53 protein-coding genes and 4 tRNA genes (1 of these 57 running past the window's edge) are annotated in these 56,840 nt (G+C 62.4%); 36 read left to right on the plus strand and 21 right to left on the minus strand.

Translation table 11 applies throughout. The features are described from left to right. Positions 1–334: 334 nt before the first annotated feature. The 14 genes from F0185_RS23040 to F0185_RS23105 all read left to right on the plus strand — a co-directional run bounded on the left by F0185_RS23040 (position 335) and on the right by F0185_RS23105 (position 14,958). Positions 335–419: transfer RNA gene (locus tag F0185_RS23040), tRNA-Tyr, on the plus strand. A 41-nt stretch (positions 420–460) separates the two neighbouring features. Continuing rightward, positions 461–534, plus strand: a tRNA-Gly gene (locus F0185_RS23045). A 57-nt stretch (positions 535–591) separates the two neighbouring features. Beyond that, positions 592–666: transfer RNA gene (locus F0185_RS23050), tRNA-Thr, on the plus strand. A gap of 104 nt (positions 667–770) precedes the next feature. Then, positions 771–1,976, plus strand: a complete 1,206-nt coding sequence (gene tuf, locus F0185_RS23055) for an elongation factor Tu (protein ID WP_167228447.1) — start codon at positions 771–773, stop codon at positions 1,974–1,976. A 105-nt stretch (positions 1,977–2,081) separates the two neighbouring features. Continuing rightward, positions 2,082–2,157: transfer RNA gene (locus F0185_RS23060), tRNA-Trp, on the plus strand. Between the two features lie 34 nt (positions 2,158–2,191). Further along, positions 2,192–2,578, plus strand: a complete 387-nt coding sequence (secE, locus tag F0185_RS23065) for a preprotein translocase subunit SecE (RefSeq protein ID WP_126077281.1) — start codon at positions 2,192–2,194, stop codon at positions 2,576–2,578. A 1-nt stretch (position 2,579) separates the two neighbouring features. Then, positions 2,580–3,209: a transcription termination/antitermination protein NusG gene (gene nusG / locus F0185_RS23070; protein ID WP_166898804.1), complete on the plus strand. Its 630-nt coding sequence runs from the start codon at positions 2,580–2,582 to the stop codon at positions 3,207–3,209. 192 nt (positions 3,210–3,401) lie between these two features. Next, positions 3,402–3,833, plus strand: a complete 432-nt coding sequence (rplK, locus tag F0185_RS23075; protein WP_054265745.1) for a 50S ribosomal protein L11 — start codon at positions 3,402–3,404, stop codon at positions 3,831–3,833. After that, positions 3,833–4,528 carry a 50S ribosomal protein L1 gene (gene rplA, locus F0185_RS23080; RefSeq protein WP_166880641.1) on the plus strand — a complete coding sequence of 232 codons (696 nt, stop codon included), beginning with the start codon at positions 3,833–3,835 and terminating at the stop codon, positions 4,526–4,528. Before rplK ends, rplA begins: the two co-directional genes overlap by 1 nt. A 263-nt stretch (positions 4,529–4,791) precedes the next feature. Beyond that, entirely contained in the window at positions 4,792–5,337 is a 546-nt protein-coding gene (gene rplJ, locus F0185_RS23085; RefSeq protein ID WP_167228449.1) for a 50S ribosomal protein L10, read from the plus strand. Between the two features lie 109 nt (positions 5,338–5,446). Then, positions 5,447–5,818, plus strand: a complete 372-nt coding sequence (rplL, locus tag F0185_RS23090) for a 50S ribosomal protein L7/L12 (RefSeq protein ID WP_167228451.1) — start codon at positions 5,447–5,449, stop codon at positions 5,816–5,818. A gap of 254 nt (positions 5,819–6,072) precedes the next feature. Beyond that, on the plus strand, positions 6,073–10,179 hold the full coding sequence (gene rpoB, locus F0185_RS23095; RefSeq protein WP_167228453.1) for a DNA-directed RNA polymerase subunit beta: 4,107 nt from the start codon (positions 6,073–6,075) through the stop codon (positions 10,177–10,179). Positions 10,180–10,343: 164 nt separating this feature from the next. Then, a complete protein-coding gene (rpoC, locus tag F0185_RS23100) occupies positions 10,344–14,579 on the plus strand; it encodes a DNA-directed RNA polymerase subunit beta' (protein ID WP_166898796.1) in 4,236 nt (1,411 codons plus the stop codon). A 115-nt stretch (positions 14,580–14,694) separates the two neighbouring features. After that, entirely contained in the window at positions 14,695–14,958 is a 264-nt protein-coding gene (locus tag F0185_RS23105) for a transposase (protein ID WP_167228455.1), read from the plus strand. Between the two features lie 239 nt (positions 14,959–15,197). Here the strand turns inward: F0185_RS23105 and F0185_RS23110 are convergent, their stop codons facing one another. After that, a complete protein-coding gene (locus tag F0185_RS23110; RefSeq protein WP_167228457.1) occupies positions 15,198–15,635 on the minus strand; it encodes a hypothetical protein in 438 nt (145 codons plus the stop codon). After that, positions 15,632–16,108 (minus strand): lysozyme, encoded by a 477-nt coding sequence (locus tag F0185_RS23115; RefSeq protein WP_167228459.1) that lies wholly within the window; start codon positions 16,106–16,108, stop codon positions 15,632–15,634. The genes F0185_RS23110 and F0185_RS23115 overlap by 4 nt, the downstream gene beginning before the upstream one ends. Positions 16,109–16,768: 660 nt before the next feature. Here F0185_RS23115 and F0185_RS23125 point away from each other — a divergent pair. Further along, the gene (locus tag F0185_RS23125) at positions 16,769–17,110 is read left to right on the plus strand and encodes a hypothetical protein (protein ID WP_167228461.1); all 342 of its coding nucleotides are present in this window, start codon (positions 16,769–16,771) and stop codon (positions 17,108–17,110) included. A 79-nt stretch (positions 17,111–17,189) separates the two neighbouring features. Here F0185_RS23125 and F0185_RS23130 read toward each other — a convergent pair whose 3' ends face one another. Both F0185_RS23130 and F0185_RS23135 read right to left on the minus strand, forming a co-directional pair. Then, positions 17,190–17,489 (minus strand): DUF7660 family protein, encoded by a 300-nt coding sequence (locus F0185_RS23130; RefSeq protein WP_223164561.1) that lies wholly within the window; start codon positions 17,487–17,489, stop codon positions 17,190–17,192. Beyond that, a complete protein-coding gene (locus tag F0185_RS23135; protein WP_167228465.1) occupies positions 17,486–18,286 on the minus strand; it encodes a hypothetical protein in 801 nt (266 codons plus the stop codon). The genes F0185_RS23130 and F0185_RS23135 overlap by 4 nt, the downstream gene beginning before the upstream one ends. A gap of 289 nt (positions 18,287–18,575) precedes the next feature. Between F0185_RS23135 and F0185_RS23140 the strand changes: the two genes are divergently transcribed. The 6 genes from F0185_RS23140 to F0185_RS23165 all read left to right on the plus strand — a co-directional run bounded on the left by F0185_RS23140 (position 18,576) and on the right by F0185_RS23165 (position 22,320). Further along, positions 18,576–19,577: a DUF1176 domain-containing protein gene (locus F0185_RS23140; protein ID WP_167228467.1), complete on the plus strand. Its 1,002-nt coding sequence runs from the start codon at positions 18,576–18,578 to the stop codon at positions 19,575–19,577. 106 nt (positions 19,578–19,683) lie between these two features. After that, entirely contained in the window at positions 19,684–20,070 is a 387-nt protein-coding gene (locus F0185_RS23145; protein ID WP_167228469.1) for a VOC family protein, read from the plus strand. A 258-nt stretch (positions 20,071–20,328) separates the two neighbouring features. Then, on the plus strand, positions 20,329–20,868 hold the full coding sequence (locus F0185_RS23150) for a hypothetical protein (protein ID WP_167228471.1): 540 nt from the start codon (positions 20,329–20,331) through the stop codon (positions 20,866–20,868). A gap of 2 nt (positions 20,869–20,870) precedes the next feature. Then, a complete protein-coding gene (locus F0185_RS23155; RefSeq protein WP_167228473.1) occupies positions 20,871–21,293 on the plus strand; it encodes a hypothetical protein in 423 nt (140 codons plus the stop codon). 55 nt (positions 21,294–21,348) lie between these two features. Continuing rightward, entirely contained in the window at positions 21,349–21,750 is a 402-nt protein-coding gene (locus tag F0185_RS23160; protein ID WP_167228475.1) for a hypothetical protein, read from the plus strand. Positions 21,751–21,795: 45 nt separating this feature from the next. Beyond that, positions 21,796–22,320, plus strand: a complete 525-nt coding sequence (locus F0185_RS23165) for a L,D-transpeptidase family protein (RefSeq protein ID WP_167228477.1) — start codon at positions 21,796–21,798, stop codon at positions 22,318–22,320. On the opposite strand, the gene F0185_RS23170 is transcribed toward F0185_RS23165, so the two are convergent. Next, positions 22,317–23,207, minus strand: a complete 891-nt coding sequence (locus F0185_RS23170; protein ID WP_167228479.1) for a LysR family transcriptional regulator — start codon at positions 23,205–23,207, stop codon at positions 22,317–22,319. The two genes, F0185_RS23165 and F0185_RS23170, sit on opposite strands and share 4 nt — an antisense overlap. 105 nt (positions 23,208–23,312) lie before the next feature. Here F0185_RS23170 and F0185_RS23175 point away from each other — a divergent pair, with 105 nt between their 5' ends. From F0185_RS23175 to F0185_RS23190, 4 genes are all read left to right on the plus strand, one after another. Further along, on the plus strand, positions 23,313–24,161 hold the full coding sequence (locus F0185_RS23175) for a pirin family protein (RefSeq protein WP_229477158.1): 849 nt from the start codon (positions 23,313–23,315) through the stop codon (positions 24,159–24,161). Between the two features lie 44 nt (positions 24,162–24,205). Beyond that, positions 24,206–24,625, plus strand: coding sequence for a DoxX family protein (locus tag F0185_RS23180; protein WP_187362624.1), 420 nt, complete (start codon positions 24,206–24,208; stop codon positions 24,623–24,625). A gap of 122 nt (positions 24,626–24,747) precedes the next feature. Beyond that, entirely contained in the window at positions 24,748–25,293 is a 546-nt protein-coding gene (locus tag F0185_RS23185) for a hypothetical protein (protein WP_167228481.1), read from the plus strand. A gap of 57 nt (positions 25,294–25,350) precedes the next feature. Further along, positions 25,351–25,614 (plus strand): hypothetical protein, encoded by a 264-nt coding sequence (locus tag F0185_RS23190; RefSeq protein WP_167228482.1) that lies wholly within the window; start codon positions 25,351–25,353, stop codon positions 25,612–25,614. Here F0185_RS23190 and F0185_RS23195 read toward each other — a convergent pair. The 6 genes from F0185_RS23195 to F0185_RS23225 are packed head-to-tail and all read right to left on the minus strand — an operon-like array spanning position 25,588 to position 34,994. Continuing rightward, a complete protein-coding gene (locus F0185_RS23195) occupies positions 25,588–28,680 on the minus strand; it encodes an efflux RND transporter permease subunit (RefSeq protein ID WP_167228484.1) in 3,093 nt (1,030 codons plus the stop codon). The two genes, F0185_RS23190 and F0185_RS23195, sit on opposite strands and share 27 nt — an antisense overlap. Then, entirely contained in the window at positions 28,677–29,768 is a 1,092-nt protein-coding gene (locus F0185_RS23200) for an efflux RND transporter periplasmic adaptor subunit (RefSeq protein WP_167228486.1), read from the minus strand. Before F0185_RS23200 ends, F0185_RS23195 begins: the two co-directional genes overlap by 4 nt. Then, positions 29,765–30,955 carry an MFS transporter gene (locus F0185_RS23205; RefSeq protein WP_167228488.1) on the minus strand — a complete coding sequence of 397 codons (1,191 nt, stop codon included), beginning with the start codon at positions 30,953–30,955 and terminating at the stop codon, positions 29,765–29,767. The genes F0185_RS23200 and F0185_RS23205 overlap by 4 nt, the downstream gene beginning before the upstream one ends. Next, positions 30,952–33,027 carry an ATP-grasp domain-containing protein gene (locus F0185_RS34480; RefSeq protein WP_223164562.1) on the minus strand — a complete coding sequence of 692 codons (2,076 nt, stop codon included), beginning with the start codon at positions 33,025–33,027 and terminating at the stop codon, positions 30,952–30,954. Before F0185_RS34480 ends, F0185_RS23205 begins: the two co-directional genes overlap by 4 nt. An 18-nt stretch (positions 33,028–33,045) precedes the next feature. Beyond that, positions 33,046–34,053, minus strand: coding sequence for a pyridoxal-phosphate dependent enzyme (locus F0185_RS23220; RefSeq protein WP_167228490.1), 1,008 nt, complete (start codon positions 34,051–34,053; stop codon positions 33,046–33,048). Positions 34,054–34,055: 2 nt separating this feature from the next. Beyond that, on the minus strand, positions 34,056–34,994 hold the full coding sequence (locus F0185_RS23225; RefSeq protein WP_167228492.1) for a GHMP family kinase ATP-binding protein: 939 nt from the start codon (positions 34,992–34,994) through the stop codon (positions 34,056–34,058). Positions 34,995–35,131: 137 nt separating this feature from the next. On the opposite strand from F0185_RS23225, the gene F0185_RS23230 reads away from it, so the two are divergent. After that, the gene (locus F0185_RS23230) at positions 35,132–35,566 is read left to right on the plus strand and encodes a Fur family transcriptional regulator (RefSeq protein ID WP_167228494.1); all 435 of its coding nucleotides are present in this window, start codon (positions 35,132–35,134) and stop codon (positions 35,564–35,566) included. 21 nt (positions 35,567–35,587) lie between these two features. Here F0185_RS23230 and F0185_RS23235 read toward each other — a convergent pair whose 3' ends face one another. From F0185_RS23235 to F0185_RS23245, 3 genes are read right to left on the minus strand one after another with little or no spacing between them, the layout of a single operon-like run. After that, on the minus strand, positions 35,588–37,051 hold the full coding sequence (locus F0185_RS23235) for a DUF3526 domain-containing protein (RefSeq protein WP_167228496.1): 1,464 nt from the start codon (positions 37,049–37,051) through the stop codon (positions 35,588–35,590). Then, complete coding sequence (locus tag F0185_RS23240; protein WP_167228498.1) at positions 37,048–38,433, minus strand: ABC transporter permease subunit; 1,386 nt, start codon at positions 38,431–38,433, stop codon at positions 37,048–37,050. Before F0185_RS23240 ends, F0185_RS23235 begins: the two co-directional genes overlap by 4 nt. Then, entirely contained in the window at positions 38,430–39,140 is a 711-nt protein-coding gene (locus F0185_RS23245; protein WP_167228500.1) for an ABC transporter ATP-binding protein, read from the minus strand. Before F0185_RS23245 ends, F0185_RS23240 begins: the two co-directional genes overlap by 4 nt. Positions 39,141–39,229: 89 nt before the next feature. Between F0185_RS23245 and F0185_RS23250 the strand changes: the two genes are divergently transcribed. Both F0185_RS23250 and F0185_RS23255 read left to right on the plus strand, forming a co-directional pair. Next, complete coding sequence (locus F0185_RS23250; RefSeq protein ID WP_167228502.1) at positions 39,230–41,422, plus strand: TonB-dependent receptor; 2,193 nt, start codon at positions 39,230–39,232, stop codon at positions 41,420–41,422. Positions 41,423–41,527: 105 nt separating this feature from the next. Next, the gene (locus tag F0185_RS23255; protein ID WP_167228504.1) at positions 41,528–41,983 is read left to right on the plus strand and encodes a tellurite resistance TerB family protein; all 456 of its coding nucleotides are present in this window, start codon (positions 41,528–41,530) and stop codon (positions 41,981–41,983) included. Positions 41,984–42,019: 36 nt separating this feature from the next. Here F0185_RS23255 and F0185_RS23260 read toward each other — a convergent pair whose 3' ends face one another. The 3 genes from F0185_RS23260 to F0185_RS23270 all read right to left on the minus strand — a co-directional run bounded on the left by F0185_RS23260 (position 42,020) and on the right by F0185_RS23270 (position 45,096). Beyond that, positions 42,020–43,651 carry a M28 family peptidase gene (locus F0185_RS23260; RefSeq protein ID WP_167228506.1) on the minus strand — a complete coding sequence of 544 codons (1,632 nt, stop codon included), beginning with the start codon at positions 43,649–43,651 and terminating at the stop codon, positions 42,020–42,022. Positions 43,652–43,863: 212 nt separating this feature from the next. Then, a complete protein-coding gene (locus F0185_RS23265) occupies positions 43,864–44,424 on the minus strand; it encodes a zinc-binding metallopeptidase family protein (protein ID WP_167228508.1) in 561 nt (186 codons plus the stop codon). Between the two features lie 3 nt (positions 44,425–44,427). Then, entirely contained in the window at positions 44,428–45,096 is a 669-nt protein-coding gene (locus F0185_RS23270) for an energy transducer TonB (RefSeq protein WP_167228510.1), read from the minus strand. A 318-nt stretch (positions 45,097–45,414) separates the two neighbouring features. Between F0185_RS23270 and F0185_RS23275 the strand changes: the two genes are divergently transcribed. From F0185_RS23275 to F0185_RS23290, 4 genes are all read left to right on the plus strand, one after another. Next, entirely contained in the window at positions 45,415–46,065 is a 651-nt protein-coding gene (locus F0185_RS23275) for a response regulator transcription factor (protein ID WP_126077256.1), read from the plus strand. A 170-nt stretch (positions 46,066–46,235) separates the two neighbouring features. Then, on the plus strand, positions 46,236–47,192 hold the full coding sequence (locus F0185_RS23280; protein WP_167228512.1) for a hypothetical protein: 957 nt from the start codon (positions 46,236–46,238) through the stop codon (positions 47,190–47,192). Beyond that, on the plus strand, positions 47,189–48,682 hold the full coding sequence (locus F0185_RS23285) for a sensor histidine kinase (RefSeq protein ID WP_166895281.1): 1,494 nt from the start codon (positions 47,189–47,191) through the stop codon (positions 48,680–48,682). The genes F0185_RS23280 and F0185_RS23285 overlap by 4 nt, the downstream gene beginning before the upstream one ends. A gap of 34 nt (positions 48,683–48,716) precedes the next feature. Further along, complete coding sequence (locus tag F0185_RS23290; RefSeq protein ID WP_167228514.1) at positions 48,717–50,405, plus strand: M14 family zinc carboxypeptidase; 1,689 nt, start codon at positions 48,717–48,719, stop codon at positions 50,403–50,405. Positions 50,406–50,451: 46 nt separating this feature from the next. On the opposite strand, the gene F0185_RS23295 is transcribed toward F0185_RS23290, so the two are convergent. The 3 genes from F0185_RS23295 to F0185_RS23305 form a co-directional block, all read right to left on the minus strand. Beyond that, positions 50,452–52,272, minus strand: a complete 1,821-nt coding sequence (locus F0185_RS23295; RefSeq protein WP_167228516.1) for a DUF885 domain-containing protein — start codon at positions 52,270–52,272, stop codon at positions 50,452–50,454. A gap of 300 nt (positions 52,273–52,572) precedes the next feature. Further along, the gene (locus tag F0185_RS23300) at positions 52,573–52,902 is read right to left on the minus strand and encodes a DUF3817 domain-containing protein (RefSeq protein ID WP_167228518.1); all 330 of its coding nucleotides are present in this window, start codon (positions 52,900–52,902) and stop codon (positions 52,573–52,575) included. Positions 52,903–52,958: 56 nt separating this feature from the next. Beyond that, the gene (locus F0185_RS23305) at positions 52,959–53,627 is read right to left on the minus strand and encodes a helix-turn-helix transcriptional regulator (RefSeq protein WP_167228520.1); all 669 of its coding nucleotides are present in this window, start codon (positions 53,625–53,627) and stop codon (positions 52,959–52,961) included. Positions 53,628–53,698: 71 nt separating this feature from the next. On the opposite strand from F0185_RS23305, the gene F0185_RS23310 reads away from it, so the two are divergent. The 4 genes from F0185_RS23310 (at position 53,699) to F0185_RS23325 (ending at position 56,100) form a co-directional block, all read left to right on the plus strand. Next, positions 53,699–55,132 carry an MFS transporter gene (locus F0185_RS23310; protein WP_167228522.1) on the plus strand — a complete coding sequence of 478 codons (1,434 nt, stop codon included), beginning with the start codon at positions 53,699–53,701 and terminating at the stop codon, positions 55,130–55,132. Next, a complete protein-coding gene (locus F0185_RS23315; protein WP_167228524.1) occupies positions 55,129–55,305 on the plus strand; it encodes a hypothetical protein in 177 nt (58 codons plus the stop codon). Before F0185_RS23310 ends, F0185_RS23315 begins: the two co-directional genes overlap by 4 nt. 130 nt (positions 55,306–55,435) lie before the next feature. Continuing rightward, entirely contained in the window at positions 55,436–55,786 is a 351-nt protein-coding gene (locus tag F0185_RS23320; protein ID WP_229477159.1) for a DUF2165 family protein, read from the plus strand. 8 nt (positions 55,787–55,794) lie between these two features. After that, positions 55,795–56,100 carry a tetratricopeptide repeat protein gene (locus F0185_RS23325; protein WP_187362626.1) on the plus strand — a complete coding sequence of 102 codons (306 nt, stop codon included), beginning with the start codon at positions 55,795–55,797 and terminating at the stop codon, positions 56,098–56,100. Positions 56,101–56,116: 16 nt separating this feature from the next. On the opposite strand, the gene F0185_RS23330 is transcribed toward F0185_RS23325, so the two are convergent. After that, on the minus strand, positions 56,117–56,840 hold the final stretch of the coding sequence (locus tag F0185_RS23330; protein WP_167228528.1) for a DUF885 family protein. The gene runs 1,040 nt beyond the window's last position; the window shows 724 of its 1,764 coding nt (coding positions 1,041–1,764); the start codon falls outside the window, past its right edge; its stop codon occupies positions 56,117–56,119.

Here is a 56,840-nt window from a genome sequence, read left to right on the forward strand (position 1 = left end):
GCCCTTAACGGGCTGGGGGGGCGGGCGCGGGCGCCGTTGTGCGGGCGCTGCGGTTGCTAGCGTGGGCAGGTGCCGCCGGCCGCTAACCCTTGTGTGGGGCCCCCCGCCTGCGCGGGGGAGACGGCCGAGGGTGGCGGCTCTTGATGCGGGCGGGTCAGTCGCCCAACACCCCTCCAAAAAAAGATTTCACCTTTTTTCGCCAAGTCCTTGCACATTCCGATATCTTCCCGTTACAATCACGCCCCGAAGCAAGAGGTCAGTGAGATAGCAGAAAGCACCCTGCAAATATAATTGACAGAAGATTGATCTTGCTTCATACTCTGCGGTTCCTCGCGGAGGGGTGGCCGAGTGGTTAAAGGCGACAGACTGTAAATCTGTTCTCTATGAGTACGCTGGTTCGAATCCAGCCCCCTCCACCAAGTTGTTGCAGAAGATGTTGTAGTCGGTGAAGTAGTAACTCGCGGGTGTAGCTCAATGGTAGAGCAGAAGCCTTCCAAGCTTACGACGAGGGTTCGATTCCCTTCACCCGCTCCAGTGCTTCATGCAATGCGCGATCGGTGGCAGCAAGATCGCAAATCGTAGTACCTAATCGCCCTTTTAGCTCAGTGGTAGAGCACTCCCTTGGTAAGGGAGAGGCCACGTGTTCAATCCACGTAAAGGGCACCAGAATTCAGTGCTTTATGGCACTTGCGGCACTCGCAACATTCGCAGTATTCAATAGTTAGTCAGGCGCGTGCCTGGTCACACTCAAAAATCGTTAGGAGTCTAAAATGGCAAAAGGTAAATTCGAACGGACCAAGCCGCACGTCAACGTCGGTACCATCGGACACGTTGATCACGGCAAGACCACCCTGACGGCAGCGATCGCAACCGTTCTGTCGAAGAAATTCGGCGGCGAAGCAAAAGCATACGACCAGATCGATGCAGCACCGGAAGAAAAAGCACGCGGCATCACCATCAACACCGCGCACGTCGAGTACGAAACGGCTAACCGCCACTACGCTCACGTTGATTGCCCAGGCCACGCCGATTACATCAAAAACATGATCACCGGCGCAGCGCAGATGGACGGCGCGATCCTGGTTTGCTCCGCAGCTGACGGCCCAATGCCACAGACCCGCGAGCACATCTTGCTGGCACGCCAGGTTGGCGTTCCTTACATCATCGTGTTCCTGAACAAGTGCGACCTGGTCGATGACGCAGAGCTGCTGGAACTGGTTGAAATGGAAGTGCGTGAGCTCTTGTCGAAATACGAGTTCCCAGGCGACGACCTGCCAATCATCAAGGGTTCGGCACGTATGGCCCTCGAAGGCAACACCGGCGAAATGGGCGAAGTCGCGATCATGGCCCTGGCCGACGCGCTGGACACCTACATCCCAACGCCAGAGCGCGCTATCGACGGCGCCTTCCTGATGCCAGTGGAAGACGTGTTCTCGATCTCGGGTCGCGGCACCGTTGTGACCGGTCGTATCGAGCGCGGTATCGTTAAAGTCGGCGAAGAGATCGAAATCGTCGGCATCTCCGACACCGTCAAGACCACTTGCACCGGCGTGGAAATGTTCCGCAAGCTGCTGGACCAGGGTCAAGCTGGCGACAACGTCGGTCTGCTGCTGCGCGGCACCAAGCGTGAAGACGTCCAGCGTGGTCAAGTTCTGGCCAAGCCGAACTCGATCAAGCCGCACAATCACTTCACCGGTGAGATCTACGTCCTGTCGAAAGACGAAGGCGGCCGTCACACCCCGTTCTTCAACAACTATCGCCCACAGTTCTACTTCCGTACCACGGACGTGACTGGTTCGATCGAGTTGCCAGCGGACAAAGAAATGGTTATGCCAGGCGATAACGTGTCGATCACCGTCAAGCTGATCAACCCGATCGCAATGGAAGAAGGCCTGCGTTTCGCAATCCGCGAAGGTGGCCGTACCGTTGGTGCAGGTGTTGTTGCAAAGATTCTCAGCGAAGTCGCTGGTAAGTAATAGTAAGGGCGGGCCCGGACATGCGTCCGGCGCCCCGCCGAAATCAGTGATTGCCATCAGCGGCCGCACGATGGTATAATTTCTGATTCCACTGAAGTTTTACGTAGGGACGTAGCTCAATTGGCAGAGCGTCGGTCTCCAAAACCGAAGGTTGGGGGTTCGATGCCCTCCGTCCCTGCCACCGTTCTGGTGCAGGGCACCGAAAGTAAAAACGTATGTCTAATCAATCCGTGCAAACCGTCAGCACGTCAAACGACAAGTTTAAAGTCGCGCTGGCAGTGGTTGCCGCGATTGCAGGGGTCGTCGGGTTTTTCTACCTGAAAGGCCAAAGTAAACCAGCTTGGATGTGCGCCGTCGCACTCGCGGCTGGTTTAGTTTTTGCCGTCCTGCTTTTGTGGACTTCGTCCAGTGGCCGTGAATTCCTCAGCTTCGCCAAGGAATCGGTTCGCGAGACCAAAAAAGTCGTCTGGCCCGCTCCCAAAGAAGCAATGCAGATCACCGGTATCGTGTTCGCGTTTGTGACCGTCATGGCGCTGTTCCTGTGGGGCACGGATAAGACGATTGAATTTCTGTTGTACGACGTGATCCTGGGTTGGAAATAACATGAGCGAAAATGTGCAAGATGATGCGAGCGCCGCTCCAGTGCCAGGCGAAGAAGTGCCTGCGCAAGAAGCTGTCGCAGCGCTGAGCGTTCCAGTCAGTAACAAGCGCTGGTACGTTGTGCACGCTTATTCCGGCATGGAAAAAAGTGTCATGCGTGCACTGACCGAGCGCGTCGAACGCGCCGGTATGCAAGAGCAGTTCGGCCGCATCCTGGTGCCGGTCGAAGAAGTTGTCGAAGTCAAGAATGGCCAGAAGTCGGTTACCGAACGTCGTTTCTTCCCAGGCTATGTGCTGGTTGAAATGGAAATGACGGACGAGACTTGGCACTTGGTTAAGAACACCAGCAAGGTCACCGGCTTTATTGGCGGTAAGTCGAACAAGCCGACGCCGATTCCCGCGCGCGAAATCGACAAGATCATGCAGCAGATGCAAGAAGGCATCGAGAAGCCACGTCCAAAAGTGCTGTACGAAGTGGGCGAGCAAGTGCGTATCAAGGATGGTCCGTTCACCGACTTCAACGGCAACGTCGAAGAAGTCAATTACGAGAAATCCAAAGTGCGCGTCTCGGTCACCATCTTCGGTCGTGCAACGCCGGTCGAACTCGAGTTCGGCCAGGTCGAGAAAGTATAAAACGTCGTTCCCGCGCAGGCGGGAACCCAAGTTCGCGCTGTAGTCGATGCAGAAACTTGGGCCCCCGCCTTCGCGGGGGCGACGCTAGCGCCTAATCGGAGCGCCGCGGTGGTTGAGCGAAATCCGGTAAGAGGAGCCCTGCCATGATTGTACCGGCGGGGCGCTACTACTCAATCCAAGATAGGAGCCATCATGGCAAAGAAAATCATTGGTTTTATCAAGCTGCAAGTGCCAGCTGGTAAAGCAAACCCATCCCCACCGATTGGCCCAGCACTGGGTCAGCGCGGCCTGAACATCATGGAATTCTGCAAGGCGTTCAACGCCCAGACCCAGGGTCAAGAGCCAGGTATGCCAATTCCGGTCGTGATCACCGCGTTCGCCGACAAGTCCTTCACGTTCGTGATGAAGACGCCTCCAGCGACCTACCTGATCAAGAAATTCGCCGGCATCACCAAAGGTTCGCCAACGCCACATACCACCAAGGTAGGCAAGCTGACCCGCGCTCAAGCTGAAGAAATCGCTAAAATCAAACAGCCGGATCTGACCGCTGCCGACATGGATGCCGCAGTGCGCATCATCGCCGGTTCCGCTCGTTCGATCGGCATCACGGTGGAGGGTCTGTAATGGCTAAGCTGTCCAAACGCGTTAAAGCAATCAAAGCCAAAGTCGACCGTAACAAGTCCTACGGTTTCGACAATGCAGTCGCTCTGGTGAAAGAATTCGCCACCGCCAAGTTCAACGAATCGATCGACGTATCGGTTCAGCTGGGCGTGGATCCTAAGAAGTCGGATCAAGTCGTGCGCGGCTCCGTCGTTCTGCCAGCAGGCACCGGCAAGACCGTTCGCGTTGCAGTATTTGCAACCGGCGACAAAGCCGAGCAAGCTAAAGCAGCCGGCGCCGACATCGTTGGTATGGAAGACCTGGCTGAGATGGTTAAAGCCGGCAACATGCCTTTCGATATCGTCATCGCTTCGCCAGATACCATGCGTATCGTTGGTACCCTGGGCCAGATCCTGGGACCACGCGGCCTGATGCCTAACCCGAAAGTCGGCACTGTTACTCCTGACGTCGCTACCGCCGTGAAAAACGCGAAAGCCGGCCAGGTCCAGTACCGTACCGACAAGGCAGGTATCATTCACGCAACGATCGGCCGTAAATCGTTCGCTGACGCTGACCTGAAAGCCAACCTGGTTGCGCTGATCGATGCTCTGAACAAGGCCAAGCCAACGTCGTCGAAAGGTGTTTACCTGCGTAAGGTTGCACTGTCGTCGACCATGGGCGCCGGCGTTCGCGTCGACCAGGCTTCCCTGGCAGCGTAATAAAGAATTAAGTCCACGGTGCAAACCGTGGCGACTCTTTGGGATGTCCGGGCGCAAGCCCGGGCAGACAATCAAAGACCGTTGGGCTGATGGCAGCAGGCAGGCCGGAGGTTAATAGACCACCCAACGCAGATGGTGCACCCGAGCAAGTTTTGTTAGTCCCGCTGCGTGAATTCATCCGCTCAGTTGTACTTCTAAACGTCGGACGCCGTTGTTCGAACCGATGCAAGGCATTTGCCGCGTATCATTTTAGGAGGTTGACCGTGGGTCTCAATCTGAATGACAAAAAGGCCGTCGTCGCCGAAGTTTCCGCAAAAGTAGCAACTGCGCAAACGATCGTCGTGGCCGAATATCGTGGCATCCAGGTTGGTCACTTGACGCAACTTCGTGCCAAAGCGCGTACCCAGGGTGTGTACCTGCGTGTTCTGAAGAACACGCTGGCTCGCAAATCCGTTGAAGGTACGCAGTTTGCTAACCTGGCCGACTCGATGGTCGGTCCGCTGATCTACTCGATCTCGGATGATGCCGTTGCTGCAGCTAAAGTCATCGCTGACTTTGCTAAAACCAACGACAAACTGGTTATTACCGCAGGTAACTTCGCAGGCAAGCAGCTGGATAAAGCAGCTGTTGTCGCGTTGGCAAGCATCCCTAGCCGTGAAGTCCTCATCGCCCAGATCCTGGGTCTGATGCTGACGCCGGTTTCGGCTTTTGCACGTGGTCTGGCTGCCCTGGCAGCGAAAAAAGGCGAAGGCGCCGCTCCTGCCGCAGAAGAAACTGCAGCAGTAGAAGAAGCCCCAGCAGCAGCGTAATCGTTCGCGATTACCCTTGCACTTTTTTAGTCAATACCAATCTATACAACGTATTAGAGGACATTGCCGCACAGCGGCCCTGTCCTCCACAAAATAAATGGAGTTTCAAATGGCAATCAGCAAAGACGACATCCTGGCAGCAGTTGGCGAAATGTCCGTAATGGACCTGAACGACCTGGTCAAGGCATTCGAAGAAAAATTCGGCGTATCGGCAGCTGCAGTATCGAGCGGCCCAGCAGTCGGCGGCCCAGCTGTCGCTGTTGAAGAGCAGACCGAATTCAACCTGGTTCTGGCCGATTTCGGCGCGAACAAAGTTGGCGTCATTAAAGCAGTTCGCGAAATCACCGGCCTGGGCTTGAAAGAAGCTAAAGACCTGGTTGATGGCGCACCAAAAACCGTTAAAGAAGCGATCTCGAAAGCTGACGCTGAAGCCGGCAAGAAAAAGCTGGAAGATGCTGGCGCGAAAGCCGAAATCAAGTAATAGCAACAAAGCCTTATTTGGCGTTCAGTTCTACGCCGGAGTCAAAGCTTGCGGTCCTCCCCCGAAAGGGGGAGGATGCGGCTTTGGCTCTTTTGTCGTCCCTGTCGTATAAGTAACGCTTAAGCTCTACCCAGTAGTATTCGTATTATCTTCTTATCACCTGGCATAAAGTTCGAGACTTGAGGCCTTTCTAGTGCGCGCCCGGCCCTGGAAATTCCTGAATTCTCATCCTTTCTGTCACTCACGGAGTGTCCATGCACTACTCATTTACTGAGAAGAAACGCATTCGCAAGTCATTCGCGAAGCGCGCCAACGTTCACAACGTTCCTTTCCTTCTGGCTACACAGCTCGAATCCTACGAGAATTTCTTGCAAGCGGATACCATCCCGTCGACCCGCAAGAACGACGGCCTGCAGTCGGCTTTCACCTCGATTTTCCCTATCGTGTCGCACAATGGTTTTGCGCGTCTCGAATTCCTGTCGTATGTCCTGGGTGACCCGGCTTTCGACGTCAAGGAATGCCAACAGCGTGGCCTGACGTTCGCGTCGCCGCTGCGCGCCAAGGTGCGCCTGGTGATTCTGGATAAAGAATCGCCGACCAAGCCTGTGGTTAAGGAAATGAAAGAGCAAGAAGTTTACATGGGCGAATTGCCGCTCATGACGACCACCGGCTCGTTCGTCATCAACGGTACCGAGCGTGTCATCGTCTCGCAGCTGCACCGTTCGCCTGGCGTGTTCTTCGAACACGACCGCGGCAAGACCCACTCGTCGGGCAAGCTGCTGTTCTCGGCACGGATCATTCCGTACCGCGGCTCGTGGCTGGACTTCGAGTTCGATCCGAAGGACATCCTGTTCTTCCGCGTCGACCGTCGCCGCAAGATGCCTGTGACGATCCTGCTGAAGGCCATCGGGATGTCGCACGAACAGATCCTGGCGAACTTCTTCGTATTCGACAATTTCAACCTGCGCTCCGAAGGCGCCGAGATGGAATTCGTCGCCGAACGCCTGCGTGGTGAAGTTGCGCGTTTCGACATCGTGGACAAGAGCGGCAAGACCCTGGTGCTGAAAGACAAGCGTATCAACGCCAAGCACGTGCGCGATATCGAAGCGGCCGGCATCAAGCACATTTCCGTGCCTGAAGACTACCTGCTCGGCCGCGTGCTGGCCAAGAACATCGTCGATGCCGATACCGGCGAAGTCATCGCTTCGGCCAACGACGAGTTGACCGAAGACGTGCTCGGCCGCCTGCGCGACGCGTCGGTCAGCGAAATCCAGACCCTGTACACGAACGATCTCGACCAGGGTGGCTACATCTCGCAAACCCTGCGTATCGACGACACCGCCGACCAGATGGCCGCCAAGGTCGCCATCTACCGCATGATGCGTCCAGGCGAGCCGCCAACCGAAGACTCGGTCGAAGCCCTGTTCAACGGCCTGTTCTACAGCCCTGAGCGCTACGACCTGTCGGCCGTCGGCCGCATGAAGTTCAACCGCCGCATCGGCCGTGACGAACTGACCGGCGCCATGACCTTGTCGAACGACGACGTGCTGGCCGTGATCAAGATCCTGGTGGAACTGCGCAATGGTCGCGGCGAAGTCGACGATATCGATCACCTGGGTAACCGTCGCGTACGTTGCGTGGGCGAGCTGGCGGAGAATCAATTCCGCGCCGGCCTGGTGCGCGTTGAGCGCGCCGTCAAGGAACGTCTCGGCCAGGCCGAAGCGGACAACCTGATGCCGCACGACCTGATCAACTCGAAGCCGATTTCGGCCGCGATTCGCGAGTTCTTCGGTTCGTCCCAGCTGTCGCAGTTTATGGACCAGACCAACCCGCTGTCGGAAATCACCCACAAGCGCCGCGTCTCCGCGCTCGGACCTGGTGGTCTGACCCGCGAACGCGCCGGCTTCGAAGTGCGCGACGTGCACCCGACCCACTACGGCCGCGTGTGCCCGATCGAAACGCCAGAGGGACCGAACATTGGTCTGATCAACTCGCTGGCTCTGTTTGCCCGCCTGAACGAATACGGCTTCCTCGAGACGCCGTACCGCAAGGTCGAAAACAGCATGGTCACCGACAAGATCGACTATCTGTCCGCGATCGAAGAAGGCCGCTACATCATCGCCCAGGCGAACGCGACCATCTCGTCCGAAGGCACCTTGTCCGATGAACTGGTGTCCGCACGTGAAGCCGGCGAAACGATCCTGGTTTCCCCAGAGCGCATCCAGTACATGGACGTCGCCCCAGGCCAGATCGTGTCGGTCGCAGCCTCGCTGATTCCGTTCCTCGAACACGATGATGCGAACCGCGCATTGATGGGCGCCAACATGCAGCGCCAGGCCGTTCCTTGCCTGCGCCCTGAAAAAGCGTTTGTCGGTACCGGTATCGAACGCACCGTGGCAGTCGACTCCGGCACCACCGTGCAGGCGCTGCGTGGCGGTGTGGTCGATTACATCGATGCAGGCCGTGTAGTGATTCGCGTCAACGACGACGAAGCACTCGCGGGCGAAGTCGGCGTGGACATCTACAACCTGATCAAGTACACCCGTTCCAACCAGAACACCAACATCAACCAGCGTCCGATCGTGCAGGTCGGTGACCGCGTCGCCAAGCGCGACGTGATCGCCGATGGCGCCTCGACCGACCTGGGCGAACTGGCCCTGGGCCAGAACATGCTGGTGGCATTTATGCCATGGAACGGTCTGAACTTCGAAGATTCGATCCTGATCTCGGAAAACGTCGTGAAAGACGACCGCTACACCTCGATTCACATCGAAGAGTTGTCGGTTGTTGCACGCGATACCAAGCTCGGCGCCGAAGAAATCACGCGCGACATCTCGAACCTGGCTGAGAACCAGCTGGCTCGTCTGGATGAGTCCGGCATCGTCTACATCGGTGCTGAAGTGCAAGCAGGCGACACCCTGGTCGGTAAAGTGACGCCAAAAGGCGAAACCCAGCTGACCCCGGAAGAAAAGCTGCTGCGCGCGATTTTCGGCGAGAAGGCATCGGACGTCAAAGACACCTCGCTGCGCGTGCCTTCGGGCATGGTCGGCACCGTGATCGACGTGCAAGTGTTTACCCGTGAAGGCATCGTCCGCGACAAGCGCGCCCAGCAGATCATTGATGATGAACTCAAGCGTTTCCGCCTCGACCTGAACGACCAGATGCGTATCGTGGAGGGCGATGCCTTCCAGCGTCTGGAAAAAATGCTGATTGGCAAAGTTGTCAATGGCGGCCCTAAAAAGCTGGCCAAGGGCGTGAAGATCACCAAAGAGTACCTCGACGACCTCGACAAGTACCATTGGTTCGATATCCGTCCAGCCGACGACGATGCCGCCACGGCGTTAGAGGCGATCAAGGAATCGATCGCCGAGAAGCGTCACCAGTTCGACCTGGCCTTCGAAGAGAAGCGCAAGAAGTTGACCCAGGGCGATGAACTGCAACCTGGCGTGCAGAAGATGGTCAAAGTCTACCTGGCCGTCAAGCGCCGCCTGCAGTCGGGCGACAAGATGGCCGGCCGTCACGGTAACAAGGGTGTGGTTTCCCGTATCGTGCCAGTCGAAGACATGCCGTACATGGCGGACGGTACCCCGGCCGACATCGTACTGAACCCGCTGGGCGTGCCGTCACGGATGAACGTCGGTCAGATTCTCGAGACCCACTTGGGTTGGGCAGCCAAGGGCCTGGGCCTGCGTATCGGCGAAATGCTGAAAGCGCAAGCCAAGGTCGTGGAAATGCGCAAGTTCCTGAACCTGATCTACAACGAAACCGGCAAGACGGAAGACCTGGACAACTTCAGCGACGACGAGATCATGACCCTGGCGCAAAACCTGAAGAACGGCGTGCCTTTCGCGACGCCAGTGTTCGACGGTGCGCACGAGTCGGAAATCCATCGCATGCTGGACCTGGCGTATCCTGACCATATCGCGACCAAACTCGGCATGACACCGTCGAAGAACCAGGTCACGATGTACGACGGCCGCACCGGCGAAGCGTTCGAGCGCAAGGTAACTGTTGGCTACATGCACGTACTGAAGCTGCACCACTTGGTCGACGACAAGATGCACGCGCGTTCGACCGGTCCTTACTCGCTGGTAACGCAGCAGCCACTGGGCGGTAAAGCCCAGTTCGGTGGCCAGCGTTTCGGTGAGATGGAAGTCTGGGCACTGGAAGCGTACGGCGCATCGTATGTGCTGCAAGAAATGCTGACCGTCAAGTCGGATGACGTGAACGGCCGTACCAAAGTGTACGAAAACCTGGTCAAAGGCGACCATGTGATCGACGCGGGTATGCCGGAATCGTTCAACGTGCTGGTGAAAGAGATTCGTTCGCTGGGTATCGATATCGACCTCGAGCGTAACTAAGAGCACCGGCCGTCGCGAGACCTCCGGCACGTCGTTCCCGTGAAGACGGGAACCCAATTTTGTGGCTCAGCCGCGAACTTGGATCCCCGCCTTCGCGGGGATGACGTGTGGTGGTAGCGTTGAAGTTAGACGTAATATAGAAATTCCATCACCTGGAGTGATACATGAAAGCACTGCTCGATCTATTCAAGCAAGTTCAGCAAAACGAAACGTTCGACGCGATCAAGATTGGTCTGGCGTCGCCTGAAAAAATCCGTTCGTGGTCCTACGGCGAAGTCAAAAAGCCGGAAACCATCAACTATCGTACCTTCAAGCCAGAACGCGACGGCCTGTTCTGCGCCAAGATCTTTGGTCCTATCAAGGACTACGAGTGCCTGTGCGGCAAGTACAAGCGCCTGAAACACCGCGGCGTGATCTGCGAAAAGTGCGGCGTCGAAGTCACCCTGGCCAAGGTGCGCCGTGAGCGCATGGGCCACATCGAACTGGCTTCGCCAACCGCGCACATCTGGTTCCTCAAATCGCTGCCGTCGCGTCTGGGCATGGTCCTCGACATGACCCTGCGGGATATCGAACGCGTGTTGTACTTCGAAGCATACGTGGTCACCGATCCAGGCATGACCCCGCTCAAGAAGTGCCAGATCATGTCGGAAGACGACTACGCCGCCAAGTACGAAGAGTACGGCGACGACTTCACCGCCTTCATGGGCGCCGAAGGTATCCGTGAACTGCTGCGCTCGATCGACATCCACCGCGATGCCGAAGCCCTGCGCGTGGAACTGAAGGAATCGAAGTCCGAAGCGAAGATCAAGAAATACGCCAAGCGCCTCAAAGTGCTCGAGGCATTCCAGCGTTCGGGCATCAAGCCGGACTGGATGATCATGGAAGTGCTGCCAGTGCTGCCGCCGGAACTGCGTCCGCTGGTACCACTGGACGGCGGCCGCTTTGCGACCTCCGACCTGAACGACCTGTATCGCCGCGTCATCAACCGTAATAACCGCCTGAAGCGCCTGATGGAATTGCGCGCTCCGGAAATCATTACGCGTAACGAAAAGCGCATGCTGCAAGAAGCGGTCGATTCACTGCTGGATAACGGCCGTCGCGGTAAAGCGATGACCGGCGCCAACAAGCGTCCGCTGAAATCGCTGGCTGAGATGATCAAGGGTAAAGGCGGCCGTTTCCGTCAGAACTTGCTGGGCAAGCGCGTCGACTATTCGGGCCGTTCGGTCATCGTGGTCGGTCCTCAGCTCAAACTGCACCAGTGCGGCTTGCCGAAACTGATGGCCCTGGAACTGTTCAAGCCATTCATTTTCAACAAGCTCGAACTGATGGGTCTGGCAACGACGATCAAGGCCGCCAAGAAGCTGGTCGAGATCCAGGAACCGGTCGTGTGGGACATCCTGGAAGACGTGATCCGCGAACATCCGGTCATGCTCAACCGTGCGCCTACGCTGCACCGCCTGGGTATCCAGGCTTTCGAGCCGGTCCTGATTGAAGGCAAGGCCATCCAGCTGCACCCACTCGTCTGCGCGGCGTTCAACGCCGACTTCGACGGTGACCAGATGGCGGTCCACGTTCCTCTGTCGATCGAAGCGCAGATGGAAGCGCGTACCCTGATGCTGGCGTCGAACAACATCCTGTTCCCGTCGAACGGCGAACCGTCGATCGTGCCGTCCCAGGATATCGTGTTGGGTCTGTACTACGCGACCCGCGAAGCGATCAACGCCAAGAACGAAGGCATGCTGTTTACCGACGTTTCGGAAGTGATCCGCGCCTACGACAACAAGGAAGTCGAACTGACGACCCGCATCACCGTGCGTATCGTCGAGAACCCGAAAGATGTCGAGACCGACGAATTCGTGCGCACCGTCACGCGCTACGAAACCACGGTCGGCCGCGCCATCCTGTCCGAAATCCTGCCGAAGGGCCTGCCGTTCTCCGTACTGAACCGCGCCCTGAAGAAGAAAGAGATTTCGAAGCTGATCAACACGTCGTTCCGCAAGTGCGGCCTGCGTGCCACCGTCGTGTTCGCCGACAAGCTGATGCAGTCCGGTTTCCGTCTCGCGACGCGCGCCGGTATCTCGATCTGCGTCGACGACATGCTGGTACCACCACAAAAAGTCACCCTGATCTCCGCTGCGGAGCAGGAAGTCAAACAGATCGAGCAGCAGTACGCGTCCGGTCTGGTGACCGCTGGCGAGCGTTACAACAAGGTCGTCGACATCTGGGGCAAGACCTCGGACGAAGTCGGCAAGGCGATGATGGACCAGTTGAAAGTAGAAGATGTCGTGAAGCGCGACGGAACGAAATCGACGCAGGAATCGTTCAACGCGATTTACATGATGGCCGACTCGGGCGCGCGCGGTTCGGCAGCCCAGATTCGCCAGTTGGCTGGTATGCGAGGCCTGATGGCCAAGCCGGATGGTTCGATTATCGAAACGCCGATTACCGCGAACTTCCGTGAAGGTCTGAACGTATTGCAGTACTTCATTTCGACCCACGGCGCTCGTAAAGGTCTGGCCGATACGGCACTGAAAACGGCGAACTCGGGTTACCTGACCCGCCGCCTGGTCGACGTGACCCAGGATCTGGTTGTGATCGAGGACGATTGCGGCACCACCAACGGCGCGCTGATGAAGGCGATGGTCGAAGGCGGTGAAGTCATCGAGCCGCTGCGCGACCGTATCCTCGGCCGTGTCAACGTGCATGACGTCGTCAATCCTGAAACCCAGGAAACCCTGTACGAATCGGGCACCCTGCTCGACGAAGACATGGTCGAAGAAATCGAACGCCTGTCGATCGACGAAGTCAAGGTGCGCACGCCGCTTACTTGCGAAACGCGCTTCGGCCTGTGCGCCAAGTGCTATGGCCGCGACCTCGGCCGCGGCATGATGGTCAACGCCGGCGAAGCGGTTGGTGTTGTCGCAGCGCAGTCGATTGGTGAGCCGGGTACCCAGCTGACCATGCGTACGTTCCACATTGGTGGTGCGGCATCGCGTGCGGCAGTGGCCTCGTCGGTGGAAGCGAAGTCGAACGGTACCATCCGTTTCACCGCGACCATGCGTTACGTTACCAATGGCAAGGGCGCCCAGATCGTCATTTCCCGTTCCGGCGAAGTGCTGATCACGGACGACCATGGCCGTGAGCGCGAGCGTCATAAAGTGCCGTACGGCGCGACCCTGATCGTCAAGGATGGCATGGTCATCAAGGCCGGTACGGCCCTGGCAACCTGGGATCCGCTGACCCGTCCGATCATTACCGAGTATGCCGGTACGGTTCGCTTCGAGAACGTCGAAGAAGGCGTCACCGTGGCCCGTCAGGTCGATGAAGTGACCGGTCTGGCAACCTTGGTGGCGATCGATGCCAAGCGTCGCGGTTCGCTGACCAAAACGCTGCGTCCGCAAGTGAAGCTGCTCAACGACGTCAACGAAGAAGTCAAGATTGCCGGCACCGAACACTCGGTGGCGATCGGCTTCCAGGTCGGCGCGCTGATCATGGTCAAAGACGGTCAATCGGTATCGGTCGGCGAAGTGCTGGCACGTATCCCGACCGAATCGCAGAAAACGCGCGACATTACCGGTGGTCTGCCACGGGTTGCCGAGCTGTTCGAAGCGCGTTCGCCGAAAGACGCCGGCATGCTGGCCGAAGTCACGGGTACGGTTGCGTTTGGTAAAGAAACCAAAGGCAAGCAGCGTCTGGAAATCACGGACATGGACGGTAACAAGCACGAGTTCCTGATCACCAAGGACAAGCAAGTGCTGGTACACGACGGCCAGGTAGTGAACAAGGGCGAGATGATCGTGGACGGCCCGGCCGATCCGCAAGACATCCTGCGTCTGCTGGGTATCGAAGCGCTGGCGCGTTACATCGTTGACGAAGTGCAGGACGTGTACCGTCTGCAGGGCGTGAAGATTAACGACAAGCACATCGAAGTGATCGTGCGCCAGATGCTGCGCCGCGTGCAGATCGTGGAAGCGGGCGATGCGAACTACATCGTCGGCGAACAGGTCGAGCGTTCGGAGCTGCTGGACGAAAACGATCGCGTGATCGCCGCTGGCAAGATCCCTGCGACGTACGAAAACGTACTGCTGGGTATTACCAAGGCATCGCTGTCGACCGATTCGTTCATCTCGGCCGCATCGTTCCAGGAAACCACCCGCGTGCTGACGGAAGCGGCGATCATGGGCAAGCGCGACGGTCTGCGCGGCCTGAAAGAGAACGTCATCGTCGGCCGCCTGATTCCTGGCGGTACCGGTCTGGCCTTCCACCGCGCCAAGAAGGAAAAAGAGGCGTGGGAAGTGGAAGAGCGCAAGGCGCTGTTGGATGCTGAAAAAGCCAACATGGCGACCGAGCTGCAAGCCATGGAAGACAACACGGCGGCACAGCACAGCGACGAAGCATAATCTAGCTTAAGCGCACACGAAAACGGCACCGAGGAGAAATCCCGGTGCCGTTTTTTTGTCAATGACTAGAACGCTGTGCGCTAAGCTAATGAACTCGAATGATGAAAGCACCACCATGTTCGGATCACTCCTGGACAACAAGGGTACGCTCGACAAATACACCGGCGACGGTGGAATTGATGCGTGCGCTGTGATGCAGTTGTCGGACGAGGCGATCTGGCTGGCGACGGCGGCGGACATGCGCCGTTTGCATCGTGGCCAGTTCCTCTGGCTGGAGGCGGACGAGGCATGCTGGCAGATGAGCGCCGAACAATGGCAGTGGCCGGTGTGGACTGGCAGCCGCCTGTGTGCATCAGCTCCAGCGCAGTGGCGCGTGTGAGGACGCAAGCTGTCGCGCTGGTAAACGTGGGACATGCCCTGTAAGCGACATGGTATCAACCCGCTAGGCGCACTCGCCGCCACCAACATCGACCCGGCGCTGCTGGTGAAGGTTCAGGCCTGACTTGGGCGCAAGGCTGAACTGGAGAAAGTTGTCCAGGAGCGGCAACGCCAGGGCGCGCGGTCAGGACCGCCGAAGGACGGGCCGGATTTGAGCCGCTGAGCCGCTGAGTTGCATATCTATTTCTTGATTCGTACTGCCTCGAAGAAAACGCCATTCTCTGCAATCATAATATGGTTTTTTCGAATGGGATAAAGAAAATTGCATTTCGCATCAATAATTGTTACCGGGTTGGGCAAAGGAGTATCAGTGACATCAGCGCGCCATTCGCGATCAAAGTACTTATCGACATCGTCGACACTTCGGCTATAAGGTGGATGCAAACAAGTTCTTCCGTTAAAAACAAATTTGTCAGCATTGATTATTGCGATTTTCCCAATGTACAAACGTGCTTTTTGCTCTGATAAATTACTGATTCCCCCGCCCATTATCGACTTTATCTTCCAAAGACCATAGATGTCATCATTTATATCCTTTGCATTTGCACTTCCTGCGATTGATAAAAAAAATGCCAGCGTCAAAAGACGCCTGATCAATGTCACTAACGAGGTCTTCATTTCTTTTCCCGAAATGGTGCGCTTTCCTCTTTTCTGCGGGACACTAGTCCTTTTAATAAGACCATAACAGACTTTCCTTTTTTCTTGGTCCTGCCGTATATCTCGCTAGAAATTCGATCTGCTGCTCCATCAAAGTCACCCGCGTTCAAAAGGTCAAACACAGGGGTCGCACCGGTGCTTCCCCTGTTGAACGTGAAGCTCACCAGCGCATCAAATTGTTCTTCTGTCAGATCTACGGTAACGCGTCGCTCTACCGTTCGCTCAGCCTCCTGGACTCTGGATGAGAACTCAGCCTCGACTTGGCCCACAGTGACTGGTCTCGCCAGTTCTTCAGCAGTACATGGGCCGCGATGCTCGAGTATCCCGATGCCCCACGAACAGTTGCCACGACCTGGGCCCATATCATCGTAATATCTCATGACGACTTTTTCATGTTGCCGCATTTTTACTCGCGCCATGTTGCTAATTTTCATCTTTTTCTCCAAGTGATAATTACCAAATTAGACTATTTTGTTAGCAGACAATTTCGGCTATCAGGTATGTTGACTGCAGCACCGCCACCGAGTTTTTTTGCGCGTATTTTCACTTAAGCCAGAAAAGCTAAACCAAATATGTCCGATGAATACATTTTCGATTTCAATATGGTTAACAGGTTTTTCCTGATCATCTGCTCGCCTGAATTCGACCATTTGTACATAAACTCCGGTTATCATATCAAATTCTCAGACTTGTGTATTATACAATATATGATTCTTGGTGACTGTTCAGCATGAGATTTTTTTCAAAAAACAGTTGTACACCTTTTCAAACCGGCTCATCATCTTGGTTATGGCAAGAAAACGTACTCCTCCCGACCGCTCCGCCCTTACACGCGGCGAGCTTGAAGGCGTCGTGTTGTACGCGCTGTCTCAGCACGCTGCCGCTGCCGCTGGCGCAGGCCGTCGTGGCCGAGAGGCGTCAAGTCATTGATGTGCCGGCGGGCGCGTTCGATGTCATCGAACACCGCGCGCTCGCCGTGACCTGCTGCTGCGGCCAGGCCCACATGAGCCGCTTCCCCAACGGCGTAAATGAGCCGGTGCAATGTACGGCGCAGAAAATATGTCGACTATATTTGCAGAACTCCGAAGTACGCATTGGTTTGTATTGATGTCATTTCAGAGTTTGCTCGCCGGTTGACGGCGATGCGGGACAAACAGATAACACTTATCCTGGCTGACCTGGTTCAAGTGGTTTCGCAAGCGATCAACACCATGCTAGTCGAACGCAATCTGGTTTCGCAAGAGGAGAAACCCTCAGTGTCCAAAGTCTTCCCATTAGGGGCCAAGATTGTTGAGCCCATGCTTGAAAAATTGGAAGCACTGGCGTCAATGATCGAAGGCAGCGACTATTCCGGTGACCTACTTCAAGGAATGCAGGAGACAATTGCCTTGTTCAGGTCCGCCAATCCACCAACCGATGAGGTTCAAGTATCCTGAAAATCCGCACGGGGGGCGGAAACAGTGGAAGTGCTTCTTGGCAGACCCAGTAATCATGCACGAGTTCACCCGAAACAGCTCACTCATAGATTTTGCCCATCCACAAAATCTGCGCCATGCGACACCATGGGTTGTCTGGAACTTTATAGTAGCGCAATCCCTCTGCTGAAGCTTCCCCCCAGGAATGTGCGGCGTCGAGGAAATCACCGATGGTATGGTTCTCCCAGCCATTGGCGCCCGGCCCATAGGGGGAACTCGGTTGTTCCTTTTCCTTACGTTGTTCATCCAGCCAATCAGCCCTGAGCGCCTCCAAAAAAGCCAGAAAGGATGGCTCGTCATGGACCGCGTCGGCCATTGTCGACAGGTCGATCTTCATCATGTAACTCCTTCCTGTGCGGTGACTCTTGGCCGCTTGCTGTCCATTATATGCGGCTGCGCGTGATGGCCATCAACGCGGCATACCGCACCGAGCGCCTCCTCCACAGCTTCCAGCCCCACGTCTTCAGCAATGCGGCAGGCTTGCATGCCGGCGGACATGCGCTCATCCTGGCACGAAAAATCGCGGAAGCGCAGGCGCGTGTGTTTTCCGAAATACGCAAACTGGATCACCGGCCGCCTGGCCAGCCAGGCAATCAGGGGCCACTCGAAATCAGCAAACGCTTCGGCCACGTTGGGCGCCACGATATGGTCCTGCTCCCACGCCAGAAAAGCGTCGAACAACTGTTCGCGCTTGTGGCGGGGATACTCGGTACCGGCCGCGCACGACGCGTGGCAGTCGACCAGCAAGTCCGTGAAAGCGGCGCCGATCACCGGGCGGATGACGTCGTTGGCGCCATATTGCCGCGTATATTGGAAGATGGCGTACGATTCGGCGCAAACCTGGCGGTTAATGCTGCGGAAACGGTCCGCGAACACGGCGACAGCATCGAGCTTTTGCTTGCGCCTGCCGCGAATGCACAGAGCTGGCAATGAAGCGATGCGCGCACCGAGGTTCCCCAGTTTAAAATAGCCGGTTGCCCACAGGGACCCGTGCGCCGCGATCAGGGCGAATGCATGGCGTTTGCCGGACTCGAGGTAAATGCGGTGATACAGCCTGATACGCTGCTGCAAATCGCGCACCTCGCCGGCCAGCGCGTAGCCTTCGCTTCTCAACATTTCGTATGCCGCTGCTGTCATGCTGTCCCCGCCTGCTGATAAGTTTTCGTTACTCATCTATATGCAAGCGCCGTGCCACACCGGCGACAATCCCAAGTGACTGATTCTTAAAGGATTAATCGCTGCCTCGGCGCCATGCCTGTCAAGCACGTATACAGCAAACCCATGGCAGCTATCAACAACGCTTACATCTGATGGGGCAGCGACGTCCGCCTTGACGCTTCCCCGGCTTTCATTGACACTTTAAAAATATTTCCAACCTTCGTAGATGTGCTATGCCAGGCCGGTTCAACCTCGACAAGGAGCGCGCATGAAAGCAAGTCACTGGATCGGCATCCTGCTTGGTCTCGTCAGCAACGCTGCGAACGCCGTCGACTTCGAGTATGGCGACTGGGCCGTCGCCTGCGATAACACCCGGCGTTGCGAAGCTGTTGGTTTCCAGCGCGACGGCGGCGAACCTGTCGCCTTGTTCCTGGAGCGTGACGCTGGCCCCGACCAGCCGGTGTCGCTCACGCTGATGCTCGACACCGGCAGGGGCAAGGTGCCCGATAAAGTAATCCTCACCGTCGGCCAGGTGATCCTGCACGACGTCATTCCCGAGCAAGTCATCAACACCGATGACGCCGCCAAATTGATCCCCGCCTTGCTCAAGGGCGAGCGTGCCGAGGTCCGGGCCGGCACACGCCACTGGGCCGTGTCGCTCGACGGCGCCAGCGCCGCCCTGCTCAAGATGGATGACTTGCAGGGAAGGGTGGGCACGCCGGGCGCGCTGGTGCGCAAAGGCACGAAAAGCGAATCGTCGGTGCTGCGTGCGCTGCCCGTGCCCGTGCTGCGCGCCGCACGGCTGGACCGGGCGCGTCCGGGTGACGAGCGTCTGCTCGCGGCGATCCTCAAGGCCATCGGCAAGCGCGATTGCAGTCGCGACGAGGACGATCCCGACCGAAGGGAACGTAGCCTGCACCGCCTGTCCGGTGGCAAGGTACTGGTCATGATCCAGTGCGGACAGGGCGCTTATCAATCCGGGTCCGACGTCTGGATCGCCAACGGCAAACCGCCCTATGCGCCAGTGCCCGCAGTCTTGCCGCCCCTTGAGGCCAATCATGGGAACAGCGTTACCAACGGCGGATTCGACGAGGGCCAATTGAGCTCCTACAACAAGTGGCGGGCGACGATCGAATGCGGCGTATCGACCAGCTGGCTGTGGACGGCGCAGGGCTTCAAGCTGCTTGACGAGACGCGTGCCACGATGTGTCGCGGCTTCCCCGAGGGAATTGCCTTGCGCACCTGGACCGCCAATCTGGCGCCGAAATAGGGCATCATTGCCGACAGGCCGTAAGGCGCGCCGATCGCCCTCCAGAACAGGTGTCCGTACGCACCGATGCCCTTCTGGTTCAACCCACGATGATCAAGGCATTGCTATGAAACGTGTTACCGGCATTGGCGGCGTATTCTTCAAGTCCCCGGACCCGCCCCGGCTGGCCGAGTGGTACCGCGTGCATCTTGGTTTCAATATCGAGGAATGGGGCGGCGTCGCTTTCCCTTGGGCCGGTCCGGACAACCCGGCCGGCATCGGTAGCACCATGTGGAGTGCCTTCAAGGAAGACACTGAGCACTTCGCACCGAGTCCGGCCGCGTTCATGATCAACTACCGGGTGCACGACCTGCATGCGCTCATGGCCGCACTGCGTGACGAAGGATGCCAGGTCAGCGACAAAGTCGACGAATCCGAGCACGGCAAGTTCGCATGGGTCATCGACCCGGACGGCAATAAACTCGAATTATGGCAGGCACCGGAAGGCCACTAAAAAACGGTGCATCGCCAGCAGAAGATAGCGCTAGCCAAGCCCGGCTTGGCCGCCTTTACCGCCGCCCATGCTTATTGTCATCCGCATTCGGCAGCCCGTGGCTGGTGTGTCGTATCAGTCAGCTTGAAATTCCAAGGGGAAGCAGTTCAATCATGCTTGCACCCTTCAAGTGCCGAGTGCTAAGGTGCGGCTTGATGTTCCAATAAGATTGGAAAACCTTCCAGTCGTCTCCTACGTGTCAGTTCCAAGGCTTACTTCATGTATCAACTCGCGCAGCATCGAAAAGAACGCAATCTGGTCGCAGTTTTTCGCAGCGGCATTGACGATCATTCCATGGAGGGTTTCGTGCTCGGCTTCTCTGACGACCTCTTGCTGTTTCAATACATCTACGATTTTCATTTGGATGGATTGATGGTGCTCAGAATCGCCGACATTACTGATGTCACGTGCACCGCCACTTGCAAGTTCCAGCGCGAGTTGCTCGAGCAAGAAGGATTGATCCGGCAAGTCCCGTTCGATATCAGCCTCGATCTACGTAACTGGCAAACGCTGCTAGCTCAGTTGTCGACCATGTATCCGCTGATGATTCTCGAATGCGAGAAATTAGATGATCCGGACTTTATCATCGGCCAGGTTGACCAGCTCAGCGAGGCCGCAGTCGAGATGCAGTGGTTTTCCGGCACCGGTCGCTGGGACGACGAATTGGCGACCCTGGCTTTCGCCGATATCACCTCGTGCCAGGTCGACACCAATTACATCAAATTCTATCAACGCTATTTCGAGCGCACGGCGGACTGACCATGACTGCTTATCGCTTTCGCCTGCTTCTGTGCCTGTACATCATCCTGTCGGTCGCGGCAATCGTGGCGCCCTGGTATTGCTCCAACCTGATCTCGCCTGCAATGCAGGCGGCATCGGAAGCCGAGCCAGTAGCCTGGGACGTCACCAATCTGGCCCTGTCCATGTCGATCATGGTTCCTTTAGCCATCGGTTCGCTGGCAGGGCTGGCCGGCATGTTCATGTTCAAGTCGTGGGCGCGGACTTTCTCGCTCGTGTTCACGGTTGCCGGCATGATCATGCTGCCCTTTATGGGAACGTCGGTCCTGTCGTGGCTCGATTACATGCTGATGGACATGGCCGCAATGGTCTGGGGCGCCATTTTGGCACTGGCCTATTTTTCGCCCGTGAGCAGCCTGTTTTCCGCCCCCCGTCCACCGGCCTGAGCCCCCCGTCCACCAGCTTTCTTACACCTGCGCAGTACTCTCCATGTCTCTTCCAATGCCGCTGTATGCCCGCCTTGCCCAGTATCTCCTCTTCGTCGTCCTGACGGCGATGGCCGCCTGGTGCGCACGGGTCTTTATCCTGGATAATCACAATGTGATGATGCTGGTGTTTTTCATCTGGCTGTGCGCTACCATCGTCGGCCTGTACCGGCGCGTGGCATGGGGCCGCTTTTACGTCTCCTGCGTCAGCGTGCTGTCGGCGTTTACCATTGCACTGTCGATGATTCCATTCGACCCCTACCGGCTTTCGGAACAGCACGCACACACCCTGCACGGCATCATCAACTTGTCGCCCTTGCTTGCCTGGCTGCTCGTTGTCGCTACGGCGGTGCTGGTCCTGTTGCCTGCATTGCTTATCGGCATACGAAAAGACTGGTTCCGCAGCGCCTGGTGGTAAGGCGCTTGATGCGGCAAATTTACATAATGAATCAACGAGGCAGACATGATTAATCGACTTGGGTGGGCTGCATCGGCGGCCCTGTTTCTGTGCGCGCTGACTGTCCCCGCATGGGCCGCGCAGATCACCGTCTACAAAGCCAAGCGCGTGCTGGAATACAAGGGTGACGGCGCGACGCGCACCTACAAGATCGGCCTGGGCGGCTCGCCCGTCGGCCGCAAGCTGCGCCAGGGCGACCGCAAGACGCCCGAGGGCAGCTACGTCATCACGCACAAAAATCCGCAGAGCCAGTTCTACCTCTCGCTCGGCATCAGCTATCCCAACCTGGACGACGCCGCACTGGGCCACAAAGCCGGCCTCATCTCCACCCAGCAGTACACGGCGATGACGACGGCGATCCAGCAAGGCCGCGCGCCCTCCCAGCACACGCCGCTCGGCGGCGATATCTTCATCCACGGCAAAGGCGCCGGCAGCGACTGGACCTGGGGCTGCATCGCCCTCGACGACAAACAGATGCGCGAGCTCTACGAGCTGGTGCGACCCGGCGACAAGGTCAGCATCCAGCCCTAACCCTGCTTGAGCTTGTCGATGAACCAGCGGCCGGCGCGGCCCGGCGGATTGTCCGCCAGATGGATCGCATGCATCGAAAATCCCGGCCCCGAAGTTGGAAACAGCTCAAGGTGAATCGGCACCAGCGCGCCGCTGCGCAGATCGTCCTCCACCATGTGGCGCGGCATGTGCCCCCAGCCCAGGCCGGCGCGCAAAAAAGCGTGCTTGGCGCCCAGGTCCGCCAGGCGCCAGACGCGCGTGGACAACACGCCGAAATCGCGACCCGCGGTCAGCGATGAGCGGTCCGTCAACACCAGCTGGATATGCTCGGCAGCCACCGAGCGCAACACCATGCCTTGCAGCGCCGCCAGCGGATGGGTTGGCGCCACCACCGTTACCGCCGCCACGCTCAGCAAATATTCGGAGGCGCAGCCGGCCGGAATTTCCGGCAGCGAGCCGATCACCGCCACCCTGCAGTTTCCATCCAACAAAGGCTGCAACACCGCACCGAGCGCTTCCACGTACAGCCGCAGCGGCGTCGACGGAAACGCTTCATGAAAGGCGCGCACCGCGCAGGTCAGGTTGGCGATCGGATACATCACATCCACCGCCACCGCCAGCTCCGGTTCCAGCCCTTCCGCCAGGCTGCGCGCCTTGGCCTTGAACTCATCCATGCTGTGCGCCGCCGCGCGCGCCATCTCCAGCAGCGCCCGGCCCGCCTCGGTCAGCTGCGGGTAGCGCCCGGTCCGCTCGAACAGCGCAAAGCCCACCTGCGCCTCCAGATTGGCCAGGGTCGTGCTCACCACCGACTGCGCGCGCCGCAACTTGCGCCCGGCTGCGGAAAAACTCCCTTCATCGGCTGCCGCAATGAAGGTGCGCAGCTGGTCCATCGACATCCCGTCAAGCATATATCTACTCCTTGGATACTATCGATCTGATTATATAGGCTTCTTGGATGGATGAGGAAGGCATAAGATTCACTCATGCACTACCAACCAACACCGGAGGACACCATGAACATGAATCAATCGCATCTCAAACAAACCCCAGCAGCGCAACGTCAACTGGCAGTGCGTTCCGCCGGCCGCAGCCGTGGCGGTATCAACCGGCTCGTGAGCCCCGGCGATATCGGCCAGTTGATCAAGCCATTTGTGTTTCTCGACCTGTTCCAGCTCGGCGCCAACGGCAGCAACATGGGCATGCACCCGCACTCGGGCATCGCCACCGTCACCGTCGTGCTCGACGGCGCCATCGCCTACACCGAAACCACCGGCAGCGAAGGCGTGCTGCCGAGCGGCGGGGTGGAGTGGATGAGCGCCGGCGGCGGCGTCTGGCACGACGGCGGCGCGGTTCCCGGCCAGCCGGTCACCGGCTTCCAGCTGTGGCTGGCCCTGCCGGAAGAAGATGAAAACGGCCCCGCGCAAAGCCAGTACCTGTCGCCGCAGCAAGTGCAGAGTCATGGCCCGGCCCGCGTAATCATCGGCAACTACGGCGACGCCAGCAGCCTGATTCGTCCACGCGCCCCGATCAACTATTTGCACGTCACACTGGCCGACGGCGAACAATGGACCTACACGCCGCCCGCCGGCCACGGCGTGGCCTGGGTCTCGGTTGCCAGCGGCGCGCTGCAGACAGCGGGCACCGTCGTCAAGCGCGAAGTGGCGGTGTTCGAAGAAGGCGAGGGCGCAATCGACTTTGTGGCCCAGGGCCGGACCGAATTCGTGCTCGGTTCCGCCCCCAAGCATCCGCATGAGCTGGTTACTGGCTATTACTCGGTCCACACCAACGCGCAAGCGCTGGCCAGGGGCGAGAAAGAAATCGATCGTATCGGCGCCCAGCTGCGTGCGGCAAAACTGATGTAAGTGCTGTACCCAACAATCTGACTACTCTATTAAAAGGACTTACCATGAACACCACCAACAACAATACTTCCGTCATCCCCGTCATTGGCCGCGTGCTGCTGGCCGCGATCTTCATCTTCAGCGCGCTTGGCAAAATCATGGCGCCGGGAGCCACCATCGGCTACATCGAGGCCATGGGCCTGCCGCTCGCCTCGGCCGGCCTGGTCATCGCGATCGCGGTCGAACTGGTGGGCGGCCTGATGCTCGCCTTCGGCATCAAAACCCGCGCGGTGGCATTGGGCCTGGCACTGTTTTCGATCGTGACCGGGCTGGTATTCCACCATGCGATCGGCGACCAGAACCAGCTGATTCACCTGATGAAAAACCTGGCAATGGCCGGTGGCTTGCTGCAAGTGGTCGCCTTCGGCGCCGGTGCCTACAGCCTGGACAACAAAGCGGTTCGCCCCGCAGGACACCTTGCTTGAGGCGCACCGCCGGTGTCCGCACCGCCGGTGTCAGGTCTGACAAACGGACACGAGCTGGGCTGGGAATAGCAGCTGGGCTCGTGTACGATTCTCCAACCTGAAATTGTTTTGGAATCGCCCGAATGTTACTGGAAGATCTCGCCACGCACTGCCCGCTTCACCGCGATGCGCTCAATGACGGGTACGTCATTATTTCGTACGGCTTGTACCGCCACAGCGCGGCGTTCATGGAAGCCCACCGCAACCTGTTTCCCAACTCAAGATTAACGGTGTTGGGTGGTTGCATGGTGCAGGACGAAATCATCTACTGCGTACGCTATTGCAATGCCTGCCGCAAAGCCCATTTTCAGTGGGCGACACAACATAATTCGTTTGCTGGCTTGCCGCACATGGCCGAGGACTTCGAGCGCGTCCTGCACATGCGCTTCGGCATGGAAACCTCTGTTCACACCGTTCCCCCCGAAGTGCACGAGCTGATGCGGGCACACAAACTAGTCAATGCCGTCAAAGTCCTGCAACGCGCCAACCCGGGCGTGGAGATTCCCGAGTTGCGCGCACACATGCGCTACCTCGCCCGCAGCGCGGAACTGGAGCACGCGGTCCGGATGATGCGCCAGGGCGGTCCACACCTGGCATACAGAGAGCACGGAATAACGCTGTTGTCATAACACGGGTGTCAGGTCTGACAAACGCGCACCTCGCCTACACCGACGAAAGATGACTACATGACTTGTCCAAGCTGCAAATCCAAAAAAGTGCTCACCGGCCGGGTCAAGGTCAAGCTGGGCGAAGGCGGTGCGGTGAATGCCTTTTACCCGGACGGCTTGAAGCTCCTGACCTTGAAAAAGTCGGTCCCGCTGGTGCACGAGACGCTGTCCGTGTGCACGGCATGCGGCCATCTGTGGGGCCGCATCCGCCCCGCCGAGCTGGCGGCCCTGATCGAACGAAGCGGCAAGGACGAACTAAAGAAGCGCCTCGTCGACGACTGATTGCCGCCGCCCGGCCCGCACCGTTCCACCCCGCGCAGGCTTGTTCTTGCGCTCATACCTGTCCAGCGCAAGGTACATCGCCGGCGTCACGTACAGCGTAATCAACTGCGAAAACACCAGTCCTCCAACGACCGCAAGCCCCAGCGGCTGGCGCAGTTCCGCCCCCGCGCCCCATCCCAGCGCAATCGGCAGGGCGCCCATCAGCGCCGCAATGGTCGTCATCATGATCGGCCGAAAGCGCAGCAGGCAGGCCTGGCGCACCGCCAGCTCCGGCGCCATGCCTTCCTCGCGTTGCAGGTGCAGGGCGAAGTCGATGATCATGATCGCGTTCTTCTTCACGATCCCGATCAGCAGCAAAATGCCGACCACCGCGATCATGGTCAGCTCCATCCCGAGCAGCCACAGGGTCAGCAGCGCGCCCACCGCCGCCGACGGCAGCCCCGCCAGGATGGTCAGCGGGTGAATATAGCTTTCGTACAGCACCCCGAGCAGGATGTAGATGACCGCCAGCGCGGCCACGATCAGCCACACCTGGCTCGATTGCGCCTCCTGGAACACGGCCGCGTCGCCGCCATAGCGTGCCACGATCGACGCTGGCAGCTTCATCTCGCGCGCCATCGCGTCGATGGCGCCGGTGGCCTCGCCCAAGGCCACGCCCGGCCCAAGATTGAACGACAGCGTGATCGCCTGCAGCTGCCCCTGGTGGTTGACCGACAGCGGCCCAAGCGCGCGCTCCACCGTCGCAAAGCTCGACACGTTCACCAGCTCACCGGCCTTGCTGCGCACCGACACCCGGCCCAGCGCATTCTCGAACTGGCGCTCTTCCTGCGCCGATTCCAGGATCACCGAATAGGTGGCGGCCGTGCCATAAATGGTCGCCACCTGGCGTTCGCCAAACGCCGAGTACAGCGCGCTGCGTACATCAAGCATGCGCACGCCGAGCACCGCCGCCTTGTCGCGGTCCACTTTCAAGCGCGCCTGAAGACCGCGATTGCGCGCATCGCTGGTCACGTCGGTAAAGCGCGCATCGGCCCGCATCCGCTCCAGCAAACCGGTGGCCCATTCATCCGGACCGCCGGCCCCCACGCTTTGCAAGGTGTACTGATAGCGGCTCTTGCTGGGCCGTCCACCGACCTGGAAATTCTGCACCGGCTTGAAATACACGCCCACGCCGGCGATCCCGCTGGTAGCGCGTTTCAGGCCCTTGACCACCTCGGCCATCGGCGCGCGCTCCCCGCGTGGTTTGAGCAGCAGGAACAAGCTGCCGTTGTTGTCGCCGCTGACCGACGATGACACGTCGCGCACATTCGGGTCGGCCTTGACCGCCGCCGCCACCTTCATGTGCAGTGCCAGCATGGCGGACGACGAAATATCCTCCGAGGCCTCGGTCGAGACGCGGATCTGGCCCAGGTCTTCCTCCGGCAGCAGGCCCTTGGGAATGGCGATGTACAGCCCCACTGTCAGCGCCAGGATGGCCAGCGCCGCCAGCAGCACCGCGCCGCGCCGCGCGAGCGCCCGCTCGAGCGAACCGGCATAGGCGTGCTCCAGGCGCCCGAACAGGCTGGCCTTGTCGGCCACGTGCTGTTCATCGTCGTGCAGCAGGCGGCTCGCGAGCATCGGCACCAGGGTGAGCGACACCAGTGCCGACACCAGCACCGCCAGCGACACCACCACCGCGAATTCGTGGAACAGCAATCCCATCACGCCCGGCATGAAGAAAATCGGCATGAACACCGCCGCCAGCGAGATCGAAATCGACACGATGGTCAGGCTCACCTCGCGCGAGCCGGTAATGGCCGCGTCAAGCGGGCTTTTGCCGGCCTCGATATGGCGCACGATATTTTCGAGCACCACGATCGCATCGTCCACCACCAGCCCCACCGCCAGCGTGATCCCCAGCAGCGAGACGTTATTCAGGCTGTAGCCGAGCCAGTGCATCAAGAGCAGTGTCCCCAGCAGGGAGACGGGAATCGTCAGCGCCGGAATCATGGTCGCCGCGGCGCGCCGCAGGAACAGAAAGATCACCAGGATCACCAGCGCGATGGTCAGCCCGAGCGTGATGTTCACGTCAATCATGGCCTCGCGCACCGATACCGAACGGTCGTTGATGATGTTGACCGTGACCGATTGCGGCAGCTGCGCGCGCATGCGAGCGAGCGTCTGCTTGGCCGCATCCACCACCGCCAGGGTATTCGCATCGGGCTGGCGAAACAGTAGCAGCACGATCGAACGCTCGCCGTTGAAGCTGGTGGCCGAGCGCACCGACTGGTAGCTGTCTTCCACCGTGGCCACGTCTTCCAGCCGCACCGGCTGGCCGCCGCGCATGGCCACGATCAGGCCCGCGTAATCGGCCGCCTTGAGCAGTTGCGCGTTACCCTGGATGACCATGTTCTGCGCCGGCCCGTCCAGCACACCGAGCGGCGAATTGGCGTTGGCTGCCTGCAGCGCAGCCGACAGTTCGTCCATCGACAGATCGCGCGCCTTCATGCGGCCCGGATCGGCGCGCACGCGCACGGCAAAACGCTTCTGGCCCAGCACCGTCATCTGCGCCACGCCCGGCAGGCCGGACAAGGCCGGCGCGATCAGGTTTTCGGCGTAGTCGTTCAGCTCCGACAGGTCCATCGACGGCGACGTCATCTCCATCGACAGCACCGCCGCTTCGGCCGGGTTGACCTTGCGGTACGATGGCAGCTCGGTCATCTCGCGCGGCAGTGCGCGCTGCGCCCGCAGCAGCGCCGCCTGCACGTCGACCGCAGCGGCGTTGATGTCGATGGCCGGCCCGAATTCCAAGGTCAGCGAGGTCGCGCCCAGGGTGCTGGTGGAGGTCATCAGGCTCACGCCGGCCACCGCCGAAAACTCCTTCTCCAGCGGCAGCGCCACCGACGACGCCATGGTGTCGGGGCTGGCGCCCGGCAGGTTGGCCTGCACGTTGATCACCGGCGTGTTGTAGCTCGGTAGCGCGGACACCGGAATGAAGCGGTACGCCAGCAGCCCGGCAACCACCAGGCTGACCGACAGCAGCACCACCATCACCGGGCGCTCGATGCACAATGCGGACAAGTTCATCCCCGGCCCGCCTTGATCCGCGCGCCAGGTTTGAGATTCTGCTTGCCCTCGGTGACGATGGTTTCGCCGCCCGCAAGGCCGGTCACCGCGGCGCTCGACCCGAATCCGTGCAGCCGCTTCACCGCCACCTGCTTCACCGTCTGGTCCGGCCCCACCACGTACACGAAGGCCCCGGCGGGACTGGTGATCATCGCCGCCTGTGGAATCACCACGGCCCCGCGCAGCGTGCTTACCGTGACCCGTGCGTCCACATACTGCCCCGGCCACATGGCGGCGTCGCCGTTCTCGAAACTCGCCTTGACCCGGATCGCGCCGGCCACCGGATCAACGCTGTTGTCGATGAAGGTAAGCAGTCCGCTGCGTTTGTTGGCCTCGACCGCCACCGCGCCGCGCCGGTGCGCCGCCAGCAGCTCGCCAACATGCGCTTCCGGTAGCGTGAACGTAACCGCGATCGGATCGAGCCGCGCTACCGTGACCAGCGGCGTGCCGACTTGCACCAGGCTGCCCGGATACAGCTTGATGGCGCCGACCCGGCCCGCCATCGGCGCGCGGATCGCGTTGTAGCCGGCGTCCACCCGTACCGCCCTCAGCGCCGCCTGGTCGGCCCGCAGCAGGGCGCGCGCCGCATCGACCTCGCTGCGCAGCGTGTCCACGGCGGTGATGGCGATGAACTGCTTGTCCAGCAATTCCACGCTGCGCCGGTAGCGCTGCTCAAGGCCGGCCAGCGCCGCTTCGTCGCGCATCACCTGCGCCTGCGCGCGTTCCACGTTGGCGCGTCCGGCACGGTCGTCCAGCGAAAACAGCAACTGCCCTTCATTGACGTACTGGCCCTCGCGGATATGCACTTGCCTGACCGTGCTGGTCGTCTGCGCATGCACGTCCACCACGCTCGTTGGCGTCACGGTGCCGGTTGCGCGCAGCACCACCGGCACGTCGCGCACCACAGGCGTGACGGTGTTGACGATGATGTCGGGCGGGGAGGGCGGCGTTGTGGCCAATGCGGCGTGCGCAGGCGTGCCCCAGAAGCGTGCCGCGCAGGCCACGGCCACCGCGCCGCACAGCATCGCGATCGCGTATTCCTTTTTCATGCGGCCTCCCGCGCGCGCGGCGCCAGGCGAAACAGGCCGAACGCGGAGAGGAGCCCGACCGCGCAAAAAATCATCCACGGCAGCTGCGGCCATTGCTGTGCGCCGGAGAACTCGACCAGCCAACCACCGGTCACGTTGCCGATCGCGCCGCCAAGCGCCAGGCTGAGCGAACTGAAACCGAGAAAGGTCCCCAGCGCTTGCGGATTGGCCATGCTGGCGATCAGGTTCTGCATCGTCGGTCGCACCAGGATCGCCCCAATCGAAAACGCCGCCACGCACACCAGGAAGGCCGCAAACGTCTGCGCCAGGGCGATGGCGCCGGCGCCGAGCGCGATGATCGTCACGCCCAGCACCAGGATCTGCTGCGTCGACAGCCAGCGCTCCGCCACCCGCAGCAGGTGGTATTGCAGCAGCACTGTCAGGCCGGCGCTGAGCGCGAACATGATGCCGACGCTGTCCTGGTTTCCGCTCAGGCGCTCGGCCAGCAGCGGGAAGCTGATATTGATCTGCACCGCCACGAACCAGTAGCCCATCATCAAGCCGGTGAACAGCAAAAAGCGGCGGTCGCGCGTCACCAGTGCGAGGCGGTGCGTCATCGGGCGCGGCGCTTCCGGACTTGCCAGCGGCGGCAGCATCCACAGGGCGATGCCGCAGTTGAGCGCAAAGCACGCCGCGGCCGCCAGGCACACGATCTGGAAGTCCACATGCAGCAGCGCCACGCCGACCAGCGGGCCGACGGTGCTGGCAATGCCGCTGACCCAGTTACTGAGCGCGTAGTAGCGCGGCCGTGTCTCTTCCGTCGTCAAGGCCGCAATCGCCGCCTGGTAGGGCGCTTCGAACAATGCGCCGCCCAGCGCCGACACCACCATCGCCACGCACAGCGTCAAGGCGTCGCCGGCGAAGGCCAGGCTGGCAAAGCCGGCGGCGCGCAGAAGCACGCCGAGGCAGATCATGGGCCGCACGCCGAAGCGGTCGGCCAGCATGCCGCCGACCAGCGCCAGGCCCTGCTGCGTTATCTGGCGCAGCGCCAGCGCGCCTCCGACCACGGCCGCCGCCATGCCGGCATTGCTGACAAAATGCACGCTCACCAGCGGCATCAGCATGGCAAAGCCGACCACCATCAGGAAGGTGTACGCCAGCAGCGCATTGAGCCCGCGCTTGCGGACCTGGTCGGACAAAACGGTCATGGCGCGCGGTACAGGTAGACGGAGGTTGGATCGGCGCTGAACTGCGAGAACGGGAACGGCTCGGCGCAGACTGCGGCCACGCCGTCGCCAAGGAAGCGCGGAATGATGCCGCTGCCGGTCTGCGCATACACGATCAACGGAATGCCGCGCCGGCGCGCCGCCATCAGGATGTCGTCGAACGAGCCGTTGGACAGGGTCATGCCGGTGGCGATGATCATGTCGGCCGTCTCCAGGATCGGCAGCATGTCGCGCGATACCTCCAGCCCGCTGTGCGTGCGTTCCATGTTGAAGTCGCACGGCAGGCAAATGCCGCCGTTTTGCGTAATGGCGTCCACCAGCGGGTTGACCACGCCGATCAGGCCCACGCGCTGGCCCGGCTTGATCGACACCAGCGCGGCAATCGCATTGTCGCGCGCCACCGCGCGCACCGGTGGCGCACCGGCCGGCAAGGTCATGGCTTGCGCCAGCGCCGATTCGCGCGCCGGGCGCACCGCGTTCAGGTAGGCGTCGAGCGCGGCGATGCGCACCGGCAGGCGCGGATCGACCAGCAGGTCGGCCACGCTTGATCCTGCCAGCGCCGGCGCAATCGTCGGGTCGAGCGCATCGCGTTCGATGCAGCAGGCGCCGAACGCCGCGCCCACGCGCAGCACCAGGTAGTAGTTGCGATAGGTTTGCTGGGTGCCCGGAAAACGCGTGCTTTGCGAAATCCACGACGCCCCGATCACGTGCATCGATTCCGGCGCCGGGCCGTACAGGCCGCACTGCACGTCTTCGATCAGGCCCGCCACGTTCCACGGCGCGGCCGGCTCCCTGGCGTCGCCCGCGAAACTGATCGTAACCCGGCTTAACGCCTTCTCCGCATACTTGCGCGCATCCAGGCCGTGCGGGTCGACGGCCACCACGTGGCCGAGGTAGCAGGCGTTGTCGATCGGTGCGGCCAGCTCCTTGCCGCTGGCATTGGTGATCAGCGCGCGCGCCACGTGCGGTGCGCCGGCCACGCTGTCGATGCCGGTCATGGCGCCGACCCTGCCCACGCCTGCCGGCACGAGGAACTTGATGGCCGCGCTCTGCACACCGGTCTCCTTGCGCGTGAGGTCCGGCTGTCGCCCGAGCGCCAGGTCGACCTGGGCCGACAGGAATGCAATGCCGGTAACCCGCTCGATCAGCTCCGCAATGTAGTTGCCGCCCGGGCGCGGATTGATTTCGACGATGCGCGGCCCCTTGCGCGTGATCTTCACCTCGGTGTGGCTGATGCCGTGGTCGAAGCCGACCGCTTCTAGCGCCGCCCTCACCAGTTCGCACACCGCGTCCGTTACGTCGCCATCGAGCCGCGCCGGGAACATGTGCCCGTCCTCGATAAAGTAGGGGAAGCCTGTCAGGCTCTTGTCGGTGATGCCGATGATGGTCGTTTGCCCGCCGAAGGTGCACGCTTCCACGCTCACTTCCTCGCCCTTCATGTATTCTTCCAGCAGCCATAGCGGCTCGCGCGCCTGCTCGCGGAAGTTGGTCGGGAATGCTTCCAGCGCCGCAAACGCCGCGTGCAGTTCCGTTTCGTCCTTGACCAGCTTGACGAAGGCGCTCGACGCCAGGTCCGATGGCTTGAGGATCAGCGGGTAGCCGATGTCGCGGGCCGCCGCGCGCGCCGCTTCCCACGAGGTTACGGCGGCAAACGCCGGATTGGGCAGGCCGGCCTTTTCCAGCGCTTCGCGCACCAGGTGCTTGCGGCGCACCATCGCCACGTTGCTGCAGAACGCCTGCGGCAGCGCCAGAGCCTGCGCCACCTGGGCCACGGTGTCGATGTAGTAGTCGCAGATGGTCACCACGCCGTCGAACTTGAGCACGCGGTGCTGGGCGTGCAAAAAGTCGATCAGCGCCGGCACGTCATTCGTTTCGGTGGTGAGCACATTGGCGGCGTGCGCCAGCACCGGATGGATCGGCGCTTCTTGCCCGTCCAGGTAGTGGGCGCGGTTGCGCGTCACAAAGGTGTAGGTGTGGCCGGCGCCGGTGATGGTGGCGGGGAAAATGCGGCCGGTGCCGCCGACCCAGCTTTCGATCATTAACAGGTGTGCCATGGTGTGATTACTCCCTTTTCAGTTGATGGATTCGGTGGCGGCGCGGCGGTTCCAGGCCATCACCGACCAGGGCAGCACAAGATCCTTGTGCGCATCGATGTGGGTGGGCGCCAGGTCATGCAGTTCCAGCGCGCCCGCGTGCTGCGCGAAGACCGCGTCCACGTAGCGATGGCCGGTATCGGGCGCGATGAACAGCACGGTGCGATCGGGGCGCAGCTGCGCTTCGCGCGCCGCCGCCAGGTAGCAGCAGCCGCTCGACAGGCCGGCGAAGATCGCGTGCCGGCGCAGCAGGGCCACCGCGCCGGCCAGGCCGTAATCGAAGCCGATCCAGTGAATCTGGTCGTACAGCGCGTGCCGCACGTTGCGAAAGGGGATGCCGGTGCCGATGCCGGCGATGACGATGCCGGGGTCTTCGATGTGCGCGCAGCCGAAGGTGACGCTGCCGAAGGGCTGCACGCCGATCAGTTCCACCGCGTCGTCGCTGCAGCGCAAGGCGCGCGCCAGGCCGCCGGTCGAACAACCCGAACCCACGCCGCCGACAATGGTCAGGCAGTCGGTGCCGAGCAGGCGTTCGATCTCGCTGGCGATCGGCTGGTAGCCGGCGTAGTGAATGTCGTCGTGGTACTGCTGCATCCAGTGCACGTGCGGGTTGGCCGCGCGGATGTCGGCGATGCGCGCCACGCGCAGGCTCTGGTCCATCTTCAGGGTGGCCGACGGCGGCACCTGTTCCACGTTTGCGCCGAGCAGCTGCAACTGCACCATCAGCGTCTGGTCCACCGTTTTCGAGGCGATGATGTGGCACTGCATGTCGAACTTGTGGCATGCCAGCGCAAGGGCGTACGCGTAAATGCCGCTGGAGCTGTCGAGCAGCGTGTCGCCACGCTTGACTATGCCGGTCGCCAGCAGGCGCTCCACCGCCACCAGGGTCGAATACACCTTCATCGTCTCGAAACGGGCGACGTACAGGTTGGGGCCGAGGCGTACGAAGTCCGGCGCCTTGATGGCGTCCGCAATGTGATCGAACATGGTCAGAATCCTGTCTGGACGAAGCGGCTTTGGAAGCCCAGGCCGCGAAAGAATGACGAGAGCGCGCCCATTTGCGTGGGCCCGGGTTTGTGGATGAACAGGTAGCCCGCCAGGCTGCCCGTGTGCGCAACAAAAATGCCGTCGGCCCCGTAGCGCGCCTGGTTCTTGAGCAGCACGCCCAGGTTGCGCTTGGGGATGGCATCCTGCCCCAGCACCGCGCTGACCGTGGCGCAGGCGGCAATCGCACCGAGGTCCCCGCGCAAGAAGGCATCGACGGCGTTATCGAGGTTGGCGGTGTAGGGCGTCAACCGTTCCTGGTACAGCGTGAGCAGGCGCGCACCGGTTTTTTCGGTATCGATGCGGTTGCCCTCGTCGATGTAGCAGGCGTGAAAAGTAGGGGCGCTGCCAAAGCACTGCACCACTTGCTGGCGCCCGCTCAGGTACAGCGCGTACGTCTCCAAAAACACGCTGTCGGAGCGCTCGATCGCGCGCAGCGTGGCCGATATCGATTCGCCGCATGACGCAATGCCGAAGATCGCGTCCAGGCAGCGGATGGTGGCCACGATGTCGGCCGTCGAACTGGCCATGCCTTTCCCTTCCAGCAGTTCCGAATCGTGGCTCCAGGTCCCGGGCGGCAGCTGCCTGCCGTGCCGGGCAAGGTAATGGGCGATCGCTTGCCGGCATTTGGTTTTGGTGGCCAGTGCGTTGTCCGCGCCGGCGCGCTCGCCATGCGTGAAGTGCATGCAGCTGTATTTTTTGACCGGTAGCGAGATCAGGCTGATCTGGGCGGCGCCATTCTCGATGTACGGGCCTTGAATCAGCTCGCCCAGGGTGCCGTGGCAGATCCCGCTGCTGATCGCTTCCGCCGTGCCGGCATGCCAGGTGAAGTTGGGCCGCGCCGCTGGTGTGTATCTGCTGTCTGCGAAGTCGATGGAAGGCACGGGGTCATGGCTTTCGTGGTGGAGGTCGAGAGAGAGTTACTTGACTGCTTGGCGTTAACGATAATTGATTATCATTAGCGAGGCAAGCATTTGTTCGGCTTTATGGGATAATGGGTTTTTGCTTCAATAGCCTTGCCATGGAACGTTCTACACGCCAGCGGACAGCGATTCGTACTGTCATCGATGCGGCGGCCCGCCCGCTCACGCCCCAGGAAATCCTCGCCGGGGTACGCGAGACCGTGTCCGAGATCGGCATCGCGACCATTTACCGCAACCTCAAGCTGCTGCTCGACGACGGCACCATCCAGACCGTGAGCCTGCCGGGCGAAAACGCGCGCTACGAAATGAGCCACGCGGCGCATCACCATCACCACCACTTTCACTGCGTGCCTTGCGACCGGGTGTTCGACGTGGAAGGTTGCCCGGGTTCGATGGAGAGCCTCGCGCCGGCTGGGTTTGTAATCGACCGCCACGAGCTGACCCTGTACGGCGTCTGCGCCGATTGCTCGGCGGAGCGCGCGAAGGTGGCGCCGGTGCCGAAGCGCCGGGCGCGTGCGCCGAAGACGCACTAGCCCGTTCTTCGCGTGGGGCGCTTACACCCTGAACTTCCTCCCGCCCCACAGCATTAGCACAACCGCTCCCGCCAGCAGCCACAAATACCCCACCGCGCCGCCAATACTGCCCGCCACGCCGTCCAGCGGCCGGTCCGCCTCGAAGCGCGGAATCTTGTCGTGGTCGGTAAAGTTCATCCGGCCCGCACAGCCCTGGCACGCATTGGTCGGATTGGCCGCTTCGGCCATCGCGCGCGGCCAGAAGAACGCGCGCAGTTCATCGGTGTACTCGCCGGTGCGCTTCAAAAAGCGCTTGTGCCGTTCCACGCCGGTCCCCGCAGCCTGCTGCAGCAAGGTGTCGAACACCAGCGCCGGCGACAGCCAGCGCAGCGTGGCCGCCTTGCCGGCAGCGACATCGTTCTGGCGCGCCGCCGCCCCGGCGCGCTGCGCCACCTGCCGCTCCACCGCCTGCTGCACCGCGATCTGCTTGGTCGCATACGACACCTGGCCAACCCGGTCGGCGGCCGCCGCATACGCCGGATCGGCCCGCGCGAACGCAACGAACAGCGCATCGCGATCGGCCGGCTTGAAGTCGTTCGCGCGGCGCAGGTCGTCGAGGTACAGCAGCGGCGACGGCGCCGGATACGCCATGTCGATGACCAGCGCGCCCGCCGCCGACACGAAGAACGTCAATCCGATCCACACCGACACCAGCCGCAGGTAACTGCCAACCACCCCGATCCGGCTTGCCACCAGCGCCGTCAGCGCCACCCAGAACAGGGTGAAGCCGGCCGTTGCCGCGCCCAGCAACAGCATGGTGTCCATCGTCTGCGGGCTCCAGCAGGGCGTACCCGCCACCAGCAGGGCCAGCACCGTTGCCCCCAGCGTGAACGGCACGCACACAACGGCGGCCACGCCGAATTTGAGCATCACCAGTTGGCGGAACGACGGCAGTTGCGCCGCCATCAGCCGCAGCGCGCCGGAGTCGCGTTCGGCCGCCAGGCGCGAAGCGCCGATGGCGATCAAGGCCAGCGGCAGCACATACACCAGCACGAACGACAGGTCGAAGTCTCCCAGGCTCAGGATGCGCGGGTTGATGAAGTCGAAAGCGGCCGCCGGCGGCGCCACGTAGTCGAGATCCGTCTTGATATAGAACGGCAGCAGCCGTGACTGGCCGATGGCGATGCCCGCCAGCGGCGACGGCGGCTTGACCGCATACGCGGCCAGGCCGTAACGCATGTAGCCGGCGGCGTCGGACGGGTCCTGCCAGTACGGCAGCACCGCATCGAACGGGCGCCTGTAGCGCGCCACGTCGGCCTGCTGCCTCGCCACCTTGGCCGCCGCGTTCACCTTCACCCGGTCCACGGTGGCCTGCTGCGCGTCGGCGTTGGCCTGGCCGTTGATCGCCCCCCAACTCAGTGCCGCAAACAGCAACGCGCCGATGATCCACGTGAAGCGCGCCTTGAGCAGCATCGCCAGTTCGAAGCGGAACAGTGCGCGCGTCATGGCTGCACTCCCTTGGCTGCGCGCCAGGCGGCAAGGCCGGCCAGCACGCACCATCCCAACAGCAGTAGCAAGGGCGCCGCCGCATTCGCCAGTACGCTGCCGAGTGGCGGCGCGCAGTAGGCAAACGCCGGCACCGATTCCCAGAACTGCTTGCCGGTCGACTTGCTGGCGTCTTCGTGTTCCGTATGTCGCATCAAATCTCCATTGAGGCGGTTGACCATCGCGCGCCGGTAGGTTTCGGCGGCTTCGATGAAATGCCGGTGCTGGTAAAAGTCGGTGCCTGCGACGGCCGCGCCGGACGCTTGCAGCGCCACCGTCGGCGTAAAGGCGCCCAGCCAGCCGAAAGTGCGGTCCTGCTGTTCCACCGAATCGTAGAAGCGTCCCAGCACGCGGTCGAACACCGCATGCGATTCGCGTTCCGACTGGTCGAGCTGCGCGGCGCGCACATTGCTCACCTTGGCCTTGATCAGCGCCTGGCGCCGCGCTTCCCATTTGTCGGCCCCTTCGTACGCGGGCGACTCGCTCTCGGTACGATTGCGCACCTCCTGGTACGACGGCACCGGCGCGAGCACCTGCGCCGCATTGCCGGCGGCGCGCGGCAGCACCACGCACAGCACCAGCCAGAGCACCAGCATGATGGTCAGCGCCGCGCGCGCGCTCGGCGCCTTGAGCGACACCGCCAGTGCGATCAACAAGAACACCAGCAGGTACAAGAAGTTCAACAGGCTCCAGATGGCCAGCCGGCCGGCACCGCCCCAGCCGGCGTCGGGCAGGGCCTGCAAGGCGTAAGACCCCATCGCCACCACCGGCGCGAGCGCCATGCACACCAGCAGGCCCACCATCACCGCGAAGCGCGACAGCAGCAGCTGTCCCGGCGTGGCGCCGTTACCGAAGGCCATGCGCAAGGTGCCGCGCTGGCGGTCCTGGGCAAAGCCGGCAAAGCCGAGCAGGATCGCGAACATCGGCCCGAGAACTTCGAGCACCTGCGCCACCGACGCGGCGCTGCGCATGATCGGATCGGCATCCTGGTTGGGGCGGAAAATCATTTCGTTGCGCTTGTGCGCTTCCAGCCAGACCGACAGGCCGACAAACGGCTCGATGCCGGGCGCCAGCACCTGCAGCGGCGACGACGGCTTGACCGCCCACACGCCGAAGTGGGCGGCGCTGTGCGGGTCTTTCTGGCCCTGGGCCAGCCAGCGCGCGCGCTCGGATGCGGCAAAGCGGGTGCGCTCGTCGGCCATGCGCGCTGCGCTGTTCATCGACGCGAAAAACACGATCAGCAGCAGCAATGGCGCCAGCATGGCCACCCAGCGCAGGCGCGGTTCGCGCCACAGGCGCCGGGCTTCGGCGCGCAGCAGCGCCGCATGCAGGGTTGCGCTCATCGCGCCAGCTCCGCAATGTAGACCTGTTCCAGCGTCGCGTGCTCGGTCGTCTGCGGATCAATTTCGCGCTCGATGCGTCCCGCGTGCAGCACGCCGACGCGGGTGGCCACTTCCTTGATGCGGTACAGGTCATGCGTGGCCATGAGGATGGCGACGCCGCGCTGCGAGGCGGCGCGCAACAGGCCGGACAGCTCGGAGGCGGCCAGCGGATCGAGCCCGGAGGTGGGCTCATCTAACAGCAGCAGCTTGGCGTCGCGCGCCATCGCAATCGCAATGCCGACCTTCTGGCGCATGCCTTTCGAGTAGTTGCGCGCGTGCCGTTCGTGCGCGTCGGCGCGCAGGCCGGACTCGGACAGCAAGCGGCGCAGGGTGGCGTCGTCCAGGTCCCGTGACGCCAGCAGCGAAAAATAGCGCAGGTTTTCCAACCCGCTCAGCTCCGGATAAATCGCCACCTGTTCGGGCAGATAGGCGATCGCGCTGCGCGTGCGGGCCGCGTCGCCGGCCACCGGTTCGCCGCACACATGGATGCTGCCGCCGTCCGGCTGCAGGAAGCCGAGGATCAAATTGAGCGTCGTGGTCTTGCCGGCGCCATTGGGCGCGAGCAGCGCGTACACCTCGCCGGCCTGCAAGGTGAGCGAGAGGCCGTTCAGGGCCACGCGTTCGCCGAAACGGCGCGTGACGTTGTCCATCTGGAGGGCTGGTTTCATCATGTCCATGTGGTTGGCTTAACTAAAAGATTGCGAAAGTGTCGGGGACTATACGATAATGAGAACTTATTATCAATAGGAGTCTAGCCGTGAAACTGAAAAAGCTGCCTTGCGCACTGCTTTGCCTGTACAGCCCTTTGGTGGTGTATGCCGACGATGCGCCGCCGCCGATGCAGGTGGTCGTGATCGACAGCGCCCGCGCGCCGGCCGGCAGCGACAGCACGGCCCTTGGCAGCCGCCTCGACCTGACCCTGCGCGAAACGCCAGCCTCGGTCGAGGTGATCGACAGCGCCCTGATCGACGTGCGCGGCGCGCGCAGTCTCGATGAAGCGGTGCGCGGCGCGGTCGGCGTCACCCAGGGCGGGAATGCCACTTCGCCGTCGCAGACGTCGTCGCGCGGTTTCAGTGCGGGCTTTGTCAGCTATCTGTACGACGGCAGCCGCATCGCCGTGCCGACCATGAGCGCGCGTACCCAGGACACATTCAATGTCGAGCGCATCGAAGTGCTCAAAGGCCCGGCCTCGCTAATGTCGGGCGATGGCGCGATCGGCGGCGCGATCAATTTCGTGACCAAGCGGCCCGACCGCGCGCAGGCGGCCAGCGAAGCGATGGTCTCGTACGGGAGCTTCAATACCTGGCGGCTCGGCGCGGGCATCAACCGCCCGCTCGGCGAAACGCACGCGGTGCGCATCGACTACAGCCACCAGCAGACCGATGGCCATATCGACCGCAACAAGCAGCGCTACGACAGCCTGGCCCTGGCCACCACCAGCGCGCTCACGCGCGACATCACGCTCGACCTGAGCCTCGATCTGCTGTCCGATAACGTGAACGCGTACCAGGGTTCGCCGCTGGTGCCGCGCGCGCTGGCGTTTGACCCCAGCGGCGCGGTCAGCGATGCCGGCGGGCGTGTGATCGACCGCCGCCTCGCCTTCAAGAACTACAACGTCGACGACGCTGTAATGGAGTCCGACAGCGCGTGGGCGCGCGCCAAGCTGACCTGGAAGCTCGCTCCCGACTGGACCTTGCGTAACGAACTGTCTTACTACACGGCCGACCGCAGCTGGCGCAATGCCGAAAGCTACACCGTCAGCGCGCCGCGCCAGGTGGTGCGCGACCTGGTCGGCGTCACGCACGACCACCAGGTGTTCGGCAACCGGCTCGACCTGTCTTACACCGGCAAGCTGGCCGGCATGAAGCATCGCTTCGCCGCTGGCGCGGAATACAGCAAAACGCGCTTTGCCACCCAGCGCAGCTTCTCCAATGGCGCCGCCGCCGCAAATGCGGCATTGGCCGTGGACCTGTTCGATCCCGCCTACGGCAGCTACGACGCGCTGAGCGCCAACAGCGCGCTGTACAGCGGCGCCGGCAACCGCACCAATTTTTCAACCAGCATTCCGACCGCCTCGCTGTACCTTGAGGATGCCTTGTGGTTGACCGACCAGTGGACCATCGTCGCCGGCCTGCGCCAGGACCGCGTCAAGCTTGGCCGCCGCACGGCGGACCTGAACACCGGCGTGGCCAGCGCCTATTCCCAGACCTACGATCCGCGCTCGCTGCGCATCGGCGCCGTGTATGCGCTCGACAAGGACCTGTCGGTCTACGCGCAGCACACCAACGCCTCGGCGCCGGTCGGCTCGGGCAACCTGTTGCTGCTGTCCGCCGCCAATGCCGCCTTCGAACTGTCGAAAGGCACGCAGAGCGAAATCGGCATCAAGCAGTCGCTGTTTGGCGGCAGCGTCGACTACACGCTGGCGCTCTACAAGATCGGACTCGATAACATCCTTTCGCGCGACGCGGCTGTGCCGACCCTGACCGTCAACAGCGGCAAGCAATCCTCGCGCGGGGTGGAGCTGGCGGCGGCGTGGCGGCCAACGCGCCAGGTGAGCATCAACGGCAACGTGGCCGTGCTGGACGCCCAGTTCGACCAACTGATCGAAGCGGGCAATGTGTCACGCGCGGGTAACCTGCCGCCCAACGTCGCCAAGAAAACCGGCAACCTGTGGGTCGACTACAAGGTGGACCAATTGCCGCTCAAGCTGGGCGCAGCCCTCAATTACACGGGCGAGCGTTACACCAACAACGCCAACACGATCCGCATGAACGGCTTCGCCACGGCCGACGTGTACGCGAGCTGGCGTCTCGGTTCCGGCGACCTGACCCTGCGCGTGCGTAACCTGGGCGACAAGCTGTATGCCGGCTGGAGCGGGGCCAACGTGAACAGCCAGGTCATCCTGGGCGCGCCGCGTAGCGCCGATCTGACCTACCACGCGCGGTTTTAGGCCGGTTTTGTTACGGACGGCTTAAAGGAGCACCTGTTTGCTGTGGCGAAGCCGAAAATCAGGGTAAGATTGCCGTTCTTATCAACTTGCAAACCGGAGTACACCATGAGTTTCGACAACTTTCTGACTCGCCTGAAAACCAAAGCCGGTGAAATGAAAACGGAAGTACTGAAATTCAAGAACAAGGATTTCATGAACGCGGCCATGGCCGGTTCGGCGCTGATCGCCATGGCCGACGGTAGCATCACATCGGACGAGAAGCAAAAAATGGTCAAGTTCATCGAGACCCACGACGCGCTGTCGGTCTTCACGACCAATGATGTGATCAAGGCTTTCCAGGAACACGTGGGCCAGCTCGAATTCGACAAGGATATCGGCGAATCGAAGGCTTACCAGGCACTGGGCAAGATGAAATCGAACGCCGAAGCGGCGCGCCTGCTGGTGCGCATGGTGATCGCCATCGCATCGGCCGACGGCAATTTCGACGCCCGCGAAAAAGCGGTTGCGGTCAAGATCTGCAAGGAACTGGGCGTCCCCCCGGCCGAATTCGAACTGGCATAAAAAATGGGGTGGGCGCGATGCCCACCCCTTGCTTCTTTACTTGGCTGACGCGCGGATCTTGCCGAAGGCGTCGCCGGCTTTCCAGGCCGGCATCGCTGGCGCGTTCGCCACGCGCAAACCCAGGTTCAGGGTAAACTGCGCCTGCTGCACCATGCCCGACAAATCCCAGGTCGGATCATATTCGTCGCCTACCTGGTGGTAGCGCGCGCGGTACGCCGCCTGCTTGGCCTTGGCGCCTTCGACATCCTTCACGTAGTCCTTGCCGCCTTCGATCGAGAAGGCCGGAATGCCCGCCTTGGCGAAGCTGAAATGGTCGCTGCGGAAGTAGCCGCCCGCCAGGTCCGGCTCCGGCGTGCGTACCGCCAGCCCCATGGCCTTGGCGGTGGCGTCGGCCATTGCGCCCAGCTCCGTGCGTTCGCTGCCCTTGGTGCCGATATCCTTGGCCGCGCCGACGAAATTGAGGCTGTCCAGGTTCAGGTTGGCCGCGGTTTTGTTGGCTGGCCACAGCGGGCTGCTGGCGTAGGCCGCGCTACCGAGCAAACCCTGTTCTTCGGCCGCGACCCACAGGAACATCTGGCTGCGCCTGGCCGGCGCGCGCACCGCTTCCTGCGCCATCGCCAGCAGGCCGGCGCTGCCGGACGCATTGTCGACCGCACCGTTGTAGATGTTGTCGTCGCCGTTGCCTTGCTTGCCCAGGTGATCCCAGTGGGCGCTGTAGATGACGACTTCGTCCTTGAGCTTCGGATCGGTGCCCGGCACCACGCCGGCCACGTTGAACTGTTCGACCATGCGCACGGCCGCTTTCATCTCGCCCTTGACCTTTGCCTTGAGCGCGACCGGCTTGAAGTTCTTGGTCTCGGCCGCGGTGCGCAGCAGGTCCAGGTCTTCGCCGGCGGCGGCGAACAGGGTGCGCGCGGCTGCTTCCGTCATCCAGCCTTCCATGCTGGCGCCGCGCTTGCCTTGCGCCAGCTGGAAGCGTTCGGCGAGCCAGCTGTTTTGCACCACGCTCCAGCCATACGAGGCCGATGCGTCGGTGTGAATCAGCAGCACGCCGGCGGCGCCCTGGCGCGCGGCTTCTTCGAACTTGTAGGTCCAGCGGCCGTAGTAGGTCAGGCCCTTGCCGTTGAAGCGATTCGGCTCGGCGGCGGTCGGCGCCGGGTCGTTGACCATCATGACCACCACTTTGCCCTTGACGTCCATGTCCTTGTAGTCGTCCCAGCCTTCTTCCGGCGCGGTGATGCCGTAGCCGACGAAGACCAGTTCCGCATCCATCGCGTGCACGTCCCTGGCGTCGCCCGGCGCCCAGACCCAATCCTTGCCGAAGGCGAGCGACTGCGCCTTGCCGCCGGCTTCCAGCGCCACGCTGCTGGTGGTCGGCGTGGACTTCACGCCGGCGATCTTGACCGACTGGCGAAAGCTCTCGCCGTTGCCCGGCTTGAGGCCGGCGGCGAGCGCCTGCGCTTCGAGGTAGGCCACGGTCAGGTCGCCGCCGCGCTGGCCGGTGCCGCGCCCTTCGAGCAGGTCGCTCGACAGGAACGACAGGTGGGCGCGCAACGGCGCTTCCTTGACGATGGGGGCCGAGGCGGCGCCGGCGGCGTACGCGGGGAAAGCGACGGCCAGGCTGGTAGCCAGGGCCGTGCTCACGAAGGAGGAAAGCATCTTTTGCATGGGTTCCTAGTGCGGTAAGGGGTGGTAAATACGGCGTCCAGGGAGGACGAAGCGAAACATTGTATGCCATTCCGCCGCACCGTTTGCAAAGGAAATCGCGTCCCGCTAACGCAGCACCAGCGTGTCCGTCGCCAGCGTGCGGCCGCTGCGCGACGCGTCGATAGGGCGCGCGGGGACCGCATCGGCAGGCAGGCCGGGGATCGACTCTTCGATCAACACGCGCGCCGGGCTGCCGCCTTCGATCTCCAGTCTTGGCGCAAAGGCGCACCGTGGCGCAGGGCGCGCAGCGATTCAAGCAGGGCCCCCACGGCGCCGGCGGCGTCGGGAGCATCGGCCACGCTGTCGTAGTGCGTGGCCAGCAGCAGCGGCGGGCGGCGCACCAGTGCGCTGCCGCGCACGCGCAGCACGATGTTGTGCACCACCGCCACGGTGAGCTGATTGGCGCCGCCCGTTACGGTGGCGCTCTGCACCTGCGGGTCGAGGCCGAGCGCGCGCAGCTTTTCGAGCAGGTAATCGCGGGCGCGCAGGTTGGCGTCGCTGGCGATCGGGCGCGGCGTCTGCGCCAGGAAGTCCGCATGCGCCAGCGCGCGCTGAACCGAAAAATCCGCCGGCCCGGCATCGTGCGCCGTCGCCGGCGGGGCGGGGCGCAGCGCGAGCCAGGCCAGGCAGGCGGCCAGCAGCAGGGCGGCCAGTCCCGCCACGCTGCCCGTGCCGGCAATGCGGCTGTCGATCCGCATCGGCGCGGCCGGGGTAGCGGTCGCGCCGGACTGCATCGCTTAGTCGAGCGTCCAGACGTAGGCGATCTGCGCCCATGCCGGTTCGGCTACGCCGCCCACGGTGGCCGGCTTGAATTTGCACAGGCTCAGGGCGGCCACGGCTGCCTTGTCGAGGTCACGCGATCCGCTCGACTTGTCGACGCGGGCGTCGGTCACCTTGCCATCGACGCCGACCAGCAGCGCGAGGTTGACCGTGCCGGTGGCCCCATCGCGGGCGGCACGCGCCGGGTAGCCCGGCTTGGCGCAGGCCGAGGCGTCGGCCAGCACGGCGGTGCGCTTCTCGACGGCCGGCCGGGTCACCGCCGGCGTCACCACCGGATCGACCGTGCGGGTCGGCGGGGTGACTGTTGGCGGTGGTACGACTTTGTCGAACACTTCGGCGACGATGGTGTCGGGGCGCGTCTCGATCACCGTAACGATCGGCTTGGGAATGACGATGGTCGGCTGCACTGGCACCGGCTCGTACTTCTGCGGTTCCGGTGGCGGCTCGACCGGCGTTTCGGGCGTCACTGTCGTCACCGTGAGCGGTGGCGGCACGATGTCGCCCGCCTTCGGCACCCGGTTCATATTGTGGATCAGGGCCGCGCCAACGGCCAGGTGCAGCGCGGTCACGATGGCCATTTTGGTGAATTTGTTGCTTGCGCCGATGTGCTGTTGAGAGAAATGCATGGTGTGCTCCGTATTGTTGTGTTCACGAAATGGGTCGCATGGTGGAAGGCCGCACTGCTGTTTTCCAGTCCATAGATCAAATATATGCTATGTCCTAGCAATTGAAAAGGGTTTTCGTAGTAATTCTTTTGCTGTGCCCGACTAAGTCCGGGTCATTCTGGTGGTAAATCTTGCTTACAGGGCCATGGCTCGCGTCGGGGGCGGATGTGTGAAATAATCTGGTAGGCGCGGCGTGCCTGCCGTCGGGTCGCACACATTGATGCGATTCAATGGCAAGGCGGAGTAAGCGGACGCAGCCTTCACCCGTGGAGAGTACAAGTGCAGACAGAGCAAAAATCGATTCGGGTCTTGCTGGCGGACGACCATCCCATCGTGATGACCGGTTTCGCCATGTCGCTGGCCGGCGTCGGCATGGATGTGGTGGGGCAGGCCAAGACGCCCGATGAAGCCGAAGAGATGTATGCCGCCCTCGATCCGGACGTGCTGGTGCTCGATATCCGCTTCGGTACCGAGTTGACGGGGCTGGACGCGGCCAAGAGCATCCTGGCCAAGTTCCCGCAAGCGCGCATCGTGTTCCTGAGCCAGTTCGACCAGGATAGCCTGATCAAGGAGACCTACCGCCTCGGCGCGCGCGCTTTTGTCACCAAAGATTGCGACCCGGCCGACCTGGCCACGGCGGTCAGCCATGCGCACGAGGGCAAGCTGTATTTCCTGCCGCAGATCGCCGAGCGCCTGGCCAACCTGTCGGTGCGCGGGGACGCCTCGCCGCAGTCGCAGCTCGACCAGCGCGGGCTGGAGATCTTCAAGCTGATGGCCGAAGGCCTGACCAACGCCGAAATCGCCGAGAAGCTCAACCTGTCGACCAAGACCATCAGTAATATCAGCCAGTCGGTCAAGGAAAAGCTGGGCGTGCACCGGCAGGCGTATATCACCAAGCTGGCCGTCAAGTACGGCTTGATCGAACCGTAGTGGGCGGTCGCTTGTTCGCAGGCTTGGGGAGATGGGTCGCGACTGCGCGTTTTCGTCCAATCGCCGTCCGTGTGACGCAAGTATCGCGGGACGGAGATAGCCCCCATATCGTCGTTCCCGCGCAGGCGGGAACCCAAGTTTTACGCGCAGTTATTGGCTGCGCAGCGAACTTGGTTCCCCGCCTGCGCGGGGACGACGGCAACACAGGCCGGCGCGTGTTCAATCGCGCCTGCCTGGCGCTCGGACTGGCGCTCGCCGGTTTCACCGGTTTTGCCGGCGCCGCCGGCGTGATCAGCCCCACGCACTCCACCGACCCCACCGGTTTTCGCTTCCAGATCGTCACCGCCGACGATTCCGGCGTCACGCGCCGCATCGCCGACGACTTGTACAAGCAGCTGATGCCGATTTTCGGCGGCTTTCGCACCGAGCTGGCGCAGCACCGGCGCATGGTGTACGTGGCCATCGGCCCGGTCGCGCTGCGCAACGTGGCCGCGCGCAAGTGCGATTGCGTGGTCATCGCCGCCTTCACCTCGAGCCAGGTGTGGCGCTCCGTGACCGAAAACCTGCAACCCGAGCGCGCCCTGTCGATGACGGCGATTTACGCCGAGCCGGCCCCGGTCGACCAGCTGCGCCTGATCGAACTGCTCTACAAACGCCCGGTGCGCGTGGCCGCCATCGTCAGCAGTAACACGGGTTTTCTGAAACCGACGCTGCAAGGCATCGCCGAAATCGAACATTACGACCCCAGTGAGGATATCAACGTGGTCCTGAACCGCATCGGCAAAACCGAGGTCCTGCTGGCCATGCCCGACCGCAGCGTCTACAACACCGAAAACGTGCGCAACATTTTGCTCTCGACCTACCGCCACAACCAGGCGGTGATCGGCTTTTCGGCCGACATGGTCATGGCCGGCGCGCTGGCCACCACCTATTCCACCATCGAGCAGATCAACGCCCAGGTGGCCGACGTGGCCAACGAATACGTCGCCACGGGCGAACTGGCGCCGCCCCAGTTCCCGCGCTACTTCAGCACTGTCATCAACGAAGGCGTGGCGCGCTCGCTCGACGTGGCGGTCGACGACACCGCCCGCCACTTCACGCGCCGTCCACCGGCGAGGCGCCAATGAACCTGCGATTCTGGCAAAGCTGGAGCATCGGCACCCGCATGGCCTTCATCACCATGCTGCCGGTGGTGTTCTTGTTCTCGTCCTTCGTGGGCTACTCCTGGTACTCGCACCGCGCCCAGGTGGCGCTCGAACTCGAAGAGCGCGGCCGCATCCTGGCCAAGGCGCTGGCCGAAACGAGCGAATACAACGTCATCTCGGGCAACCTGTCCGACCTGCGCCTGACCATCAATGGCCTGGTCCAGTCGGACAAGAGCATTCACCGCATCGACGTCGTCGACGCCAACCAGAAAGGCGCCATCAACGTCACCTCGCAGGGCTCGCCCATCGGCGAAGACCGTTTTTACGAAGCCCCGATCAAGAAGCAGATGATCTGGATTAACCTGTTCTCGGACAACGGCGTGCCGCACGTCTCGGGTTCCAGCGACACCAAGCCGACCACGGTGCCGACCGAGGTGGTGGGCTACGTGCGGGTGACGATGTCGCCCACCAACATGCTGCACAAGCAGGCGCGCCGCTTCCAGGTCGAACTGGCGATGGCCGCGCTGGCGCTGGTCGTCAGCGGGGCGCTGGCGTACGTGCTGGCGCGCAGCCTGACCATTCCGCTCAAGTCCTCGATCGGCGCGCTGCGTGAAATCCGGGGCGGGAACTACCAGGTGGCGCTGCCCGTCACCACCGGCGGCGAGGTAGGCGAGCTGCAGGAATCGATCACTGAAATGTCGGTGGCGCTCGGCCGCTCGCGCCAGGACCTGGAAAACAAGGTGGCCGAACGCACCAAGGACCTGGTCGAATCGCGCAACGAGGCGCTCAAGGCCGATGCCGACAAGCGCAAGCTGATTCAAAAGGTGAACTCGATCGTGGAAGATGAGCGCAAGAGCATCGCCATCGAAATCCACGACGAACTCAATGCCTCGCTGATCGCCGCGCGCCTGGAGTCGCAAAGTATCTTGCACCTGGCCGGCAAGGTGGAGCAGGGGCCGATGATCGACGAGATCAAGCAAAAGTCGCAAGCCATCACCAAGCTCACGCTCGACCTGTACGCCAGCGGGCGGCGCCTGGTGCGGCGCCTGCGCCCGGAGGTGCTCGACATGCTCGGCCTGCACGGCGCGGTGGAAGAAATGATCCGCCACTACGACGCCAGCCATCCGGAATGCCATTTCCAGTTCCACTCCGACGGCGATTTTTCGGGCCTCGAGAGCGAGCTGGCCATTTCGGCCTACCGCATCGTGCAGGAAGCGCTGTCGAATGTGCTCAAGCACGCCGGCGCCACGCACGCGCAGGTGGCCATGACCTTGTCCGAGCAGGACGATACGCTGCACATCGAAATCGCCGACGATGGCGCCGGGTTCAGCACCGCCAGCGCCTCGTCGGGCATCGGCATCATCGGCATGCGCGAACGCGTGTACGCGCTGGGCGGCACCATCGATTTCAGTTCCGAGCCTGACAAAGGCACCGTGGTCGGCATCGCCCTGCCGATCGCACAAACCGCGTAGCCCCACCGTCTTAACCTTCATCGCACAACACACAATGTCGAACGAACTGAAAACGCCCTACGAACAGGGCAACAAGAACCAGACCACGACCTGGGCTGACTGCATCGCATGGTACCAAGACCTGGCGCGCCGCTATCCCGGCGTGCTGCACTTTGACGTGGTCGGCACCTCCGATGGCGGCCTGCCGATCCATGCCGGCGTTGTGTCGAGCGACGGCGTGTTCGACCGCCAGCGCATCAAGGACGACGGGCGTGCGGTCTTCTTCAACAATAACGGCATCCATCCGGGCGAACCGGAAGGGGTGGACGCCTGCATGGCGCTGGTGCGCGACTTTTGCACCGAGCCGGCGCGCCTGGCCGCGTTGGGCAACACCGTTTTCCTGTTCGTCCCGCTGTACAACGTCGACGGCAGCATCAACCGCGCCGGCACCTCGCGCGTGAACCAGGACGGCCCCGAGCAGTTCGGCTTTCGCGGCAACAGCCGCCACCTCGACCTGAACCGCGACTTCGTCAAGTGCGACAGCCTCACCGCGCAGGTCTTCAACAAGCTGTTCACGGCCTGGGACCCGGACGTGATGGTCGATACGCACACCTCCAACGGTGCCGACTATCCGTACACGATGACCCTGATTCACACCCAGACCGACAAGCTTGGCGGCGCCCTCGGCGAATTTTTGCAAGGCACCATGCTGCCGCATATGTTCGGCGAGATGGCGCGGCGCGGCTGGCCGACCTGCCCGTACGTCAATCCGGTCAAGGACAGCCCCGATCACGGCATCGCCGAATTCCTGGAGACGCCGCGTTTCTCCACCGGCTTCGCGGCGCTGCACCACACCATCGGCTTCATGCCCGAGACGCACATGCTCAAGCCCTTCGCCGACCGCTACGACTCGATGCGCGCGCTGGTCGAAACGGCGCTCGACTTCACGGTGGCGCACGCGCCCACCATCCAGGCGCTGCGGCGCGCCGCGCGCGACCAGGGCAAGACCCGGCGCGAGTGGCCGGTGCACTGGTCGATGGACGCCAGCAAGCCGTCGACCTTTCCGTTCCGGGGCTACGCGGCCAAGTACACGCCCAGCGTGATCGGCAATTACACGCGCCTGTCGTACGACCGCAACGAACCGTGGGAGCGCGACATCGCCTACTTCAACAGCTTCCCGGCCGATATCGTGGTGGCCACGCCGCGCGCGTATGTGGTGCCGCAAGCCTGGCGCGAAGTCGCCCTGCGCCTGCAGTGGAACGGCGTGGCGATGACGCGCATCGAGGCCGACCGCGTGCAAGAGGTGCGCTGCTACCGCATCGTGTCGGTCGACTCGCGCGCGAACGCCTACGAAGGCCATATGTTCCATGACGACGTGCGGCTCGAGGCCTTTACCCAGGCCGTGACCCTGCGCGTAGGCGACTGGTTCATTGAGCTGGACCAGGACATGGCGCGCTACGCCATCGAAACCTTGGAGCCGCAGGGCCACGACAGCTTTTTCCGCTGGGGCTTCTTTAATAGTGTGCTGGAGAAGAAGGAAGCGTATTCGGACTATGTGTTCGAAGACCACGCGGCCGAACTGCTGCGCGACGAGCCTGCACTCAACGCCAAGTTCGAGGCCTGGAAAGCGGCCAATCCGGCGCTGCTGTCGGACCAGTGCGCGGTGCTCGACTTCATCTTCGCCAACTGCGCGCGTTATGTGGAGCCGGAGTGGCGCCGTTATCCGGTGCTGTCGGTGATGTAAGCGCCAGCACCAACCTTGGGGGGACGCATGCGTCCCCCCCACTTGCTTACTGGTTCTTTTCGATCCAGCGATCGACCTTCGCTTCCAGCAGCGAGAGCGGCAAGGTGCCATCTTCGAGCACGATCTCGTGGAACTTGGGCAGGCTGAATTTGTCGCCCAGCGCCGCTTCGGCGCGGCGCCGCAGTTCGGTGATCTTGAGCGCGCCGATCTTGTAGCCGAGCGCCTGCCCCGGCCACACCATATAGCGCTCGGTCTCGCTTTTGGCCATCGATTCCGGGAATCCCAGCGTGTCGCGCATGTACTGGATCGACTGCTCGCGCGTCCAGCCTTTGGCGTGCATGCCGGTATCGACCACCAGCCGCACCGCGCGCAGCATTTCGTCGTTCAGGTGGCCGAAATAATCCTCCGGCTTGTCGAACAGGCCCATCTCCTTGCCCAGGGTTTCGGCGTACAGCGCCCAGCCCTCGGTGTAGGCCGTGTTGCCGCTGAACTTGCGGAACTTGGGCAAGTCCAGTTCCTGCAGCAGGGCGATGTGGAAGTGGTGGCCCGGCTGCCCTTCGTGCAGGAACAGGGTCACCATGCCGGTGCTGCCGTATTGGGTCGGATCGTTCACCACCGACCAGAAAACGCCCGGCCGCGAGCCGTCCATGGCTGGCGCCGAGTAATGGTCGGAGGCGGTCGCGCGCGACAGTTCCGGCTCCAGGCGCAGGTCCAGCGGCGCCTTCGGCATCAGGGTGAACAAGGCCGGCAGCTTGGTGCGCAGCAGCGCATCGAGCTTGCGGTACACGTCGATGACTTCCTGGTCGGTCTTGAACGGCTTGAATTTTGCCTGCTGCGACACCCACGCCGGCAGCTCCGCCGCCGGCCCGGTGTAGCCCATCTTCGGCCCGACCACGGCGTATTCGCCCTGGATGCGCGCCACTTCCTTCAGGCCGATCGCATGGATCTGCTCCGGCGTGAGATTGGTGGTGGTGCGCACCGCCACGCTCTTTTCGTACCACTCCTTCCCCTCGGGCAGCGCGCTCCAGCCGGTGCTGGTGCGCGCTGCCGGCAGGTATTCCTTCTCGATGAAGGCGGCCAGGCGCGCCAGCGCCGGCGCCAGGCTGGCGTCGATCGCCTTGCGGTAGCCGGCCGTCAGCTGCGCCTTGTAGGCGGCCGAAAAACTGGCCGGCATGTTGCGGATCGGGGTGTAGTAAATGCTCTCTTCGGCCCTGGCGCTGACCAGCTTCTGGTACTGCGGCAGCATCGATACCACCGCCGCGCGCGGCAAGGTCACGTTCACGCGCATCCCTTCGCGCATGTTGACGATGGCCTGGTCGATCCACGCCGGCAGCTGCGTCAGGCGGTTCAGGTAAGCCTTGTACTGCTTGACCGTCTTCAGGGACTGGGCGGCGTCGCCGCCGGCGTAGTTGGCGATGGTGACCGGCATGCCGTCCATCTGGTTCAGCGGCAGCATCAGTTCCGGCAGGTTGGAAAACGACAGCAGGCTGTTCAACTCGAATTCAAGCACGTCGTAGTTGGTTTGCGAGCGCAGGTCGAGCGCGCGCCGGTCCAGCGCATGCAGGCGGTTCAGGAAGACGTTGTAGCGCGCGTTCTGGCGCGCGCGCTCTTTGGGGCCGATGCTCATGCCGATCTGGTCGTCGAAGCGATTGTCGCCGCGCTCGGTGGCGTCGACCGGATCGAAGCGCGCCAGCGCTTCGTAGTAGTCGGCGGCCAGCGTGGCGAGCTGCTTTTTGGCCTGGGCCGATACCACGCCCGATACTTTGCCGGCCGGCGGCGCGGCCAGCGCCACGGCGGGCGCCAGGGCGGTTGCCAAGGTCAGGGCGAGCGCCGTCCGCAGCGCGGTCCTGGCAAGAGTTTTATGCATAATAATTATCCGGTAAAAATGAATGCGGCAGTCAGGATACGCCCTTTTTTCCGGTCGGGTAACGCGCTCTGCGAAGTCGATAGATTTGCCCGATCGGCAGCGCACGCACGAGTGGAAATTTGTATTGTCGCCCCGGTGCGTGCGGGCGTATGATCGACGCCAGACGATGTCTCCCGCCGCGCCGGCAAACTGCGAGAATGCCGGCCGGGCCAGGCATGCCCGCTTGCAGTTCTGCGCATCAAGTTCGGGGCCTCTGCCATTCGAGCCGCTCTCCGTGTTGTCGGGAGCGGCTTTGTTTTGTCAGCGCGCCGCTGGCGCTTCGGTCAGCATGCCGCGCCGCTTGTACCAGATTTCGAGCGGAATCGTCACCAGCGGCGGCACCGCGGCCAGTACGGCGATCAGGGTGGCCCACCACGGCCAGCGCAGGCGCAGCGCGGCCAGCACCGTCACCACCACGTAAAACATGAACGCAAAGCCGTGCAGGCGGCCGAACAGCCACACGCCCAGGTCGGTCGTCTCGGTCGTGTATTTGAGGAACATGCCGATCAACAGGCCGGTCCAGGTCAGGCCTTCGATCAGGCAGGCGGCGACGAACAGCTTGCCGATGCCGGTGGGTTTGTTGCTTGTCATGTCAGCTCCGCGATTGTTTCAGATGCGCGAAGCATAGACCACTCCGGCTGAGTCCATCAAGCAAGTTTTTGTAGCGGCGCAATCCTGTAAACACAGCGCGTGGCGCCCGCCAGCACATGCTGCTCGCGCGTCACGCTCGCGCCGGGACCGGCGATTTCGGCGAACAGCTGCAACTCGGAGCGGCAAAAGCCCTGGCAGGTGCGCGCCGCCACGCAGATCGGGCAATGGTCTTCGATCAGCAGCCAGCCCTGCGCATCGGCCTCGATGCGCGCCATATAGCCTTCCTCGGTGCGGATCGCCGCCAGTTGCGCCAGGCGTTCCGGCACGGTGGCGCCGTGGCAGGCTTGCTGGTACAGCAGGCGCGCTTCGTTCTCGCGCTGCGCCACCAGTTTATCCAACCCTTCTTCGCCGAACAACTGGCGGATCGATCCGATCAGCTGCACCGTCATCTGCGCGTGCGTGTCCGGAAAGCGCCGGTTGCCGGCGTCGGTCAGCACCCAGTCCTGGCGCGGCCGCCCGACCCCGGCCGCATCCTGCTGGCGGCCCTCGATCAAACCCGCCGCAACCAGCTTCTGCACCTGCTGGCGCGCCGCTTCCGGCGTCATTTCCAGCATCTGCGCCAAGCGCGCGGTGGGGCTCGGCCCCTTCGACTTGATGAAGAACAGGATGCGCTCGGCGGGCTTGCCCTCGGCCGAGTTATCCAACGATTTGCTTGCGTAATTCACGGCTCCGCCTTATTATCCAAACGTTTTCTTGCATATTAAGCCAATCCCGAAGTCCTGTCGATCAAAGAACCATGAACACTGCCTCATCCGCCACCAGCACCACCACTGCCTCCTGGGGCGCCCTGTTTTCCGGCCAAAACGGTTTGCTGGCCCTGGCCCTGACCGGGGGCGTTGCGCTGCATGCGATTAACGTCCACATCGTCACCACCGTGCTGCCGTCGGTGGTGCGCGATATCGGGGGCCTGGACTGGTACGCGTGGAACACGACCTTGTTCGTGGTGGCCTCGATCATCGGCGCGGCGCTGTCGGTGCGCCTGCTGGCCGGAGCCGGTCCGCGCGGGGCCTGCCTGGCGGCGCTCGGCATCTTCGCACTCGGCTCGGCCGCCTGCGCCGGCGCGAGCTCGATGCCGTGGATGCTGGCCGGGCGCAGTGTGCAGGGGCTGGGCGGCGGCGCCCTGGCCGCCCTGAGCTACTCGCTCATTCGGGTGGTGTTCCCGGCGCCCCTGTGGCCGCGCGCGGTGGCGCTGGTGTCGGGCATGTGGGGCGTGGCTACCTTGTGCGGGCCGGCCGTGGGCGGCCTGTTCGCCCAGTCCGGGCACTGGCGCTGGGCCTTCTGGACCCTGCTGCCGGTGGCCCTCCTGCAAGCCATGCTGGTGGCCGCGCGACTGCGTCCGGCCGCCGGCCCGTCCGCCAGGCCCGTGATTCCGGTGGCGCAGATCGCCCTGCTGGCCGCCTCCGTGCTGGCGGTGGCCGCCGGCGGCTTGTCGCGCGCGCTGGCGTGGCAGGGCGCCGGCGTGGCGGCCGGCATTGCGCTCGGGGTAGCGGCGATCGTCGTCGAACGCAGGTCCACGGTACGCCTGCTGCCCTCCGCAACCTGCGAACTGGCCTCGCCCCTGGGCGCGGTGTACGCCAGCGTTGCCCTGCTCCTGGTCGGCACCACCACCGAAATCTACGTACCCTACTTTTTGCAGACCCTGCACGGCTACACGCCGCTGGCCGCCGGCTACCTGGCGGCGGCCATGGCGGCCGGCTGGAGCTTCAGTTCCATGTTCTCGTCCGGCCGCCAGGGCGCCGGCGCGCTGACGATGCTGCGCGCCGGCCCGCTGCTGGGTGCCGTCAGCCTGCTGGCCCTGGCCCTGCTGGTGCCGGCCGCCGATGCGCTCTCGCCCGGCATGCTGATGCTGTTGTATGGCGCGGCGCTGGCCGCCGCCGGCGCCGGCGTGGGCCTCGGCTGGCCGCACCTGCTCACGCGCGTGCTGACCCTGGCGCCGGCGGGCGAGGGCGGCCTGGCCTCGGCGGCAATCACCACCGTGCAGTTATATGGCATGGCGATCGGCGCGGCGGTGGCGGGGCTGGTGGCCAATGCCGCCGGCCTCACCGAACCGGGAGGCAAGGCGGGTGCGCAATCGGCGGCGCTGTGGCTGTTCGCCAGCTTTGCGCTCGCGCCCGCACTGGCGGCGCTGCTGGCGCGCCGGATCGCCCACAAACAAGGAGAAGGCGCATGAGCGGTTCGGCATCCACCTGGCTGTTCCAGTCGGTGCATGCGGTCGGCCTGTCGGCCTGGTTGTCGATCGCCGTCATCAATAACCTGCATGCCTTTGCCGGGTCGGCCGGGGCGGTCGGGGCCACTGAGCCTATCTCAGTAGATCGGGGGAAGCTGATGGCGACATGCGCGTAGGCGATGCATGGCAAGCGAGGGCAAGGCGCGAGGAGGCCGCATGGCTAGCCATGCAACGACGAGCAACGCCGCGCTCGCTTGCCAGGCGCGCCAGCAGCGACTCCGATCTACTGAGATAGGCTCTATGTCGATGGCGCCATTGAGGCAGGCGCCAGGGATCGCAACGCCGCTGCTGGCGCGCGCCATCGCTTCGCCCTTGCTGGCGCGCGTTGCCATGTTCATCGTGCTGGCGCTGCAGATCGTCGCCGCCGGCGCTTGCTGGACCGGCGCGTATGCGCTGGCGATCGGAGGCGACCTGCCGGGCGCCCGTCCCGCACTGAACCTGGCCATGAGCAGCTTCGCCGCCTTCCTGTTCGCGATGCATCTGGGCGGGATGTGGTTCGGCTACTGGATCCGGCAAGAGGGCCTGCAACTGACGCATATCGGTTTGCTGGTGTGGAGCGTGGCGGCCTTTTTGCTGTTTAACCTGCCGCTGGCATAAGGAGAGCGATGCGCGAACAACTGGAAAAACTGCTGGCGTCGGGGCGCGACAACGCGCTGCTGCGCTTCGGCCTGGGCAACGCCTGCCTCAAGGACGGCGACGCCGCAGCCGCTGCCCTGCATTTGCAGCAGGCGACAGAGCAAAACCCGTTGCATTCGGCCGCCTGGAAGCTGCTCGGCAAAGCCCTGCAAGCGCTCGGCCGGCTGGACGACGCCGAAGCGGCATGGAACACAGGACTGGAGGTCGCCGTGAAGCAGGGCGACATCCAGGCCTCGCGCGAAATGACGGTGTTCCTCAAGCGCTTGCGGCGCTGAGGTTCAGCGACACCCCCTACTTGTAGAAGCGCCAGAGCGGCTTGAAGTCGCGCGCCACCTTTTCGTTCTTCAGGCGCGCGCGTACCAGTTCGATCGGCAGCATGCCGCCGTCGAGAATGCGGTCGTGGTAGTCCAGCAGCGTCATCTTGCCGCTGTCGACCAGTTCGCGTTTCAGTTCGCGCAGCTGGAGCGCGCCGACCATGTAGCCGGCCTGGTACAGCGGCGGATAATCGCCATTGAACGAGCGCCGCACTTCGGCGCGCGCATTGTCCGGCTCATGGCCGACGCGCTGGATCAGCATCTCGACCGCCTGCTCGGGCGTGACTTTACCCATGTGAAAACCGAGCGAAAACAGGATGCGCGCCGCCCGGTGATTACGCCAGAACATCATCCCGATGCGGTCTTCCGGCGTAACCGCGAAGTTGCGCTCGTAGAGCAGCATTTCCCAGTACACGGCCCAGCCTTCGACGTAGAAGGGCGTATCGAACAGGCGGCGCTGCGGCTGGTAGCGCTCGGACATGAACATCTGCAGGTGGTGGCCGGGAATGAGTTCGTGCTGCACGGTCGCGCGCGAAAAGTGCGGGTTGTTGCCGCGCATGGACATCATTTTCTGCTCGTGCGTCATGTCGGCCGTGGGGTAGGACACCAGGATCGTGTCGCCGCCCAAGAAGAAGGGGTTGATCAACTGGCTTTCGGGCGAGAGCATGTCCATGCGCCAGCTGCGGCGCGCCACTTCCGGC

This window comes from Massilia rubra (genome assembly GCF_011682065.1).
GTDB lineage: Bacteria > Pseudomonadota > Gammaproteobacteria > Burkholderiales > Burkholderiaceae_D > Telluria_A > Telluria_A rubra.

Coding starts and splice junctions, on each gene's coding strand:
- rplK (WP_054265745.1), top strand. CDS start 3,402: ATGGCAAAGAAAATCATTGGTTTTATCAAGCTGCAAGTGCCAGCTGGT.
- F0185_RS23265 (WP_167228508.1), bottom strand. CDS start 44,424: ATGCAGTCCGGCGCGACCGCTACCCCGGCCGCGCCGATGCGGATCGAC.
- F0185_RS23180 (WP_187362624.1), top strand. CDS start 24,206: ATGAACACCACCAACAACAATACTTCCGTCATCCCCGTCATTGGCCGC.
- F0185_RS23105 (WP_167228455.1), top strand. CDS start 14,695: ATGTTCGGATCACTCCTGGACAACAAGGGTACGCTCGACAAATACACC.
- F0185_RS23260 (WP_167228506.1), bottom strand. CDS start 43,651: ATGCAAAAGATGCTTTCCTCCTTCGTGAGCACGGCCCTGGCTACCAGC.
- F0185_RS23130 (WP_223164561.1), bottom strand. CDS start 17,489: ATGATGAAGATCGACCTGTCGACAATGGCCGACGCGGTCCATGACGAG.
- F0185_RS23255 (WP_167228504.1), top strand. CDS start 41,528: ATGAGTTTCGACAACTTTCTGACTCGCCTGAAAACCAAAGCCGGTGAA.
- F0185_RS23295 (WP_167228516.1), bottom strand. CDS start 52,272: ATGCATAAAACTCTTGCCAGGACCGCGCTGCGGACGGCGCTCGCCCTG.
- F0185_RS23300 (WP_167228518.1), bottom strand. CDS start 52,902: ATGACAAGCAACAAACCCACCGGCATCGGCAAGCTGTTCGTCGCCGCC.
- F0185_RS23185 (WP_167228481.1), top strand. CDS start 24,748: ATGTTACTGGAAGATCTCGCCACGCACTGCCCGCTTCACCGCGATGCG.
- F0185_RS23220 (WP_167228490.1), bottom strand. CDS start 34,053: ATGTTCGATCACATTGCGGACGCCATCAAGGCGCCGGACTTCGTACGC.
- F0185_RS23135 (WP_167228465.1), bottom strand. CDS start 18,286: ATGACAGCAGCGGCATACGAAATGTTGAGAAGCGAAGGCTACGCGCTG.
- F0185_RS23285 (WP_166895281.1), top strand. CDS start 47,189: ATGAACCTGCGATTCTGGCAAAGCTGGAGCATCGGCACCCGCATGGCC.
- F0185_RS23310 (WP_167228522.1), top strand. CDS start 53,699: ATGAACACTGCCTCATCCGCCACCAGCACCACCACTGCCTCCTGGGGC.
- F0185_RS23110 (WP_167228457.1), bottom strand. CDS start 15,635: ATGAAGACCTCGTTAGTGACATTGATCAGGCGTCTTTTGACGCTGGCA.
- F0185_RS23245 (WP_167228500.1), bottom strand. CDS start 39,140: ATGAAACCAGCCCTCCAGATGGACAACGTCACGCGCCGTTTCGGCGAA.
- F0185_RS23175 (WP_229477158.1), top strand. CDS start 23,313: ATGAACATGAATCAATCGCATCTCAAACAAACCCCAGCAGCGCAACGT.
- F0185_RS23115 (WP_167228459.1), bottom strand. CDS start 16,108: ATGAAAATTAGCAACATGGCGCGAGTAAAAATGCGGCAACATGAAAAA.
- F0185_RS23170 (WP_167228479.1), bottom strand. CDS start 23,207: ATGCTTGACGGGATGTCGATGGACCAGCTGCGCACCTTCATTGCGGCA.
- F0185_RS23155 (WP_167228473.1), top strand. CDS start 20,871: ATGACTGCTTATCGCTTTCGCCTGCTTCTGTGCCTGTACATCATCCTG.
- F0185_RS23160 (WP_167228475.1), top strand. CDS start 21,349: ATGCCGCTGTATGCCCGCCTTGCCCAGTATCTCCTCTTCGTCGTCCTG.
- F0185_RS23140 (WP_167228467.1), top strand. CDS start 18,576: ATGAAAGCAAGTCACTGGATCGGCATCCTGCTTGGTCTCGTCAGCAAC.
- F0185_RS23320 (WP_229477159.1), top strand. CDS start 55,436: ATGGCGCCATTGAGGCAGGCGCCAGGGATCGCAACGCCGCTGCTGGCG.
- F0185_RS23270 (WP_167228510.1), bottom strand. CDS start 45,096: ATGCATTTCTCTCAACAGCACATCGGCGCAAGCAACAAATTCACCAAA.
- F0185_RS23325 (WP_187362626.1), top strand. CDS start 55,795: ATGCGCGAACAACTGGAAAAACTGCTGGCGTCGGGGCGCGACAACGCG.
- F0185_RS23200 (WP_167228486.1), bottom strand. CDS start 29,768: ATGAAAAAGGAATACGCGATCGCGATGCTGTGCGGCGCGGTGGCCGTG.
- F0185_RS34480 (WP_223164562.1), bottom strand. CDS start 33,027: ATGGCACACCTGTTAATGATCGAAAGCTGGGTCGGCGGCACCGGCCGC.
- F0185_RS23230 (WP_167228494.1), top strand. CDS start 35,132: ATGGAACGTTCTACACGCCAGCGGACAGCGATTCGTACTGTCATCGAT.
- F0185_RS23205 (WP_167228488.1), bottom strand. CDS start 30,955: ATGACCGTTTTGTCCGACCAGGTCCGCAAGCGCGGGCTCAATGCGCTG.
- F0185_RS23235 (WP_167228496.1), bottom strand. CDS start 37,051: ATGACGCGCGCACTGTTCCGCTTCGAACTGGCGATGCTGCTCAAGGCG.
- rpoC (WP_166898796.1), top strand. CDS start 10,344: ATGAAAGCACTGCTCGATCTATTCAAGCAAGTTCAGCAAAACGAAACG.
- F0185_RS23195 (WP_167228484.1), bottom strand. CDS start 28,680: ATGAACTTGTCCGCATTGTGCATCGAGCGCCCGGTGATGGTGGTGCTG.
- F0185_RS23190 (WP_167228482.1), top strand. CDS start 25,351: ATGACTTGTCCAAGCTGCAAATCCAAAAAAGTGCTCACCGGCCGGGTC.
- nusG (WP_166898804.1), top strand. CDS start 2,580: ATGAGCGAAAATGTGCAAGATGATGCGAGCGCCGCTCCAGTGCCAGGC.
- rplL (WP_167228451.1), top strand. CDS start 5,447: ATGGCAATCAGCAAAGACGACATCCTGGCAGCAGTTGGCGAAATGTCC.
- F0185_RS23290 (WP_167228514.1), top strand. CDS start 48,717: ATGTCGAACGAACTGAAAACGCCCTACGAACAGGGCAACAAGAACCAG.
- secE (WP_126077281.1), top strand. CDS start 2,192: ATGTCTAATCAATCCGTGCAAACCGTCAGCACGTCAAACGACAAGTTT.
- rpoB (WP_167228453.1), top strand. CDS start 6,073: ATGCACTACTCATTTACTGAGAAGAAACGCATTCGCAAGTCATTCGCG.
- F0185_RS23240 (WP_167228498.1), bottom strand. CDS start 38,433: ATGAGCGCAACCCTGCATGCGGCGCTGCTGCGCGCCGAAGCCCGGCGC.
- F0185_RS23315 (WP_167228524.1), top strand. CDS start 55,129: ATGAGCGGTTCGGCATCCACCTGGCTGTTCCAGTCGGTGCATGCGGTC.
- F0185_RS23150 (WP_167228471.1), top strand. CDS start 20,329: ATGTATCAACTCGCGCAGCATCGAAAAGAACGCAATCTGGTCGCAGTT.
- tuf (WP_167228447.1), top strand. CDS start 771: ATGGCAAAAGGTAAATTCGAACGGACCAAGCCGCACGTCAACGTCGGT.
- F0185_RS23165 (WP_167228477.1), top strand. CDS start 21,796: ATGATTAATCGACTTGGGTGGGCTGCATCGGCGGCCCTGTTTCTGTGC.
- rplA (WP_166880641.1), top strand. CDS start 3,833: ATGGCTAAGCTGTCCAAACGCGTTAAAGCAATCAAAGCCAAAGTCGAC.
- F0185_RS23145 (WP_167228469.1), top strand. CDS start 19,684: ATGAAACGTGTTACCGGCATTGGCGGCGTATTCTTCAAGTCCCCGGAC.